At 59.3% G+C, this 57,208-nt stretch carries 57 protein-coding genes and 1 pseudogene (1 of these 58 cut by a window edge); 47 read left to right on the forward strand and 11 right to left on the reverse strand.

Features of this window, described 5'->3' with window-relative positions; translation table 11 throughout:
• Positions 1–226 precede the first annotated feature (226 nt).
• From GTO91_RS13355 to GTO91_RS13370, 4 genes are all read right to left on the reverse strand, one after another.
• Complete coding sequence (locus tag GTO91_RS13355; protein WP_161259232.1) at positions 227–1,708, reverse strand: sensor histidine kinase; 1,482 nt, start codon at positions 1,706–1,708, stop codon at positions 227–229.
• On the reverse strand, positions 1,705–2,406 hold the full coding sequence (locus tag GTO91_RS13360) for a response regulator transcription factor (RefSeq protein WP_328793814.1): 702 nt from the start codon (positions 2,404–2,406) through the stop codon (positions 1,705–1,707). Before GTO91_RS13360 ends, GTO91_RS13355 begins: the two co-directional genes overlap by 4 nt.
• A gap of 106 nt (positions 2,407–2,512) precedes the next feature.
• The gene (locus GTO91_RS13365; protein ID WP_161259233.1) at positions 2,513–3,295 is read right to left on the reverse strand and encodes an ABC transporter permease; all 783 of its coding nucleotides are present in this window, start codon (positions 3,293–3,295) and stop codon (positions 2,513–2,515) included.
• The gene (locus tag GTO91_RS13370) at positions 3,286–4,011 is read right to left on the reverse strand and encodes an ABC transporter ATP-binding protein (protein WP_161259234.1); all 726 of its coding nucleotides are present in this window, start codon (positions 4,009–4,011) and stop codon (positions 3,286–3,288) included. The genes GTO91_RS13365 and GTO91_RS13370 overlap by 10 nt, the downstream gene beginning before the upstream one ends.
• A 211-nt stretch (positions 4,012–4,222) precedes the next feature.
• Here GTO91_RS13370 and GTO91_RS13375 point away from each other — a divergent pair, with 211 nt between their 5' ends.
• The 3 genes from GTO91_RS13375 to GTO91_RS13385 all read left to right on the forward strand — a co-directional run bounded on the left by GTO91_RS13375 (position 4,223) and on the right by GTO91_RS13385 (position 9,135).
• On the forward strand, positions 4,223–6,817 hold the full coding sequence (locus tag GTO91_RS13375) for an ABC transporter substrate binding protein (protein WP_161259235.1): 2,595 nt from the start codon (positions 4,223–4,225) through the stop codon (positions 6,815–6,817).
• A 175-nt stretch (positions 6,818–6,992) separates the two neighbouring features.
• The gene (locus tag GTO91_RS13380) at positions 6,993–7,484 is read left to right on the forward strand and encodes a hypothetical protein (protein WP_161259236.1); all 492 of its coding nucleotides are present in this window, start codon (positions 6,993–6,995) and stop codon (positions 7,482–7,484) included.
• A gap of 175 nt (positions 7,485–7,659) precedes the next feature.
• A complete protein-coding gene (locus GTO91_RS13385; protein ID WP_161259237.1) occupies positions 7,660–9,135 on the forward strand; it encodes an N-acyl-D-amino-acid deacylase family protein in 1,476 nt (491 codons plus the stop codon).
• On the opposite strand, the gene GTO91_RS13390 is transcribed toward GTO91_RS13385, so the two are convergent.
• Positions 9,130–10,167, reverse strand: a complete 1,038-nt coding sequence (locus GTO91_RS13390) for a hypothetical protein (protein WP_161259238.1) — start codon at positions 10,165–10,167, stop codon at positions 9,130–9,132. The two genes, GTO91_RS13385 and GTO91_RS13390, sit on opposite strands and share 6 nt — an antisense overlap.
• 328 nt (positions 10,168–10,495) lie before the next feature.
• Here GTO91_RS13390 and GTO91_RS13395 point away from each other — a divergent pair, with 328 nt between their 5' ends.
• Both GTO91_RS13395 and GTO91_RS13400 read left to right on the forward strand, forming a co-directional pair.
• Positions 10,496–12,712, forward strand: a complete 2,217-nt coding sequence (locus tag GTO91_RS13395; protein ID WP_161259239.1) for a sensor histidine kinase — start codon at positions 10,496–10,498, stop codon at positions 12,710–12,712.
• Between the two features lie 11 nt (positions 12,713–12,723).
• Positions 12,724–14,286: a DUF3369 domain-containing protein gene (locus GTO91_RS13400; protein WP_161259240.1), complete on the forward strand. Its 1,563-nt coding sequence runs from the start codon at positions 12,724–12,726 to the stop codon at positions 14,284–14,286.
• Positions 14,287–14,455: 169 nt separating this feature from the next.
• Here the strand turns inward: GTO91_RS13400 and GTO91_RS13405 are convergent, their stop codons facing one another.
• The gene (locus GTO91_RS13405; protein ID WP_161259241.1) at positions 14,456–14,707 is read right to left on the reverse strand and encodes an AbrB/MazE/SpoVT family DNA-binding domain-containing protein; all 252 of its coding nucleotides are present in this window, start codon (positions 14,705–14,707) and stop codon (positions 14,456–14,458) included.
• Positions 14,708–14,819: 112 nt separating this feature from the next.
• Between GTO91_RS13405 and GTO91_RS13410 the strand changes: the two genes are divergently transcribed.
• The 8 genes from GTO91_RS13410 (at position 14,820) to GTO91_RS13445 (ending at position 19,396) form a co-directional block, all read left to right on the forward strand.
• Positions 14,820–15,047, forward strand: a complete 228-nt coding sequence (locus GTO91_RS13410) for an ATP-binding protein (RefSeq protein WP_161259242.1) — start codon at positions 14,820–14,822, stop codon at positions 15,045–15,047.
• Positions 15,048–15,207: 160 nt separating this feature from the next.
• The gene (locus GTO91_RS13415; protein ID WP_161259243.1) at positions 15,208–15,414 is read left to right on the forward strand and encodes a DUF1657 domain-containing protein; all 207 of its coding nucleotides are present in this window, start codon (positions 15,208–15,210) and stop codon (positions 15,412–15,414) included.
• Between the two features lie 215 nt (positions 15,415–15,629).
• Positions 15,630–15,836 (forward strand): DUF1657 domain-containing protein, encoded by a 207-nt coding sequence (locus GTO91_RS13420; protein WP_161259244.1) that lies wholly within the window; start codon positions 15,630–15,632, stop codon positions 15,834–15,836.
• Between the two features lie 28 nt (positions 15,837–15,864).
• Entirely contained in the window at positions 15,865–16,725 is an 861-nt protein-coding gene (locus GTO91_RS13425) for a DUF421 domain-containing protein (RefSeq protein ID WP_161259245.1), read from the forward strand.
• A gap of 31 nt (positions 16,726–16,756) precedes the next feature.
• Positions 16,757–17,236, forward strand: a complete 480-nt coding sequence (spoVAC, locus tag GTO91_RS13430) for a stage V sporulation protein AC (protein WP_161259246.1) — start codon at positions 16,757–16,759, stop codon at positions 17,234–17,236.
• 1 nt (position 17,237) lies between these two features.
• Positions 17,238–18,248 (forward strand): stage V sporulation protein AD, encoded by a 1,011-nt coding sequence (spoVAD, locus tag GTO91_RS13435; RefSeq protein WP_161259247.1) that lies wholly within the window; start codon positions 17,238–17,240, stop codon positions 18,246–18,248.
• A gap of 101 nt (positions 18,249–18,349) precedes the next feature.
• On the forward strand, positions 18,350–18,703 hold the full coding sequence (gene spoVAE, locus GTO91_RS13440; protein WP_161259248.1) for a stage V sporulation protein AE: 354 nt from the start codon (positions 18,350–18,352) through the stop codon (positions 18,701–18,703).
• An 87-nt stretch (positions 18,704–18,790) separates the two neighbouring features.
• A complete protein-coding gene (locus GTO91_RS13445; RefSeq protein WP_161259249.1) occupies positions 18,791–19,396 on the forward strand; it encodes a YhcN/YlaJ family sporulation lipoprotein in 606 nt (201 codons plus the stop codon).
• 155 nt (positions 19,397–19,551) lie between these two features.
• On the opposite strand, the gene GTO91_RS13450 is transcribed toward GTO91_RS13445, so the two are convergent.
• Entirely contained in the window at positions 19,552–19,851 is a 300-nt protein-coding gene (locus GTO91_RS13450; protein ID WP_161259250.1) for a zinc-ribbon domain containing protein, read from the reverse strand.
• A 335-nt stretch (positions 19,852–20,186) separates the two neighbouring features.
• Positions 20,187–21,125 (reverse strand): patatin-like phospholipase family protein, encoded by a 939-nt coding sequence (locus GTO91_RS13455; protein ID WP_161259251.1) that lies wholly within the window; start codon positions 21,123–21,125, stop codon positions 20,187–20,189.
• A 224-nt stretch (positions 21,126–21,349) separates the two neighbouring features.
• Between GTO91_RS13455 and GTO91_RS13460 the strand changes: the two genes are divergently transcribed.
• The 4 genes from GTO91_RS13460 to GTO91_RS13475 all read left to right on the forward strand — a co-directional run bounded on the left by GTO91_RS13460 (position 21,350) and on the right by GTO91_RS13475 (position 25,973).
• Positions 21,350–22,417 carry a lysophospholipid acyltransferase family protein gene (locus tag GTO91_RS13460; protein ID WP_161259252.1) on the forward strand — a complete coding sequence of 356 codons (1,068 nt, stop codon included), beginning with the start codon at positions 21,350–21,352 and terminating at the stop codon, positions 22,415–22,417.
• 209 nt (positions 22,418–22,626) lie between these two features.
• The gene (locus GTO91_RS13465) at positions 22,627–23,577 is read left to right on the forward strand and encodes a hydrogenase small subunit (RefSeq protein WP_161259253.1); all 951 of its coding nucleotides are present in this window, start codon (positions 22,627–22,629) and stop codon (positions 23,575–23,577) included.
• Positions 23,578–23,599: 22 nt separating this feature from the next.
• Positions 23,600–25,012, forward strand: a complete 1,413-nt coding sequence (locus GTO91_RS13470; protein WP_161259254.1) for a nickel-dependent hydrogenase large subunit — start codon at positions 23,600–23,602, stop codon at positions 25,010–25,012.
• Positions 25,013–25,061: 49 nt separating this feature from the next.
• Positions 25,062–25,973, forward strand: a complete 912-nt coding sequence (locus GTO91_RS13475) for a DHH family phosphoesterase (protein WP_161259255.1) — start codon at positions 25,062–25,064, stop codon at positions 25,971–25,973.
• Positions 25,974–26,129: 156 nt separating this feature from the next.
• Here the strand turns inward: GTO91_RS13475 and galE are convergent, their stop codons facing one another.
• A complete protein-coding gene (gene galE, locus GTO91_RS13480) occupies positions 26,130–27,101 on the reverse strand; it encodes a UDP-glucose 4-epimerase GalE (RefSeq protein ID WP_161259256.1) in 972 nt (323 codons plus the stop codon).
• A 172-nt stretch (positions 27,102–27,273) separates the two neighbouring features.
• On the opposite strand from galE, the gene GTO91_RS13485 reads away from it, so the two are divergent.
• A complete protein-coding gene (locus GTO91_RS13485) occupies positions 27,274–28,338 on the forward strand; it encodes a YeiH family protein (RefSeq protein ID WP_161259257.1) in 1,065 nt (354 codons plus the stop codon).
• Between the two features lie 41 nt (positions 28,339–28,379).
• Here GTO91_RS13485 and GTO91_RS13490 read toward each other — a convergent pair whose 3' ends face one another.
• On the reverse strand, positions 28,380–29,321 hold the full coding sequence (locus tag GTO91_RS13490) for a LysR family transcriptional regulator (protein ID WP_161259258.1): 942 nt from the start codon (positions 29,319–29,321) through the stop codon (positions 28,380–28,382).
• Between the two features lie 330 nt (positions 29,322–29,651).
• On the opposite strand from GTO91_RS13490, the gene GTO91_RS18205 reads away from it, so the two are divergent.
• Both GTO91_RS18205 and GTO91_RS13500 read left to right on the forward strand, forming a co-directional pair.
• Positions 29,652–31,634: an ATP-binding protein gene (locus tag GTO91_RS18205; RefSeq protein ID WP_235919599.1), complete on the forward strand. Its 1,983-nt coding sequence runs from the start codon at positions 29,652–29,654 to the stop codon at positions 31,632–31,634.
• A gap of 110 nt (positions 31,635–31,744) precedes the next feature.
• Positions 31,745–32,185, forward strand: coding sequence for a response regulator (locus GTO91_RS13500; RefSeq protein ID WP_161259259.1), 441 nt, complete (start codon positions 31,745–31,747; stop codon positions 32,183–32,185).
• Positions 32,186–32,258: 73 nt separating this feature from the next.
• Here the strand turns inward: GTO91_RS13500 and GTO91_RS13505 are convergent, their stop codons facing one another.
• Positions 32,259–33,266, reverse strand: a complete 1,008-nt coding sequence (locus GTO91_RS13505; RefSeq protein ID WP_170294246.1) for a methyl-accepting chemotaxis protein — start codon at positions 33,264–33,266, stop codon at positions 32,259–32,261.
• A 239-nt stretch (positions 33,267–33,505) separates the two neighbouring features.
• Between GTO91_RS13505 and speD the strand changes: the two are divergent.
• From speD to GTO91_RS13640, 27 genes and pseudogenes are all read left to right on the forward strand, one after another.
• Positions 33,506–34,386, forward strand: a pseudogene (gene speD, locus GTO91_RS13510) (adenosylmethionine decarboxylase).
• Between the two features lie 12 nt (positions 34,387–34,398).
• Positions 34,399–35,091, forward strand: coding sequence for a Crp/Fnr family transcriptional regulator (locus GTO91_RS13515; protein WP_161259260.1), 693 nt, complete (start codon positions 34,399–34,401; stop codon positions 35,089–35,091).
• 132 nt (positions 35,092–35,223) lie between these two features.
• Complete coding sequence (locus GTO91_RS13520) at positions 35,224–35,667, forward strand: DUF1934 domain-containing protein (RefSeq protein ID WP_161259261.1); 444 nt, start codon at positions 35,224–35,226, stop codon at positions 35,665–35,667.
• A complete protein-coding gene (gene argS, locus GTO91_RS13525) occupies positions 35,654–37,345 on the forward strand; it encodes an arginine--tRNA ligase (protein ID WP_161259262.1) in 1,692 nt (563 codons plus the stop codon). Before GTO91_RS13520 ends, argS begins: the two co-directional genes overlap by 14 nt.
• A gap of 60 nt (positions 37,346–37,405) precedes the next feature.
• On the forward strand, positions 37,406–37,804 hold the full coding sequence (rpoE, locus tag GTO91_RS13530; protein WP_161259263.1) for a DNA-directed RNA polymerase subunit delta: 399 nt from the start codon (positions 37,406–37,408) through the stop codon (positions 37,802–37,804).
• A 98-nt stretch (positions 37,805–37,902) separates the two neighbouring features.
• Entirely contained in the window at positions 37,903–39,519 is a 1,617-nt protein-coding gene (locus tag GTO91_RS13535) for a CTP synthase (protein WP_161259264.1), read from the forward strand.
• A 72-nt stretch (positions 39,520–39,591) separates the two neighbouring features.
• On the forward strand, positions 39,592–40,695 hold the full coding sequence (locus GTO91_RS13540; RefSeq protein WP_161259265.1) for a lipid II:glycine glycyltransferase FemX: 1,104 nt from the start codon (positions 39,592–39,594) through the stop codon (positions 40,693–40,695).
• Positions 40,696–40,716: 21 nt separating this feature from the next.
• Complete coding sequence (alr, locus tag GTO91_RS13545) at positions 40,717–41,970, forward strand: alanine racemase (RefSeq protein WP_161259266.1); 1,254 nt, start codon at positions 40,717–40,719, stop codon at positions 41,968–41,970.
• 69 nt (positions 41,971–42,039) lie between these two features.
• The gene (sppA, locus tag GTO91_RS13550; RefSeq protein ID WP_161259267.1) at positions 42,040–42,987 is read left to right on the forward strand and encodes a signal peptide peptidase SppA; all 948 of its coding nucleotides are present in this window, start codon (positions 42,040–42,042) and stop codon (positions 42,985–42,987) included.
• Between the two features lie 37 nt (positions 42,988–43,024).
• Positions 43,025–43,918 (forward strand): Yip1 family protein, encoded by an 894-nt coding sequence (locus GTO91_RS13555; protein WP_161259268.1) that lies wholly within the window; start codon positions 43,025–43,027, stop codon positions 43,916–43,918.
• A gap of 222 nt (positions 43,919–44,140) precedes the next feature.
• Entirely contained in the window at positions 44,141–44,527 is a 387-nt protein-coding gene (locus GTO91_RS13560) for a response regulator (protein ID WP_161259269.1), read from the forward strand.
• Positions 44,528–44,586: 59 nt separating this feature from the next.
• Positions 44,587–45,252, forward strand: a complete 666-nt coding sequence (locus tag GTO91_RS13565; protein ID WP_161259270.1) for a hypothetical protein — start codon at positions 44,587–44,589, stop codon at positions 45,250–45,252.
• Between the two features lie 161 nt (positions 45,253–45,413).
• Positions 45,414–46,268 (forward strand): class II fructose-1,6-bisphosphate aldolase, encoded by an 855-nt coding sequence (locus GTO91_RS13570; protein ID WP_161259271.1) that lies wholly within the window; start codon positions 45,414–45,416, stop codon positions 46,266–46,268.
• A 12-nt stretch (positions 46,269–46,280) separates the two neighbouring features.
• Positions 46,281–46,928, forward strand: coding sequence for a fructose-6-phosphate aldolase (gene fsa, locus GTO91_RS13575; RefSeq protein ID WP_161259272.1), 648 nt, complete (start codon positions 46,281–46,283; stop codon positions 46,926–46,928).
• Positions 46,929–47,180: 252 nt separating this feature from the next.
• Complete coding sequence (gene glpX, locus GTO91_RS13580) at positions 47,181–48,164, forward strand: class II fructose-bisphosphatase (RefSeq protein WP_161259273.1); 984 nt, start codon at positions 47,181–47,183, stop codon at positions 48,162–48,164.
• 47 nt (positions 48,165–48,211) lie between these two features.
• Entirely contained in the window at positions 48,212–48,676 is a 465-nt protein-coding gene (locus GTO91_RS13585; RefSeq protein WP_161259274.1) for a DUF2062 domain-containing protein, read from the forward strand.
• 114 nt (positions 48,677–48,790) lie between these two features.
• A complete protein-coding gene (locus GTO91_RS13590) occupies positions 48,791–49,609 on the forward strand; it encodes a peptidoglycan DD-metalloendopeptidase family protein (RefSeq protein ID WP_161259275.1) in 819 nt (272 codons plus the stop codon).
• Between the two features lie 162 nt (positions 49,610–49,771).
• Positions 49,772–49,969: a 50S ribosomal protein L31 gene (gene rpmE / locus GTO91_RS13595; protein WP_161259276.1), complete on the forward strand. Its 198-nt coding sequence runs from the start codon at positions 49,772–49,774 to the stop codon at positions 49,967–49,969.
• Between the two features lie 55 nt (positions 49,970–50,024).
• Positions 50,025–50,984: a DUF1385 domain-containing protein gene (locus GTO91_RS13600; RefSeq protein WP_161259277.1), complete on the forward strand. Its 960-nt coding sequence runs from the start codon at positions 50,025–50,027 to the stop codon at positions 50,982–50,984.
• A gap of 106 nt (positions 50,985–51,090) precedes the next feature.
• Positions 51,091–52,155, forward strand: coding sequence for a peptide chain release factor 1 (prfA, locus tag GTO91_RS13605; protein ID WP_161259278.1), 1,065 nt, complete (start codon positions 51,091–51,093; stop codon positions 52,153–52,155).
• Between the two features lie 8 nt (positions 52,156–52,163).
• Positions 52,164–53,063: a peptide chain release factor N(5)-glutamine methyltransferase gene (prmC, locus tag GTO91_RS13610; protein WP_161259279.1), complete on the forward strand. Its 900-nt coding sequence runs from the start codon at positions 52,164–52,166 to the stop codon at positions 53,061–53,063.
• Between the two features lie 151 nt (positions 53,064–53,214).
• Positions 53,215–54,414: an L-threonylcarbamoyladenylate synthase gene (locus tag GTO91_RS13615; protein WP_161259280.1), complete on the forward strand. Its 1,200-nt coding sequence runs from the start codon at positions 53,215–53,217 to the stop codon at positions 54,412–54,414.
• A 96-nt stretch (positions 54,415–54,510) separates the two neighbouring features.
• On the forward strand, positions 54,511–55,137 hold the full coding sequence (locus tag GTO91_RS13620; protein WP_161259281.1) for a manganese efflux pump MntP: 627 nt from the start codon (positions 54,511–54,513) through the stop codon (positions 55,135–55,137).
• Positions 55,138–55,163: 26 nt separating this feature from the next.
• Entirely contained in the window at positions 55,164–55,625 is a 462-nt protein-coding gene (locus GTO91_RS13625) for a low molecular weight protein arginine phosphatase (protein ID WP_161259282.1), read from the forward strand.
• 172 nt (positions 55,626–55,797) lie between these two features.
• Positions 55,798–56,268, forward strand: coding sequence for a ribose 5-phosphate isomerase B (rpiB, locus tag GTO91_RS13630; protein WP_161259283.1), 471 nt, complete (start codon positions 55,798–55,800; stop codon positions 56,266–56,268).
• The gene (locus GTO91_RS13635; protein ID WP_161259284.1) at positions 56,265–56,804 is read left to right on the forward strand and encodes a TIGR01440 family protein; all 540 of its coding nucleotides are present in this window, start codon (positions 56,265–56,267) and stop codon (positions 56,802–56,804) included. The genes rpiB and GTO91_RS13635 overlap by 4 nt, the downstream gene beginning before the upstream one ends.
• Positions 56,805–56,903: 99 nt before the next feature.
• Positions 56,904–57,208, forward strand: partial view of a serine hydroxymethyltransferase gene (locus tag GTO91_RS13640; RefSeq protein ID WP_407929531.1) — the start only. It continues 943 nt past the right edge of the window; 305 of the gene's 1,248 nt are visible here — the first part of the coding sequence; it begins with the start codon at positions 56,904–56,906; the stop codon falls past the right edge of the window.

Consider the following 57,208-nt stretch of genomic DNA (forward strand, 5'->3'; position numbering starts at 1 on the left):
CCGGCTTCGACGTAGATCGATCGTATGTGTGCCGTCGCCCAGTTGTCCCAGAGTGGTATCTCCCCAGGCCCAAAGGCTGCCGTCACTTGGTGGCAGGACGAGGACAGCTCGTTGTCAATCGAAACCACCAACGGGATAATGCGAAGACCTACGATCCACTCGAAGAAGCGGTACTCCTGCGTTTGGGGAGTCATGCCTGTGCCTGGCAGTTTGTATAGCGGCTTTCTCATGCCCTCGTTAGGATAACTGGCAGCGTGAAATAAAAAACGCTCCCCTGCCTACGCTCACTCTCTGCCCAAATCCTTCCGCCATGAGCGTGGATGATCTCCCGTGCGATGGCCAGTCCGAGGCCGGTTCCGCCCTGCGCCTTGGCGCGGGACTTATCCCCTCTGTAGAGCCGCTGAAAGACATGGGGCAAATCGTCAGGAGAGATGCCTTCCCCCGTATCCCGAACCGAGAATAATAATTCCTGGTCGACCAGGGCGGCTGTGATGGTGATTCGCCCGCCCGGTTTCGTATGCCGAATCGCATTATGGACAAGGTTAGCCACCACCCGCTCGATTTGCGTCGGGTCGGCGAGGAGGGAGGGCAGATTATCCGGCGCCTTCCATTCCAGCGACAGGCCTGCCGCTTCCGCGTCATAGCGAAGGGATTCCGCCAGATCGGCGATCATCTCGCCCGGATGCAAACGGACGAAGTCCATCGGCAAATGTCCCGCCTCCAGGCGAGACAGTTCGAAGAGATCTTCAATTTGCCGCTCCATGCTGATGGTCTTGTCGTGGATCACTTGGAGATAGCGTTGCCGTCTCTCCGGTTCCGCCGCCAAGCCGTCGAGGAGGCCCTCTACATAACCGCGGATCGAGGAAAGGGGGGTGCGTAGGTCATGAGAGATATTGGCCACCATCTCCTGGCGCGACAGCACCAGTTTTTGCTCCCGTTTGCGCAGCGCCTCAATCTCACCCACCATGCGGTTGAAGGCTTCACCGAGGCGACCGAACTCGTCCCGCCTGTCGATGGCGACGCGGGCCGATAAATTGCCTCGGGCGATGGTCTCTGTCGCGCGGCCAAGTTTGCCGATGGGGGAAAGGATGCTCCGCGACAGAAAGAGGAGCAGGAAAAAGAGCACCGCCGCTACGGCCGTCGCGCCGATAAGGCCGAGAGAGCGCAGGTGTCTCTGGGCGGCTGCTTCTAGGGGCTGCGCCGGATAGCCGGCGAGGGCCAGGGCGACCTCTTTTCCATTCACCGTCACCGGTTCGTATAGGTAATGCATCGTATCATCGATTGCCGGCGACTGTTGCGACCGGTGCGTCTGCAGCGCCCGTTGTCCCCCAATCATGCGGGCCAACTCCGGCAGCGCGACCGAAGCGCCTTCTGAACGGCCTATGGGATCAAAGACGACGACACCGTTCGGATCGATCACCAGCAGGCGCCAACCGGGAGGCAAGTCCCCGATTTCCGCCGCCACTACGGCCTCGTCCCAGTTGGCATAACGGGCATGGGCGTCACCGACGGACTTGGCGAAGGTCGGCAAAAAACCGGCTGATACCTGCTGGGGCAACAGGCCGAAGGTTTCATCGGTGGCGACCATGAACAACAAACCGCCGCCCAAGGCGGCGGCAGGTACGAGGACCGCCAGCAAAAAGGCGATCAAGAGCTTCACGCGGATGCCGATCGGGTATTTCGGTAGGAAATCTTGCAAGCCGCTCATTGGGGAACTCCTAAAACGCCTAAGGGGACGCCGTCAAACTTGTAGCCGACGCCCCAGATCGTCTTGATGTACTGGGGCTTGCCAGGCGCCGGCTCAATTTTTTCGCGCAGACGCCGGATATGAACGGTAAGGGTGTTGGGATCGCCCAGATAGTCTTCGCCCCAGACGCATTCGTAGAGTTGTTCCTTTGAAAAAACCTGCCGGGGATGGCGAGCCAAAAAATAAAGCAATTGAAACTCCCGCGCTTGCAAGGACACGTCCATCCCGTCACGAACCACGCGATACTCGCGGGGGTAAATGTCCAGGCCGTAAAAACGCAGCGCATCGTCTTTCGCCGGCGCCCCCGAAGAGAGGGCGACGCGCCTAAGTTGCGCCCGCACGCGCGCCAGGACTTCACGGGGACTGAAGGGTTTAACCAGGTAATCGTCAGCGCCCAGGCCGAGCCCCAGCACCTTGTCGCCTTCCTGCTCTTTGGCGCTCAAGATGATGATGGGGATGGCAGACTCAGCCCGCAGGATCCGGCAGACCTCAAAACCGTCAAGGGCCGGAAGCATGAGATCCAAAATGGCGAGGTCGGGCTTTTCCAACCGGGCTTTTTCCAACGCCTCTCGACCATCTGCCGCTGTGGTGACCTGATACCCCTCAGCCGACAGGTAATCGCGGAGCAAGTCAACGATTTCCGCTTCGTCATCGACCACAAGGATTTTCTGGCTTATGGTGATCGCCTCCCGCTGGCCTCTTTCTTAAAAGTAATTGTAGCAAAGAGACCCCCCCTTTTTGCGGACAGAGATGGATAGTTTCGCGCTAGATATCCCTTTTTGCAAAATGCAGGCTCGTGATCAAGCCGAACAACAGCAGGTAGAGGGCGATCATCGCCAAAGAGAAGGACAGCGTCATCCCCGGCAGCAGCGGATGTCCGTTGATATAGGGGGTGAGATCGCTGTGGGCGAAGAGAAGGTACTTGGCCCAGGAAAAATCGCGGACAAGGGTAAGCGTTGTTGTCCCCAACATCGACAGCAGGATGCCGAAGGCGGCGGCCATCATGGCGTTTCGAAACAAGACGGAAAGCATGAGCGCCAGGGCGATCATGACAATGCCATTGACGAGCACCGCGCCGTAGCGGATCAGCAGTTGCCACAGGAGATCCTTTTCGATCAGGCCGGGAATAGACGGCGAAGCGATTGAATCGAATCCGTAGAAGAGTCCGCCGGCGAGCACCGATGTGATGAACATGGCGGCAATGATGCGCAGGGTTATCATCACGATGGAACAGAACTTGGAAAAAAGGATCTTCGCGCGGCTCACCGGACGGATGAGGAGTTGCTTGATGGTTCCGGAAGAGAATTCATTGGCGACACTGCCCGCCGCAAGGACGATACCGACAAGGCTGATCCAGCCGGAGGCCGATGTGGCGGACAGGACAAAACCCCACAGGTTTCGGTAGAACTCCGGCGTGATCTCGCTGTTGTAGCGTTGCAACAGGCCGAGCCCGAGAATCAACAGGACCGAACAAGCGAAGAGCGCCTGGGTGCTTCTCTGGTGAAGCAGTTTCATATTTTCGTTGCGGATCAGATTGATCAGTTGCATGTTCCATCCCCCTCTGTCATGGCCAAAAATGCCGCCTCCAAGGCGCCCTTCGCTGTTGCGTCTACATTGAGCGCCTGGATCAGTTTGCCCTGTTGGATGATGGCGACGCGGTCACAGATCAACTCCATTTCGCTCAGCAGGTGACTGGAAACCATGACGGCGACGCCTTCCTCATGGGCGAGTTGCCGGAGATGATTGCGCAAATCCCGGATTCCCGCCGGATCCAGGCCATTTGTCGGTTCGTCAAGGATCAGCAAGGCCGGGTTGTGCAGCAATGCTTGGGCCAGCCCCAAACGCTGGCGCATTCCCAGAGAGTAGGTTCCGACTTTGTCATGGATCCGCCCTTCAAGGCCAACCTGCGCTGTAACGGTCCGAATTCGTTCATGGCCGATGCCTCCGGCCATGCGGGCGTAATGGAGGAGATTTTGATAACCGGAGAGGTATCCATAGAGCGCCGGTGTTTCCACGATCGCGCCGACGTTGGTGATGGCGGCTGTGAAGTTTCGTTGAATGCAAGAGCCTCCGATCCGGATCTCTCCCTGGGTGGGGGCCATCAGGCCGAGGATCATCTTGATAAGCGTTGTTTTTCCGGCGCCATTGGGTCCAAGGAGGCCTAACACCTGACCGGGGTAGATGTCTAAAGAAAAATCGTCAATGATGGTCCGGTCGCTGATCTTTTTCTTGATGCGCCGGATTTGAGCGATTGGTTTTTGCATTGCCCTTCCCTCCACATCTGTCTTGGTTTTACAATGCTAGCGTACCTGTCGATTCTTAACTGGCGAATGAGCAATTCTTAATAACTTCTTAAATCGGCGATGCGCAAATGAAAACAGTTACAAAGTATATCTTTTTAATACGAAATGCCATGGTATAATGAACCCAACACAGCAAGTTCGGAAAGGCAATAAAAGCGAGGGCATCGGCACAATGCGAAAACACATCATGCTTCGCGCCTCCAGCATCGCATTCATGGTCCTTACGCTGCTCCTGACGCTAAGCCCCGCAGCCGCCTCGCTCCGCCCCGGCGCGGCCTACACCGCCGACGATTCGCCCAAACGCAATGTCCTCCTGCTCAACTCCTACCACACGGGATACCGCTGGTCAGACGACATCATCGACGGCGTCCGCTCAGTTTTGTTGCGCCCAGGAAGCGGCAACATCGACCTCCGTGTGGAAGATATGGATACCCAGCGGATCACCGACCCCGAGTACCTGAACCAACTCTATGAGGTGTACCGGCACAAGTTCCGGCAGACGCCGATCGACCTGGTCATCTGCGCCGATGACAACGCCTTCTATTTCATGCAAAAACATGCGAAGACGATCTTCCCCGGCGTGCCTGTCGTCTTCTGCGGCGTCAACTACCTGGAGGACCGCTGCCTGGACGACTGCGGGCAATTCACCGGCGTCGTCGAGGACTACGACCTGAAGGCCTCCCTGGAAACGGCGCTCCGGCTGCGGCCGCACACGAAGACGATCTACTGGATCAACGACCGGTCCGCCACCGGCCGCGCGGTGGAAAAGAAGCTGCAAGAGACGATTCCCTTCTTCAATGACCGGATCCGCTTCGAGTCGCTCCAGGACAAGGCCATGTCGGAGATCCTGCAAACGGTCGAGTCGCTTCCCGAGGACAGCATGGTCCTCTACCTGATCTTCAACCAGGACGTGACCGGACGGTTTTTTACCTATGAAGAGGGTGTATCCATGGTGTCGGCCAAAAGCCGCGTCCCTGTCTTCGGCGCCTGGGACTTTTCCCTCGGCCACGGCATCCTGGGGGGGATGCTGACGGGTGGGTTCTCTCAGGGGGAAGAGGCGGCGAAGCTGGCGCTGCGGATCTTCCATGGCGAAAAGCCCGCCCACATCCCTGTTGTTCGGGAAGGCGTCAACCGGTACATGTTCGATGAAAAGCAGTTGAAGCGCTTCGGTGTGGACCGTGCCCTGCTGCCGGCTGACAGCATCATCATCAACCAGTCTTATACCGATAAGAAACAGATCCTGCTGCTCCAGTCCTATCACAACGGCATGGATTGGACCGCCAACATCGAAGCCGGCGTCCGGACGGTTTTTGACGATCCGAACCGCTACACCCTGTACCTGGATTTCATGGACGCCAAGCGCAACCTGAGTCCCGAGTATGTCCACAAAATGGTTCCCCTCTTGATCGAAAAATACAAAGACCGGAGTTTTGACGCCGTCATCGTCGCCGACGAAGTCGCCTACCGGTTCATTTTGAACTACCGGGAGCGGCTCTTTCCCGGTACGCCGGTCATCTTTTGCGGCGTTAACGACTTTGCGCCCGCCGATTTGGCCGGCCAGGCCAACATGACCGGCGTCGTCGAGACGGTCGACATGAAAAAGACGATCGAAGCGGCGCTGCGCCTCCATCCGCGCACCCAACGGATCGTCGTCGTCAACGACTGGACCGATACGGGCATCACCAACCGGCGCCAGTTGGAGGCGATCATCCCGGACTTCGCCGAGCGGGTTCACTTTGAGTTTGTCGGCGATATGAACATGGCGGAAGTCCGGGAAAAAGTGTCCCAACTCAGCGAAGGCAGCCTGGTTCTGCTGATGACCTTCAACCAGGACAAGTCGCACAACAATTTTTCCTATGAAGAAAGCGCCGATCTGATCGCCCGCGCCTCCGCCGTGCCCGTCTACGGCTTCTGGGACTTCTACCTCGGCCATGGCGTCGTCGGTGGTATGGTGACGAGCGGCTACACTCAGGGGGAGACGGCGGCCAAGCTGGCCCTGCGCGCGCTCCAGGGCGAACGGTTGGAGGGCGTTCCGGTCATCCGCGAAAGCCCCAACCGCTACATGTTCGATTATCGCCAACTCCAGCGCTGGCAGATCGACGCCTCCCGGCTTCCCGGCGGGAGCGTGGTCATCAACAAACCGGAATCGTTCTATGAAAAACACCGGCCCATCGTCTTCGGCGCCGGCGCCATGTTCCTTTTGCTCCTCTACATCATTGGCACCCTGCAGATCAACATCCGCCGCCGCCGCAAGGCCGAGGAGACGCTGCGCTTCTTCGCCACCACTGACGATCTGACAGGGCTGTACAACCGCCGCAGCGGGATGCAGTTTTTGAAAAAGCACATGGACGACGCTAGGCGGCGGCAGAAAGATTTGACGGTCTGCTTCGTCGATGTGAACGACTTGAAACGGGTCAACGACACCTACGGCCATGACGAAGGGGACCGGCTGATCAAGACGGTGGCCGATTTGCTGCAAAAGTCCTTGCGCGACAGCGATGTGACCTGCCGGCTCGGCGGCGACGAGTTTTTGCTGATCCTTCCCGATTGCGACCTGGCCCGGGCGAAAAAGATCTGGGAACGTGTCGAGGAGAACCGGTGGACCATCAACCGCATGGGCCTGACACCCTATCTGATCGGCTTCAGCCATGGCTTTGCCGGCTACGACCCGGAGCAGGGGCTTTCGCCGGAAGAGTTGATCAAACGGGCCGACGCGGAGATGTACCAGTCGAAACGGGCCTTGAAGGCGGAGCGGGCCTATGCCTGAGGAGTCTGCGTCCTGTTGTCCGCCAAGTTCAGGCTTGAATGAAAATAATGCCTGGTTTTCGAACAAAGCTGCTGGTTAAATAATGAAAAATTACCATTAAGAAACATGATTTTGGTTCGTCGTTATATTTTCATGATATACTTGAACTGCCGGGCAGGGGCAGGAGGGGATTAATTTGACAGACCAGGAGTTTCAACAACGGGTGCTTCAGGAATTGCTGGCCTTAAAAGAGGGGCAGCAACGACTCGAGGCGAGACAAGAACAGTTTGAGAAGAATCAGCAGCGATTTGATGCGAGACAGGAGCAGTTTGAAAAGAATCAGCAGTGTTTCGAGGCCAGACAGGAGCAGTTTGAGAACAATCAGCAGCGATTCGAGGCGACGCTTCAGCGGCTTGAGAATCATGTACAACGGTTAGAGAAAAATCAGAAGCATTTAGAGAGCAACCAGCAGCGACTAGAAGAAAAAATGAACATTCGTTTTGAACGTCTGGAAACGAACATCAATCTTCGACTGGACACGTTAGAGCGAAGCCAGGAATGTGTGATCGGCATGCTGAAAACGATTACCGGCAAGCTCAATGAAATTCATGAGGAGCAGCGGTCGATTAAAGAACTCCTGGGCGATCATGAAGTAAAGCTCCGCACGCTTTCTCGAAAACCCGTATAAATTCCCGTATAAGCACAGAAAGAAATGCCTGTTACTTGTGTTTCCCCCCTCAATCGAATGAGAGAAAAATAAAGCGGCCCCTTTCCAGCAAATTGAAGATTTGTTCTGGGAAGGGGCCGCGTGATTTGTTATGCTTAAATCGCATGACACACGAATTGTGAGGAGGGGCGGTCCGATGACAGGGATGAACCGGAGACAATTCATCACCCTCGCCGGTGTTGCGCTGGCGGGGGGGATCGCCAGCGCCTGCTCCTCCCAGGAGCTGCGTCCGGGATTGGCGCCGGGTGAGGCCTTAACAGGGGCCGGCAACGGCGCAGGAGGCGGCAGCGGGAGCGACAAGGCCGGAGACAAAGGGGATAAGAGCGGTGGGGCGAAGGGAGAGTCCGTCGCCTGGGAAACGCTGATCCTCAACGGCATGATCGTCGACGGAACAGGCGCTCCGGCCTATGCCGGCGCGGTGGCCTTGCAGAAGGACCGGATCGCGGCGGTGTTGCCCGGAAGCGGCCAGCGATGGGAACAGGGCCGCTTTGTATCGGCCGGAAAAAGCTATGCGCCGGCGGCCGACTGCCAGGTCATCGACGCCCAGGGCGCTTGCATCACCCCCGGCTTTATCGATGTCCATACCCACAACGAGGTGTACCTGGGCACAAACCCGCAGGCAGAGGTGCGCCTCTTGCAGGGCGTCACATCTCAGGTGGGCGGCAACTGCGGCGATTCGGTCAACGGCATCGGCGATTTCCGCCGCCGTCTCGGCGCCCTCGGGGTGAACTATGCCCAACTGGTCGGCTACCGGAACCTTCGCCGCCAGGCGCTGGGCAATGACACGACCCGGCGCGCGACGGCGCCAGAGGTTGAACGGATGATCGGGCTGCTGGAAAAGGGGATCGGCGAGGGTGCGCCTGGGTTGTCCATCGCCCTGGAGTATGAGCCCCAGTCGGCGGTCACCGTCGATGAGTTGGAACAGTACGCCCAGTTACTGGCCCGGCGCGGCAAGTTGTTGACGGTGCACCTGCGCAGCGAGGGGGACCGGGTGTTGGAAGCCCTGGAGGAGGTGCTGGGCGTCGCCCGGCGCACCGGGGTGGCCCTCCAGTACGGCCATGCGAAGGCGCTGTTCCAACAAAACTGGTCCAAGTACCCTCGCATTCTCGCTTCCATTGACTCGGCCGTCGCCGACGGAGTCGATGTCTGGGGCGACATGTACGTCTATGATTTTTCCTCCTGGGACTTCGGCACCAGCCGCGTCTCCATCTCCGAGGACAACATCATCCGCGGGCTCGCTCACCCGCGTCTGTTCATCGCCAGCGACAGCGGCCTCTACGAAAACGGACGGGCCAACCACCCCCGGGCCTACGGCAACTTCTCGCGGGTGCTGGCGCGCTACGTGCGGGAGAAACAGGCGCTCTCGCTGGAAACGGCGGTGGCCAAGATGAGCGGCCTGCCGGCGCGGCGGTTCGGCTACACGGACCGGGGACAAGTGGCCGCCGGGAAGAAGGCGGATGTGCTCGTCTTTTCCCTGGATAAGGTGCAGGATCGGGCGACGCGCCAGCAGCCGGCGATCAAGGCCGAGGGGATGCGCTATGTCTTTGTCAACGGCGTCAAGGCGGTCGATGACGGAACGCCGACGGGGGCAAGAGCGGGAGAGTGGCTATAGGCTTGATGTGGACTGTTGGGTAAAGAGGCATTCCTCCACGATGGCCGCCAGGTTTCGCAGCGACCGGATCTGCACGTCCGGTGAGTAACGAGGCTGTTCGTCCATGCAGGCCTCCGTCGTGATGGAGGAAGGGCGCTGGGCCAGGATGTGACGGAGAATCGTCCGGGCGTAGCGGTTGCCGGCGATCTCCCGGTGGGCGGCGTTGCGCCCGCCGGCGAGGGTGCGGTAGCTGCCGGTGAAGTGGTAGCGGTCTGTCGCGATGAGGGCCAGTTGCCTGCGAAAGCAGTGATCCGCCGAGGCGGCAAGGACCAAGCGGCCATCGCGGACGAAGGCGCCGTAGCGTTCCAGACAGGCTCGTTCATCATCGTTTGCCGGGGTTAAGCTGGCTGTCGTCTGACCGGGAAACTGCCTGAGCCCCCATAGCGACTGATAGAGGTGCTCCACATCGATGAGCGCACGGCATCCGAAGTCCTGCGTCAAGGCCGAAAGATCCTGGTAAAAGACGCCCACGCAGGTGATCGGGAAGATGCGGCCTGTGGGGACGCCTTTTTTCTTTTCGAGGCGAACCCAGGGGAGCGTCTCGACGTAGAGGTTTTTGGCCTGAGAGAGAAGCGCGAGCTTGCGCCGGCAATCATCGATGATGCCGAGGTAGTCGCCGCTCGATAGGGGCGGATGGCCGTCAAAGGCGTAATCGCCGGCGTGGATGACGCAATAGAGCGGATCTTTTCCGGACAGCCAGGCCTTTAGCCGGGCGATTTGCTCATCATCCAGGTTGTGCAGGCTGGGCAGGTGCAGGGAATAAGGAAGGCCCGCCTCCGCTGTCATGGCGATCAGGCGATCGGCGCTATCCAAGATTCCCGGTAGATTGGAGAGCGGGTTGTAGTTGATGTTGACTTCGATGCCGAAGGGGAGCCGAGAAAAGGCGCTGCAAACAGTCTGGAAGGAGGCGAAGAGGTCTTTCGCTTCCTCATGGGAGGGGTAGCGCATGGACAGCAGCAGGTGGGGGCGATCCGGCCTCTCGTCGTTCGTCATGGACAACCCTCGTTTCTATATTCCTTCCCAAGTTGGAGACGAAAGGAAATCTGCTTTTAGATTATTATAGCAATATTCTGGTTGGCTGGCGAAAAGGCGCTTGTTTCCTGATTACGGACGGCGATCTGCCTGCCATGGATTCCTAAACGTTTTTACAGGTTAAAAAGGCAGGAATTCCGCAAGAAGGCGTCGAATTGGATTGGGCGTTCATTTGTGATTAAAATAACTAATGATATGTTTTTGCATATGCTTTTGTTATGTTTTGCGATATGGTTTTACGAAATGCTTTTTTGTGACTGAATTTTTTCTCTTCGAAGGGGTGAAACGGATGTGTCGGCAACACCATGTCCCTCCGGCACAGCCGTTCCGGCGGATCGCGCGTCTGTCGATTACAACCAGGATGGCGTTGCTCGCCCTTTTCCTGATTGTAGCGCAACTATTAGCGCCGGCGTCGATACCGACAGTTGCCGTGCCGACTCGATCCATACCGACTGCCCTCATGTCGCTGGCCTCGCCGACCTTCATGTCGCCGGCACTCTTCTCACCGGCCCTCATCCCGACGGCGGAGGCTGATCATACCGAGTCGGCGCCCCGAAAACACGTGTTGATCATCAACTCCTACCACAAGGGATTCGTCTGGACCGAGGATGTGGTCCGGGGGATCGAGTCGGTGCTCAAGCCCCTGGAACTGAAACTGAACCTTGAATTGTATACGGAATACATGGACACGAAGCGGTACAACGGCCAGGGTTACGAGGAGAGCATGTACCGCTACCTGCAAGAAAAGTACAGGCAGGATCATTTCGACCTGATCATCGCCTCTGACGATGACGCCATGAATTTTCTGCAAAAGTACCAGCAGCGCCTCTTCTCGAATGTGCCCGTCGTTTTTTGCGGCGTCAACTACTACCAGGAAGAGAAGTTCAACCGCCAGCGGGTCACCGGCGTCGTCGAGGTCAATGACATCAGGCGCAACGTGGAGATCGCCCGCAAACTCCAGCCCGGGCTGAAAAAAATCCTCTTTCTCAATGACCAGACCTTCACCGGCAGTTCGCAGGTGAAGGTGCTCCAGGAAGCTCTGGCGCCCTTCGGCGACGCGATCCAGTACGAGGTTTTCGATGATTGGGATCTGAGCGAACTGCGCGCCAAGTTGGAGAATCTCGACAAAGACACGATGGTGTTTTTGCTGATTGCCTATTACCGGGACAAGTCGGGCGCCACCTACACGAACGACCAGTACATCCGCGTCGTCAAAGAGTATTGCAAACAGCCCGTCTATGGGATCTGGGACTTTTACCTCGGCAACGGCATCGTCGGCGGCATGCTGACGAGCGGCTTCACCCAGGGCGAGGCGGCGGCCCAGTTGGCCCTCCGCGTCCTGCAAGGGGAAAAGCCGGAGACGATTCCCGTTGTCATGGAAGGCCCCAACCGGCTCGTCTTCGACTACCAGCAACTGCGGGAACTGCGTTTGAATGAAGCCGAGCTTCCGGAGGGAAGCGCTGTCGTCCACAAGCCCCAGACCTTTTATGAGACGAACAAGGACATCGTCTGGAAGGCGTTGGCGCTGTTTGCGGGGTTGCTCATGGTCATCGCCGCCCTGGCTGTCAACATTGTGCGGCGCAAGATCGCCGAAGCGGAACTGATCGAGATGTACGAACAACTGGAGTTGCGGGTGGAGGAGCGGACTCGCCAGTTGGAAGTGGCCAACCTGGACTTGAAGAGCGCCATGACGGAGTTGGAGCAGGCCCAGGAGCAGTTAATCGAGTCGGCCAAGATGGCTGCCCTGGGCAAGCTGGTGGCCGGCGTGGCCCACGAGATCAACACACCTGTCGGCATCGGCGTGACAGCCGCCTCCCACCTGCACAAGAAGACATCGGAGCTGGCTGCCCAGTTTCGTGAGAACCAACTGAAAAAATCGGAACTGGACAAGTACCTCGCCGTCAGCGAGGAAGCCTCGGACATCATCCTCAAGAATCTGGAACGAGCGTCATCGCTGATCCAGGGGTTCAAACAGGTGGCCGTCGATCAATCGAGAGAGAACCGGCGCCGGTTCAACCTGAAGGAATATATCGGGGAAATCCTGACGAGCCTGCAGCCGAAGTTCAAGAACAAGGCCTACCGGATCGAACTGTCCTGTCCCGACGATCTGGAGGTGGTCAGCTATCCCGGCGACTTCTCCCAGGTCTTGACCAACCTGATCATGAATTCGCTGACCCACGGTTTCGGTGAATGCGGTCACGGGACGATCCGCATCGATGTGCAGCAAAAGGGAGAGCGGGTGCGCCTCGTCTACGCCGATGACGGCAGAGGGATCCTGCGAGAACACATGGAGCGCATCTTCGAACCCTTCTTTACAACCAACCGTGGGCAGGGCGGGACGGGTCTCGGGCTGAATATCGTCTACAACCTGGTGACGCAGCGCCTGAGGGGAAAGATCCGTTGCGAGAGCGTCGCTGACGCTGGACCAAACGCGAGATCAAGCGCTTCATTAGGTACAGGATCAGGCACGGGCACACGCTTCATCATCGACTTTCCGCAGAGGTGAGGTGACATAACATGCGCGACTCGAACCATCCGAATGACGACGATTTGCTGTTCTTTGCCGAAGAACAGGAGGACGCCCAGGGGCAAGGGGGCAGCGGGGCTTGGCAGGTGTTGATCGTCGACGACGATCCGGAAGTCCATAAGGTGACCCGCGTCGTCCTGGCGGGAATGCGCTTTGACGAAAAGCCGCTCGAATTTTTCAACGCCTATTCCGCTGCCGAAGCCAGGCAGATGCTGCGCGATCATCCCGACGTGGCCGTCATCCTGCTCGATGTGGTCATGGAATCCGATGACGCCGGGTTGAATCTGGTCCGGCACATCCGGGAGGAGATGAGAAACAGCCATGTGCGCATCGTGCTGCGCACAGGCCAGCCCGGCTACGCGCCGGAAGAGCGGGTGATCGTCGACTATGACATCAACTGCTATGTGTCGAAGACGGAATTGACGGCCCAGAAGCTCTTTTCCACCGTCTACGTGGCCTTGCGGGCCTACCGGGACATCCGGACCATCGACCTCAACCGCCGGGGGCTGGAACAGATCATCCAATCGTCGGCCAACATCTTTCGGATGCAGTCAATGCGCATGTTCGCCTCCGGCGTGCTCACCCAGTTGACATCGCTCCTGCGGCTGAACCGAAACGCCATCTACTGCCAGATGTCCGGCTTCGCCGCCACCAAGAATGAGCGCGATTTTTACATCCTGGCGGCCACAGGCGACTACTCGCCCCTCGTCAACCGTCCCATTCGATCCGCTGTCAGCCCAACCGTCCGGGAGGACCTGGAGCGGGCCATGCGGGCCGGGCAGAGCCTGTCGCTGGGCAACCGTTATGTGGGCTATTTTCGCAGCCAGAACGGCTCCGAAAACCTGGTCTACCTGGAAGGCTTCAACGGCTGGAGTGATTGGGACCGCAACTGGGTGGAACTGTTCTGCTCCAACGTGGGCATCGCCTTCGATAACATCAGTCTCAACGAGGAGATCGAATCGACCCAGCGGGAAATCATCTTCACCCTCGGCGGTGTCGTCGAAGCGCGATCGAAGGAGACAGGCTTCCACGTCAAGCGCGTGTCCGAGTATTCGCGGCTCTTGGGCAAGCTCTACGGCCTCAGCCGGGAGGAGACGGAATTGCTGCGCCTGGCCTCGCCGATGCACGATGTGGGCAAGATCGCCATCGAGGACGCCGTCTTGAACAAGCCGGGAAGGCTGACGGCGGACGAGTACGAGCAGATGAAAAAGCACACCCTCGCCGGCCACGAGATGCTGCAGCACTCCAACCGGCGCATCCTGCGCACGGCCGCCCAGATCGCCCTGGAACACCATGAAAAGTACAACGGGGGCGGCTATCCCTTCGGGTTGCGGGGGGAGAAGATCCACATCTATTCGCGGATCACGGCGGTGGCCGATGTCTTTGACGCCCTCAACAACAACCGCATCTACCGCGCCGCCTGGCCGATCGAGGACATCCTGGCCCTGTTCAAGCAGGAGCGGGGGCAGCACTTTGACCCCTACCTGGTCGATCTGATGGTGGACAATCTCGACGAGTTCTTGAAAATCCATCAGGCCTTTCCTGACGATTAACGCGCTGACGCTTCTATTTCGCCCCCGGTGATGCCGGGGGTTTTTTTCATTCCCTTTTCTACGTCCCTATTGCCGGATGGAACCGCCGACGATAGAGTAATACAGGAAGCATAAAAAAACCGAACCGCTCTCCCTCGTGGGAGGAGCGGTCCGGTTGGCGCGATCAGGTTCAGCCGGCGGCGTTTTGGGCCATGGAAACGGCGCATTCCTTGCAGACGATCTTGTTGCGGAAGTTCTGCACATCAACGGCGCTCCCGCAGAAGATGCAGGCCGGTTCGTACTTTTTCAGGATGATCTTCTCGGCATCCACGTAGATCTCGAGGGGATCTTTCTCGTCGATGCCCATCGTCCGGCGCAGTTCAATCGGAATCACAACACGGCCCAGTTCGTCTACTTTGCGTACAATCCCAGTTGACTTCATGTCACTTGACTCCTTTTGTTCGACGTTATTCGACAACGTTCTACACCCTGATTGTACCAACCGTACCAAGTAACGTCAAGATACATTTTTAAACGAAATGAGGAAAGTTGTCATGGGAAACAAGGTCTCCCAATTTTACCGCATCGAAAAGAACTGTATCCGCTGCGGCTTTTGCCTCGACATCTGCTCCTGGGACGCATTGGACGCGCCGGGAAAGGGGCGCACCTTTACAATCGAAGAGGATCTCTGTCCGGGCTGCGGGATCTGTGTCGATTGCTGCCCTGTCGGCGCGATTCGACGGGTGGGCGCCAGCGGAGACGATGACGCTGCGGGTCGGTGATGGATGAGCGAACGGCTGTAGCGCTGTAGATCAGGATACTTCTATGGCTGGGATATTTTTGTGAATGAAACTTTTGGCAGACTGAGGGCTCACATATTTTCTTTTCCAAAATCCCATTCTACCTGTGGAAAGGGAACACTTTTCACAGGAGGAGTAACTCATGACGGTATCGCAGCAACTCAAACAAACTGTCGCCGGCCTGAAAAGCGCCGTCGGCAGCCTGGAGCAATTCGCCATTCAGACGCAGGATCAGAACGCCAAGAACCTCTACACCAATGCATCCCAACAGGCGCAGCAGATCGTCAATTCCCTCGAACCGAGGGTGAAGGAAATCGAAAAGGAAGAACCTCAGTACAAGGGTTTTTAGCCCGAGCGGTTCTTCTGTGCATGAAGGACACCCATGCTCGTTCGGGCCGGATCGTATGATCCGGTCCTCATTATATGTAGTGTAGATGAGGCATCTATCGGGCGCGACATGTAGATGTTGCGGCTGATTTTGCCTGAGAGCGGCTTCGGTGGAGCCTAGACGAGGGTTTAGACGAGCTTTAACCGGTTTAATGGTGGGTTACGGAGGTGGCTCCCGTGACGGTAAGCGGGCAGGTCAAACAGACACTGGCCAGCTTAAAAGGGGCGCGTTCGACGCTGGAAAGCTTCGCCGCCGTCGAGGAGAACGTCGATGCCAAGCAGGCTTATACAGAGAACCTGCAACGGCTGGACCGGGTGATCGACGGGATGGAAAAGCGGATTCAGGTGCTTGAGTTTGAGGAGCCCCAGTATAAGGGGTTTTAACGCTGTTTGTGAATAAGGAGTTTATCCCATGCCTGAATGGACCATCGCCTTTATTCGCGCCACAGCCGTCTTCCTGCTCATCTTAGCAGGCGCCCGGCTGCTCGGCAAGCGACAACTGTCACAGTTGACCCTCTTTGATCTGATCACCGTTATCGCCATCGGCGTCGTCGCCGGCGCCTTGTCTCTCAACCTGGCCGGCGATCTGGCGAGCGCCCTCATGACGCTCGTCGTCTGGATCGGCTTTCCCATCGCCCTCTTTTACCTGTCCATCAAGTTCAAGACGGTGCGCGATCTGGTGCAGGGCAAGGTGACGGTGCTGATCAACCATGGGAAGGTCCTTGACGCCAAATTGATGGAGGTCCGCATGAGCCCTGAGGACCTTTTGAGCCAACTCCGGCGGAAAAACGTCTTCAACTTCGCTGACGTGGAGTTTGCCATGCTCGAACCGGACGGTGAACTGAGCGTCTTTCTCAAGAAGGACAAGCGGCCTGTCACGGCGTCGACGCTGGAGATGAAGGTGGGCCATGAGAGCGTCCCCCAGACGGTGATTATGGACGGCATCATGATGGACGAGCCGCTGACGGCTATGGGGCTCAACCGGCGCTGGCTCCATGAGGAGTTGGAGAAGATCGGCGTGGCGCCGGAGAATGTTTTCCTGGCCCAGGTCGATTCGGTGGGCCAACTGTATGTGGACCTCTTCGATGACGCTATCAATCTGCCCCAGCCGAAGACGAAGGAACTGCTCTTCGTGAACCTGAAAAAGTCCCAGGCCGACTGTGAGCTCTACGCCCTGGCCACGAAGGACCCGTCGGCCAAGCAGATGTATACGGAGGCGGCGGGGTTGATGTCGGAGACGGTCAAGGATCTGGAGCCGCTGCTGAAGCGCTGAGGGAAACACCCTTGTAAAGGGGGAACGATCGTTGTCAAACAAAAAAAAGAAGAACCTGACGCCGGTCCAGCAGGAGTACCACGACTTTTCCAAGCTCCGGGAGCCGAAACGGCCTGTATTGAAGAACTGTCTCTGGGCCTTTTTCGTCGGCGGGTCGATCTGCCTGCTTGGCCAGGTCATCCAGAACTTCTTTCTCTGGCACTTCAATTTCAATGAAAAGACAGCCGGCAACCCGACGGTGGCGATCATGGTCCTGCTCGCGGTCCTGCTGACGTCCTTCGGCGTCTACGACCACATCGCCCAGCACGCCGGCGCAGGGACCGCCGTGCCGGTGACCGGTTTTGCCAACTCCATGGCCTCGGCTGCCATCGAGCACCGGACCGAGGGCTATGTCCTGGGCGTTGGCGGCAAGATGTTCAAATTGGCCGGGCCGGTCATCGTCTTCGGCGTCGTCTCGGCCTTCGTGGTGGCGCTGATCAAGACGCTCCTCGGCATGGCGGGGGTTGGGTAGCATGCAGCAGGGACATCAGAGTTGGCGCTTCGACAACAAGCCCGTCATCGTAGCCAGTGCCGCTGTCGGAGGACCTTTTGAAGCCCAGGGGCCGCTGTCCAAGGACTTTGACTTGCTCCACGGCGACCTCTGGCTGGGACAGGCCAGTTTCGAAAAGGCCGAGCGCAAGCTCCTGGAAGAAGCCTGCGAGGTGGCCATCCGCAAGGCGGGGTTGCAGAAAAAAGACATCGAGTTTTTCCTCTGCGGCGATCTGATGAACCAGATCACCGCCAGCAGCTTCGCCGCCCGGACCATGGCGGTGCCTTACCTGGGGCTCTTCGGCGCCTGCTCCACCTCTATGGAGGGGTTGGCCCTAGCCTCTTTGCTCGTCAACAGCCGCGCCGGGCGCTATGTCCTCTGCGGCACCTCCAGCCACAACGCGACGGCGGAAAAGCAGTTCCGCTACCCCACCGAATACGGCGGCCAGAAACCGCCGACAGCCCAGTGGACCGTCACCGGCTCCGGGGTGGCCGTCGTCGCACCCGAAGGGGAAGGGCCGCGTGTAACCGGGGCCACCATCGGACGGATTGTTGATATGGGCATCACCGACCCCTTCAACATGGGGGCGGCGATGGCGCCGGCGGCGGTGGACACGATCACCGCCCACTTCCGGGACTTCGGCATCTTCCATGAGGAGTACGATCTGATCGCCACGGGCGACCTGGGGAAGGTGGGCCACCACATCGCCAAGGACCTCTTCGCCAAGCACGGCATGGCCCTCCCCGAGGAGAAGTTCGTCGACTGCGGTCTTCTCATCTACGGCCCGGACCAGCAGGAAGAGGTGATCGCCGGCGGGAGCGGCTGCGGCTGTTCGGCCACCGTCACCTATGGGCACATCCTCAACCGGATGAAGCAGGGGGAACTGCGCAAGATCCTCATTGTCGCAACCGGCGCGTTGCTTTCGCCGATCACGTACCAGCAGAATGATTCTATCCCCTGTATCGCCCATGCGGTGGCGATTGAGCGGGGGTAGTCGGTGTGAGGGTGCGCCGCAGGGAGTGCCGGGGAGAACGCCAGAGGGAACATTGACGAAATGGGATAAGATTCGGCCTGTAATGGAGGGAGATTCGAACTGTGGAAACCTACTTTTGGGCCTTTGTCGTGGGCGGACTGATCTGCGTCATCGGGCAACTGCTGTTCGATGTGGCGAAACTCACCCCGGCCCATACGATGACCCTCCTTGTCGTCTCCGGCGCGGTTCTGGACGGTCTGGGACTCTATGAGCCCCTGATCGACTTTGCTGGCGCCGGAGCGACAGTGCCCATCACCAGCTTCGGCAATGCCCTGGTGCATGGGGCGATGGCGGAAGCGAAGTCGACGGGGCTGATCGGGATTCTGACGGGGATATTTGAGGTGACCAGCGCCGGCATCTCGGCGGCCATCATCTTCGGTTTTATCGCCTCCCTGATCGCCAAGCCGAAGGGGTAGAGAACGGAGCGGTCAGGTGATTCAGCGTGAGTATGATATCCATTGCGCTTTTGCGGTCGCTGAGAGCGCAAAGAAGGGTTGAAGTCGATGCAGTTTGATCACAAAGGGCGGTCGTCGCTCGGTCGAGTGTTGTCGATTCATGAAGGGTTGTTGAACAAGTTAGGGGCGTTGAGCCGCCAAATGTTGTTGCCCCCTCGAATGTTGTTGTTTATGGAGGAGGAGCGACTGCATCCTCAACAATCGCTATTCGTCCTAAGAGCTCCGGCTTTGGCGGTCCTTTTTTTGGCTTTTGCCGTCTTCTTTAGCGGCTGCGCCGCAGGCAAGTCCACGGCGAAAAACAGTGATCTGAAAGAACCGCCTTCCCGGATGGATCCGGTGCTGGCCCAGGACATCAAAGGCGTCACCAAGTCGGTGCAAGGGGTCGACGATGCGACCGCCATTGTCATCGGCAACGACATCGCCGTCGGCGCCAAGGTGAGCGGCTTTGACCGCCTGCGTATGAAAAGCATCCGCGGGGCGATCGACAAGAAGATCCGCGAGTCTTATAAGAACTACCGGGTCCATGTCACCACCGATAAAAAACTTTTTAAACAGATCAAGCAGATCGAGGATCAAGAAAAATCTCCGGGGGACGCGCCGCCGGAGATTGAGAAGAACTTCCGCAAGATTTTGTTGGATAACGATGCGCCGTAAGGGTCGCCAACAAATGTCGCCAACCGGACCTGCTATCATCGCCGCTTTAAAATACGGCTTGCTTTGGAGGATAGGAACGGGCGACTAGCCGAATCTTTTTAAAAGAAAAAACACCCCAGGCCCCAAGCCTGAGGTGTTTCGTATGTTCGGATGGATTACCAACTGCTGCGACGGTTGTTGAAGCAGTCGCGGCAGTAGACGGGCTTGTCGCCGCGGGGCTGGAAGGGAACCATGGTTTCGACGCCGCAGGAGGCGCAGACGGCGGGGAACATTTGACGCTCTTGACGGGGTTCGGGGGAACCGCCGCCACGCTGGGCTTTGCGGGCAGCACGGCAGCTGGCGCAACGGCCAGGCTCGTTGGTGAAGCCTTTTTCGGCGTAGAATTCCTGCTCGGAAGCCGAGAACAGGAACTCGCTACCGCACTCTTTACAGGTGAGGTACTTGTCTTGGTACATGAGAAATCCTCCTCGATATTCGTTTGCCCGTGCTAAGGAGGTACCGCATCCCATCACTTCCCTTAGCCGGTGGCAATCGAGAAGGGTATCGTCCATCCGTAAGCATCGCGAGCTTATTCTCAGTATAACCGATGAAATACTGGTTGGTAAAGAAAAAAACGGCGAGTGACATAAGATCTTCCACCTGTCCGCCTTTGGAATCACTGTCATATCGTCGCCCGGAAGTGAGTCTTTTTGCCCAAGCTGTACAAAGCCTTATCAACCCCAGAAGCATCTTGCTCCGAAGGCGTATTAACATGGAGAAGTAAGGAGGGGTCGAAGGAGGGTGCGAAACCTTATCGAGATCGGAAGTAAGCAAAAGGCCTTCCCTCTAAAAGGCGCGTCATCCAGGAGGGTCTTTTGTCACTTGGAGCGGTAGGGGCCTTTATCGACTGGTCGAGGATATCATAAATCTCGCCCAGCCGTTCCTTGGCGTGCTCATAACCGCGCTCAATACAGAGTTCCGCCTTGTCGAAATCGAACATGCCGATGCCCCCCACCTGGGGGCGGAGCACGAGATCGGCGTTTTGCGCTGTCCGTTTGGACTGGCTGGCCACGTTGATGGTGGTCACCCGGTGTACGATAGACATGAAGGTGTCAAAAGGCTCGTCAACGGGGTCGGCGAAAACGAGGTCGACAGCGATGACGATGTCGGCGCCGAGGGCGCGCGCGGCCGATGCCGGGCAGTTTTCCAGGATGCCGCCGTCGACGAAGAGATGGTTCTGGTACTCGACGGGCTGGAAGAGCAAAGGGATGGCGCAGCTCGCCTGGACGGCCCGGGCGACAGAGATGTCGGTAAAGACATCGGCGTCGGGCAAGGGCTCAGCCAATGGCTGGGACGAAAAGAGCGCCTGCCTTCCCCGCCGCAAATCGGCCGATAAGATGGCGACGGGGTTTTTGAGATCGGCCATCCGGGCGTCACCTGTTTTTTCGGCGATCAGTTCGAAGAGCTTTTTGCCTCGCACCAGACCCCGCGTCTGTACGTCATTGCGGAACAGTCTTCGCAAAAACTGGCCGTAGTCATAATCCAGGTAGCGCCGGTCGATCGTAGGGACCAGGTCCATCAGTTCCGGGGCGCTGTAGCCGTACCCATAGAGAGCGGCCACGATGGAGCCCGAGCTGGTTCCCGCCAGGCAATGGATGGGGATGCGCGCTTCTTCGAGGGCAAGCAGGATGCCCAGGTGGGCGCATCCGACGATGCCGCCGCCCCCCAGGGCGATGCCGATTTTGTTCAATGTTGTTGACCTCGCTATGGCTGTCTCGTTTTTTACGACGACAACTTCATTGTGTACAACGGCATGAGGGTTATACCGATTGGGCGCTATCGAGAAAGCGATGCCTTTGTTCTTTTTTGTTACCATTTTTTAACCTTTCGGCAACAAAACGATAAAACAGGGCTGGTAAAGTTTTTTTAATCAACTTTCTGCGCCAGTCGAAGTGTTTGAGAGGGTTGACCGTTATGTATGAATGGATCGGGAAAATCACGGCGGATGCGGGGCGCCTCGATGTCATCGGTCGATGGGCGGCCTGCTTGCCCCGACCGGTCGCGCTAGCCGCCTGCCAGATGCTGGGACGGGCGCTTTATGACCGGGCTGGCAGTGTGAGGGAACGGGTGAAGGCCAACATGGGCGAACTGTTGGGAGAACTGCAAGGCCACCCGAGGGGAGAGTCGTGGGGAGAATCACAGGGAGAATCAGGGGAAAGCCGATTGGAGGCCTGTTGCCGCGAGTACTTTCTGCACGGGGCGCTCGGGCTGTATGAGGTGCTGGTGGCTTTCTCTGATCCGAAACAGCGGTTGGATCGGTTTTTCACCATCGAGGGAGAAGAATACCTGGAGACAGCGCTGGCCTCGGGGCGGGGGGCTATCTTGTTTACCCCCCATCTCGGGAATTTTTTTTATTACTACTGGTTGCTGTCCCGGCGCTATCCCTGTCTGACTGTGGGGACCACCGACAGTCCTGAGATTCGCCCGGTCTATGAGCGCTTTCACCGGATGGGCTGCCGGGGCCTCGATTATGATGCCACATCGCCCTCCGAATTGGTTCGGAAACTGCGTCTGCACCTGGAGGAGAATGGGCTCGTCTTCTTGCATGGCGATTTCTGGCGTCCCCACTTTCCACAAGCCCATTTTTTCGGGCGTCCGACGCGCAGCCCCGGCGGAACAGCCCTGCTAGCCCTCGAAATGGGGGTCCCTGTGGTGCCCTTTTACGGACGCCGCATCCGGGGTTTTGAGCACCGCCTCGTCTTTTGTCCGCCCATCTACCTGCATAAGGAGTTTCGTCCCCACGAACGAACCGAGGCGACGAACCGCTTGAACCGATTGCTGGCGGAGATGATCGCCTGGGTTCCGGAACAGTGGTTTTACTGGTTCAATGTCCATGAGCGTTGGGAAAAGAGAGCGATGACAGGCGCCGCGACCGAAGGCGCAATGAGCCTTAAGCGCGAAAAAACGATGAGCGTTCATCGTGAAAACGCGGCGAACGGGGGGAGTGAAACCGCGTTGCGCGCCGGTTTCTCGCAAGGTTAATCAGTCCATAGAAAACGGAAATGAAACGTTTACGACGCCTCACTGCTGGGAGGCGTCGTTGTTTTTGTCCGGTGCTGTGATATTTGGCCTCGGCATAAGAATAGTCAGGTGTGGGAAGAGAAATCGCCGGCTTTGCGCCTTATCAGGGAGCAGCGTATCTGGAGATCAGCGTAATCAGGAGAACATCGTATCAGGGGAGGGGACGCTTCATGCGCAGGGAGGACTTCGAGCGGCTCTGCCGGAACTGGCCCTTCGGCAGAGGCCATGCCTTGGCGGGAGCGGTGCTGCCCCTGGTCCGCAGCCATCAGGCGGGGCGGGGCGGCGGGAAATTGCCGGTCATCTGGATCGAGACCTGTGACAGCGGCGACAACAACATCTCCTTCTTGAACACAGCCGCCCCTTATGTGGATCAGGTGTTTTCCGGGATGATCGACCTGATCTACAGCAACACCTTCATGGCGGCCCAGGGGGCAGACGCCCTCGCGCTGTTGCAGGATGCCCTCGTACGGGCCGGGCAGGGCCGCCGGCGTTACACCCTTGTCGTGGAGGGCGCCATCCCCCTGGGCGGGCGGGGGCGCTATGCGGTGATCGCCTGGACGCCTTCCGGTCCGTTGACGGCCTACGATGCGGTGCGGTGGCTGGGGAAGGAAGCCGAATACGTGGTTGCATTGGGGACCTGCGCCGCCTTCGGCGGTCCCTCGGCAGCCCGGCCGAACCCGACGGAGAGCGTAGGGGTCGGTGATGTGCTCGACCGAACGGTCATCAATGTGAGCGGCTGCCCCGTTAACCCTGACTGGTTCGTGGGGACGCTGGCCCACCTGCTCCTCTATGGGATGCCGGAACTGGATGAGCGGGGACGGCCGGTGCTCTTTTACGGCAGCACTGTTCACCGCCATTGCCAGCGGCGTTCCTACTTCGATCAGAAGGTCTTTGCGAAGCGGCTTGGAGACCGGGAGTGCATGTTTTCCCTGGGTTGCGCGGGGCCGAAGACCTATGCCGACTGCCCTTACCGCCTCTGGGTCGATCATGTCAGTTGGCCTGTGAAGGCGAACACGCCCTGCATCGGCTGCACCAACCCGGACTTCCCCGATGGGTCGACCCCCTTTTTTGCGCCCTTGCCCGAAAAAGCAGGGCAACAGGGAAAAGCCGGGCAGCCGTAATACTAAGGTGGGGGGATCAGGCATGTGTCCACAACGGGTGCTCTTCAGCCCGATCACGCGGCTCAGCGGCCTCCTGTCGGCCCAGGTCATCCTGGACGGCGGGCGTGTCGCTGAGGCTTATGTGTCCAGCCCCCTCTTTCGGGGATTCGAGTCGATCATGGGAGATCGCGCCGTGACCGACGCCGTTTACCTGACCCAGCGGGTCTGCGGGATCTGTTCGCTGGCCCATGGCGCCACGGCCAGCTATCTGCTCGATGAACTCTACGACAATGAGATCCCGGAAAACGCCCAGTACCTGCGCAACATCATGTATGGCGCCGACTTTTTGCAAAACCATATCCGGCATTTTTATCTCTTCAGCCTGCCCGATTTCGTTCAGATGCCGGACCGTCCGCCCTTTCTCCGGCAGAATCTCCTGGACGCGCGCTTCGACGGGGCGACGAACGAACGTCTGGCAGCCCATTATGGCGAGGCGATCCGGGCCGCCCAGAAAAGCCACCAGATCCTGGCGCTCTTCGGCGGCAAGGCGCCCCACCAGCACAGCTTCGTCCATGGCGGCGTCAGTGTGGCCCCGACGGCCGACAAGGTGGCCCAGGCCGGCGCCTTGCTGCAAGAGATCGAGGCATTCATACGGACGCGCCTGTTGCCCGATACGGATTTGATCGCGCGGGCCTACGGCGATTATTTTTATATCGGCCGGACGCCATTGCGGCTGCTCTCCTTTGGGCTATTCCGGTTTGGTCCGAAGAACGAGCGCTTCCTGTGGAAGGGCGGGGTGTTGACGGAGGGGGGAGTGACCACAGAGCCCCAGGTCAGATTGATCCGGGAGGAGGCGGCCCACAGTTGGTTCAGCCCCGTCGATGGGGCACTGGCGCCTGATCCCGATAAACCGGGCGGTTACAGCTTCGTCAAGACGGTGCGCTACGGCGGGGAGCCTTGCGAAGTGGGGCCGCTGGCGCGGATGCGGATCAACGGCTTTTACGACGGGGGGACGTCGACGATGGACCGGATCTGCGCCAGGTCGCTGGAGACGGCGCTGATCGCCGGCCTGATGCGGGAATGGCTTGGCCGCCTTGTCCCCGGGGAACCGCCGATCGCCCAAAAAAAGACGCCTGTCAAAGGGCAGGTGACCGCCGTCACTGACGCCATGCGGGGGGCGCTCCTGCACAGCGCCACGGTGGAAGCGGAGCGGGTGGTCCGCTATGACATTATCACGCCGACGGTGTGGAACTTCTCGCCGAAAGACCGGTCGGGGCGGCGGGGGCCGGTGGAATCGGCACTTGTCGGCACGGAGATCCCGCGGCCGGAGTGGACCTTCACCATGCTGGGGCGTATCATCCGCGCCTATGATCCCTGCCTGGCCTGTGGCACCCATATTATTGATTTGAAAAAAGATGCTTCGCCTTCCCGTTTGTTCGAATACCCGTTACAATAGAGTCAGGAGCTTGCTAGGAGGTGAATCCCCGGTTTTTCGGGGAGATAAGATGCGACTGCTGACTCGTTCGGACTTTGACGGCTTGGCCTGCGCGGCGCTGTTGATTGAACTCGGTCTCGTCGATTCCTTCAAATTCGTCCACCCCAAGGACATGCAGGATGGGCTGATTGAGGTCAATGAAAACGACATTATCGCCAACGTTCCCTATGTTCCCGGTTGCGGCCTCTGGTTCGACCACCACTCCTCCGAGGAGGAGCGGGGCAGTTTGAAGGCGCAGTACAAGGGGATGTCCCGGCCGGCGCCGTCCTGCGCCCGCGTCATCTATGATTACTACGGCGGGCGGGAAAAGTTCGGCCCCGATTTTGACGCCCTCATGGCTGGTGTGGACAAGGCCGATTCGGCCCAGTTCACCATCGATGAGGTCTTAAACCCCACAGGCTGGGTGTTGCTCTCCTTTGTCATGGATCCCCGCACCGGCCTCGGCCGTTTCCGCAATTTCACCATCAGCAACTACCAGTTGATGGAGAAGTTGGCCCATGAGATCCGCCATAAGTCCATCGAGGCGATCATGGAGGATCCCGATGTGAAGGAGCGGGTGGAGCTCTACTTTGAACAGGCGGAACGGTTCAAGGAGATGGTCAAGGCGCACTCGACTGTGCAGCAGAACGTGCTGATCACCGACCTGCGCGGTGTCGATCCCATCTACTCGGGCAACCGCTTCATCCCCTACGCCTTGTTCCCGGAAGTCAACATCAGCATCTGGAGCGTCAAGGGCAAGCTGGACAACTGTGTCTTCACCTGCGGCAAGTCGATCTTCGACAAGTCCTCGGCGGTGAACATCGGTTCCATCATGCTCAAGTACGGCGGCGGCGGCCACTTCAATGTGGGCACCTGCCAGGTGGTCCATGACGAAGCGGAAGCGACTTTGCAAGCGCTGGTGGCGGCTTTTCGGGACAAGTAAAGAAAATCTGCTTGTATGAATGAAAAAGTGGAGATGCCGTTGCTGGGCATTCTCCACTTTTCGTTATGAAACGCTATTTTTTGTCATCGCCTGCGTCCTGGGTCGGCAAGGAAACAGCAAGTTCGGAGGCAGGACAGCACCGTATGCTTGCTTTTTTTATTTCCGGGATTGCCAGCGCCAGGCTGTCTCGATGATCACAGACAGATCAGCATAGCGGGGTCGCCAGCCCAGTTCGGCCATGGCTCGGGCGTTGGAGGCGACGAGGACGGCAGGGTCGCCGGGACGGCGCGGCTCGATGCGCAGCGGGATGGGATGGCTGGTTACCCGGCGGGCGGTCTCGACGACCTGCAAGACGGAAAAGCCCTGGCCGTTGCCGAGGTTGCAGACGCCGGAAGGGCGCCCGGCGGCGAGCGCCTGCAGGGCCAGCACATGGGCGTCGGCCAGGTCGCTCACATGGATGTAGTCGCGGATGCAGGTGCCGTCCGGGGTGGCATAGTCGTCGCCGAAAAGGGAGAGGAATTCCCGCTCTCCTTGGGCCACCTTAAGCACGTTGGGGATGAGGTGGGTCTCCGGGTCGTGCTGTTCGCCGCTGCGGCCTTCCGGATCGGCGCCGGCCACGTTGAAGTAGCGGAGCGCCATCCACTTCAGCCCGTGGACGCGCGCAAACCAGGGGAGCATCGCTTCGATCAGTTGTTTCGACAGACCGTAAGGGTTGGTCGGGCGAACGGGGTGGTCTTCCGGGATAGGGACCTGATCCGGTTCGCCGTAGACGGCGGCGGTGGAGGAGAGGACAAAGCGCTTGACGCCGGCTTCCGCCATGGCCTGGAGTAGCGCCGTCGTCTGTCCCGTGTTGGCGAGAAAATAGCGCCCCGGATCCTGCATGGATTCGCCGACAAGGCTTTTAGCGGCAAAGTGCAGGACGCCGTCGATACTGTGCGTATGGAAAATCTCTTGGAGCAATCCAGCGTCGCCCACATCGCCCTGGTAGAAGGGGACGCCTTTCGGGGCGAGCGCTCGATGCCCGGTGGTCAGATTGTCGAGGATAACCACCTCCGCCCCTGCCGCCAACAAGGCCAGGGCGGTATGGCTGCCGATATAGCCGGCGCCGCCTGTGACGAGGTATTTCATAGACTTCCCGCCTCCGTTGCATCGTATTTTCTGAGACAATGCCGGCCATTGGCCGGCGTTCCCTTTTTGTATCGTCCTTCTATCGATTTTTCTGATGTCAAACATCGTCAACGGTAATTTTACAACTGCCTTGTCGAGGCATTACCATAATGCCTGGATGAGGAGGGATGACATGCAATACCGATGGACGACCGGCGGGATTCTGTTGACGGCGTTGCTGGCGCTGTCGGCCCAACAAATGGTTCGCCTTTTTCCTTTCACCGTATTCGGCGCGTTGGTCTCAGCCATCCTGCTGGGGATGGCGGTACGCGCTGCGGCGGGTGACCGGCTGGTTCCCTTGAAACCCGGCTTCGCTTTCTCGGCGAAGGTGTTGCTGCGGCTCGGCATCATTCTCATGGGGGTGCGGCTCAATCTCGCCGATATCGCCGCTGCCGGGTGGCGGATGCTGGCGCTTGACCTGTCTGTGATCGTCTTTGCGGTGACGGTCATTCATTTCCTCGGGAAGAGGCTGTCTGTGGAAGAACGGCTGACAACGCTGATCGCTGTCGGGACCGGCGTGTGCGGCGCCGCAGCGATCGGCGCGGCCGCCCAGGCGGTAAAGGCCAAAGACGAAGAGGTGGCCGTGTCGGTGACGCTGATCTCCCTGCTGGGCACCCTTTTCACGGTTATGTATACGATCCTGCTGCCGGTGCTTGCCCTGTCTCCCCAGCAGTACGGGACCTTTGTCGGCGCGACGCTCCATGAGATCGCCCATGTGGTCGCGGCGGCGGCGCCGGCCGGCGCGATCGGCAGCGACCAGGCCATCCTGGTGAAACTGGGCCGGGTGATCCTCTTGGCGCCCGTCGTCATGGCCCTTGACTGGTATTATCGAGGGCGCGCCGGCAGGGCAGACGGTGGGGTTGGCAGCGGCGGTGTCGGGGCTGCGGATGAGGGCGAGCCCAACGGTAAGCGTAACGACAAGCCCAAGGACAAGCCCCGGCTGCCGGTTCCCTGGTTTGTATTGGGCTTCCTAGTCATGGCCCTGCTGAACACCTATCATGTCTTTTCGCCGGCGCTCACCGCCGGATTGGTCACCGCCAGCTTGTTTCTGTTGGCCATGGCGATGGCCGGGATGGGATTGAATGTATGGGCCGGCGATTTCAAGCGAGTGGGCGCTGCGCCGGTGCTGATGGGACTGGGCGGTTCCATCCTGCTCAGCTTGTTCGGGCGCTTCGGCATGATCCTCCTCGGGCTGTAGGCTCTCTCAGGCTGTAGACCCTCCTCGGGATGTAAAAACGCCTACGGCTGCAGCGCTTCCTCGGCCTGCAATCCCGATTCGGGCGATTCCGGCGCGATGATCCGGTTGCGGATAAAGTCCAGAAAGGAATCCACCGCCAGGGTCGTGAACTTCTCGCGGTGATAAAAGAGCGTAAAGGTCCGGTCGATGCGCCCCTCTGCCAGGGGGATGATCGCCAGGGCATTCTGGGCGACTTCCTCCATGACAGCGAATCGGGAGAGGACGGAGAAGCCAAGTCCGGCTTTCACAGCCTCCTTGATCGCCTGGGTGCTGCCCAGTTCCATCACCACCTGCAGATCGTCTGGCCGGGCGCCGTGGGATTCGAGAAACTGTTCAAAAAAACGGCGCGTTCCCGACATGGGTTCTCGCAGCACCCAGCGGCGCTGGAAGAGTTCCGCCAGGGAAAGGGGCGCGCTGTTGGCGAAGTCTGCCGGCCCGACGATCACCAGTTGGTCGCCACCGCAGGGAAAGGGGATGAGCACGCCGGGGAGTTGGTCCGGGCTTTCAATGAATCCCAGATCCAATTGTCCCGTGACGACCATAGCGGTGATTTGATCTGAATTGTACACGTCCATGGTGATGGAAACCCGTGGGTGGGTCTGCCGGAAGAGGACGAGCAGTTTGGGCAGCAGATACTCGCCGATGGTCAAGCTGGCGCCGATGCGAAGTAGTCCGCTGATATCCTGTGTCAGTTCCTGCATGGCGTTGCGCGCGCGTCCATAGAGTTGTTCCAATTCGACGGCAAAGGGGTAGAGCGTCTTGCCGGCGGTCGTGATCAACAGTCGCCGGTGAAGGCGGTCAAAGAGCTTGACGGAAAAGTGGGCCTCCAGGTTCAGGATCTGCTGGCTGACGGCCGACTGGGTCATATGCAGTTCCTGCGCCGCCAGGGATATGCTGCCTCTGTCAACGACCGTTTTAAAAATCGACAGTTGGGTGTCGAGCATGGCGATACCTTCTCCTTACCGGATGCGTCGCCTTGAATCAGACGGGCTTGGGCTGTCTTGCCGTATTTTGTCTCGTTAATAGTATACCGTTGCTTTCACGTAGGAGCATCACCGGCTTTTCAAGACCAATCTACATATTCCTGAAGGAGTTTGTAGATTTTTCTCGAAGAGACGATAAAAATGGGAAATTAGGAACGCGAGAAGGAATGCGATTCGTGCGTCAGGCTTAACCATTTTGGGTTCAAGCCTTTTTCTATTTTGACGCCTTTTTGGGTTCCCGGTGATTCGAAAGGCTTGAGCGATGTCCTACAGAAACCGGAGGGTTTCCTCTTGAATATTCGCGCATGGTTCCGCGACCCCCGTCAAACCTGGTGGGAAAAACTGCTTCCGTTGCCGATCACGAAACGGTTTTACTTGGCCATGGTGCTGCTTGTCCTTTTCCATACATTCCTGCTGAGCGGGATCGTTCACATGGGGTTTTTGAAGAAAGAGCGCTTTGAGCGGTCGAACGATCTCGTCGCCGCCGCCGTAGAGTTGGAGAAGCGGGCTTCCTCCGAGCGGTGGCAAGGGGTGACCGACGACATCTCACGGATGTATCCCGGTTTGACGATCGGGTACTACTCGGGAGAGCAGAGTGAGTTTCTCGCTTTGAGTCGCCATGAGCAATACCGCATCCGTGTGCTGGATTATATTTTTCCCCTGCGGAGTGTAGACTTTTCGAGTTTCTCGAAGCAGGAACGAGCAGATTTTGTATCCTACGTGACAGTGCCTGCTCCGGAGGGGTCTGGGCCAAGCGGACCGGTTTTCATGGGATGGTGGAACACCCCGGTCCTCGGCCTGGTTCAGCCGGTTCCTGGCGAGGAATCGGTCTATTGCATGGCTTTCGTCCGGTTGAGAGACTTTCATATACCCGTGGTGCTGCGGACAGCCGAGGTGATTTTGATAGAAACCATCCTGGCGGGAATGCTGATCGCCTGCGCCTGGCGGATTTTCAGCCGTTTTCGCGAGGAGATCGAGGGTTTTGGCCTGGCCGCTATGGTGGATGACGATGACGTGTCGCCGAATGTGCTCCCGGAATTGAATCCGCTGGTCGATAAGGTGCGCGCGAACTCGCGCCATATCCGGCGGGTGAAGCGAAACCTCGCCCGGGAGGTGACCAAACGGATGCAGGCCGTCAACGCACTGACCACGTCGGAAGCGAGATTCGCCAAAGCCTTTCACGCCAATCCCCACCCCATGTGCATCACCTCGATGGAGGATGGACGCTTCATAGAAGTCAACGAGAGCTTCCTGCAAGCCACCGGGTATGAACGGGACGAGGTGATCGGGCAACGGTTGCCGGAACTGGGTCTCATCGGAGAAGAGGCCGGCGGATCGGTTCCGGACAGACTCCCCGCAGGCGCCTTGGCCGCAAGCGACTCCGCCCCAGGCGCCCCCGCCCCAGGCGCGTTTCGCAATATAGAGCGCAAGATTACCGTCAAAAGGGGAGAGGCCCGGATCTGGCTCGTCTCGGCAGAGGTGATCCAGTTGGAGGGGCGCGGCTGCCACCTCTATTCGGTCAACGATATCACGGAGATCCGCAAGTTGGAAGGGGAGTTTGCCCGCCTCGACCGGCTGAATCTGGTGGCGCAGATGGCTGCCGGTATCGGCCATGAGATCCGCAACCCCATGACGACGGTGCGCGGTTTTCTTCAGATCCTGGGGGCAAAAGGCGAGTTGGCGCCCCATAGAGAGCACTTTGACCTGATGATTGAAGAGCTTGACCGTGCCAACTCGATCATCTCCGAGTTTTTGTCCCTGGCCAAACATAAGGTGGAGGATCTCCGGTTGCAGGATTTGAACACCATCATCCAGGCGCTCTATCCCCTCCTGGAGGCGGACGCCTCTTTAGGCAAAAAAGCCATCCGGCTGGAACTGGGCCACATTCCGGAAACATATCTGGGGGAAAAGGAGATCCGCCAGTTGGTGCTCAACCTGGTTCGCAACGGTCTCGAAGCGATGGGGGAAGGCGGGGAACTGACCATCCGCAGCTATAGTGAAGACGATGCGGTGGTGCTGGCCGTTTGCGATCAGGGAAGCGGGATCAGCCCCGAGGCGTTAGCCCAGTTGGGCACCCCCTTCTTCACGACGAAGGAACAGGGAACAGGGCTGGGGCTGGCGGTCTGCCAGAACATTGTCGTCCGCCATCAGGCCTGCATGTCCGTAGAAACGGCGCGCCATGGAACCACTTTTTTTGTACGCTTTCCCTGTAGCGTTGATTTTTCTCAATCATCTCTTTCCGCCGTGAACAACTTCCATTATACTGGTTTCTAACGGGAAAAATCATAGCCTGACCGACCACTCGAACATCCGCGAAGCCTTAGCGAACGAAGCCGATACATCGAAGGATCATCACATAACATAAATACGGAGCGTGGTTGCCTGTGGCGCGGATCCTGATCGGCGAAGACAATATCGCAAACTGCGAGTTGTTAAAAAAAATCCTGAGCCCCCAGGGCCATCGGGTCTTCATTGCGCACAATGGACGGGATGTGGTGGAGATGGCTAAGCGTCTCCAGCCGCCTCCGCAGTTGCTGCTGCTCGACATCATGATGCCCATCATGGACGGTTTCCAGGCGATCGCCGAGTTGCAGCGCGATTGGCGGACCAAGTCTATCCCGATCATGATGGTCACCTCCAGCGGCAACACGGTTGACGTGTTGCGCTCCAAGTCGGCCGGCGTGGTCGGATATATCCTGAAGCCCTATGAGCCCAAGGTGCTGATCGAGCGGATCGACCAGATCGTCGGCAAGGAGGCGCCGGAAAAGGCGCAGCCGCTCAGCAAAACCTTCTCGGCCAGCGATCTTCTGGAGGCAGAAGAATAAGGCAAAACCGCCCTTTCCGGCGTAAACTGCGGAAGGGCGGTTTTTATTGACAGTATATTTTCGGCGGACGGTTTTACAGGGCTTCACTGACGATGACGGACCAGTCTTTTCCTTTGTAGGCGTTGTACCCTCGTGTCCGGGCGTATCCGAAGATCTGCAGCTTGCCGTTGCCGTCCTGCTCGATGGTGAAGCCGTAGGTCTCGCCGGCCATGGCCTTTTGCGCCGCCTGCAGGTGGCTGAGGTTTTTCTGCAGGATCCCGGCGCGGTTGCGGGCGCCGATGACCACACCGGCCTTGTTGATGACGAAGATGTCGCCGGTGCTGCCGGTGCGCGCCGAATCGATGATATCATAAATAAAGTTCCAGTTGAATCGGGTGGAAAAGACGCCCAGCACGTTGCCGTCTTCATCGCGAACGGGGCAGGAATAGGCGATCGTGTGGCCTTTGACAGCCTCAGAGTAGTACATGTCGGATACGTATACGTCGTTGCGGCGCATCGTTTCGGCAAACCACCCCCGGCTCGACATGTCCAGGCCAATGACCGACTTGTCCACGCCGGAGGCGACGATCCGTCCGGCCCGGTTGACCAGATACAGGTCATAATAGACCTCATAGATGTCGACGATTTTTTTCATCAACGCCGTCGCGCTGTCTACATTGGCCGGCGTCTCTTCGCGGAGACAGGCTTTAATCTTGTCGAAGGTGGCCCAGGCCTGCACGTCGCAGTTGCGTTCGAAGAGGTTGCGATCGATCTTATCGATCGTATCGTAGGCCACATCGGCGGTGCGGACGGCGATGACGTCGTTCGCCTTGCTCTGGATGTTGCCGATCAGGTCGGTGCTCTCTTTCGTGGCAGCAAAGCTGCGGTCAGCCAACTTCTTGATCTCGGCTGCGACGACGCTGAACCCGCGGCCCGCTTCGCCTGCGCGTGCGGCCTCGATGGCGGAATTTAAGGCCAAAAGGTTCGTCTGCTTGGTGATGTGGTCGATGGTCTTCACTACTTTTCCCATCTCGTTGTTCGCTTCTTTGAGTTGATGAAGCAGTTGGGACACATCCATGGTATGCGCGGTTTCATTCGCCATCGCGGCTCTCCCTCTCTTCCCCTTTAAGGACTTACACAAATGGTGTACCTCGATTATGCCATATCCGTTGGAATCGGAATAGGTCGATAAGAGGGCTTTTTTAAAAATGGCATGCTTGTCGAATAAATAACATATGGGTTGATTCTTGACACTGTCCAGCCATCAAGCGGATAATCAACTTATTGAGAAAATGAGAGAAAACACGGGCTGAAAAAATAGGAATGCGTGGGGAGAAGAGTATGGAGATTAAATCGATTAAAAAGCTGAAGCTCTACGGGTTTAACAACTTGACCAAGACACTGAGCTTCAACATGTATGATATCTGTTACGCCAAAACGCCGGAACACCGCAAGGCCTATATCGAGTATATCGACGAGGAGTACAACTCGGAGCGCCTGACCAATATTTTGATCGAAGTGGCAACATCATCGGCGCGAACATTCTCAATATCGCCAAGCAGGATTACGATCCCCAGGGCGCCAGTGTAACCATGCTGATCTCTGAGGGCAAGGTCGAGCAGGACGCGGAAAATGGGCAGGGCAACGGGAACACAAATGAGACCGTGAACGAGTTCGAAAATGGAGACGGGAGCGAAGATGCGGAAGGCGAGGACTGCGCCACCCTCATCCCCAATGCCGTAGCGGCCCACCTGGACAAGAGCCACATCACCGTGCACACCTACCCGGAAAGCCATCCGGACAAGGGGATCAGCACCTTCCGGGCCGACATCGACGTATCCACCTGTGGCATGATCTCGCCGTTGAAGGCGTTGAACTACCTGATCAACAGCTTCAGTTCCGATATCGTCATCGCCGACTACCGGGTGCGCGGTTTCACCCGCGATGTGAGCGGGAAAAAATATTTCATCGACCACAAGATCAACTCGATTCAGAATTACATCGCCAAGGAAACGCGGGAACTCTACCAGATGATCGATGTGAACGTCTATCAGGACAACATCTTTCACACCAAGATGTTGCTGAAGGAATTCGACCTGGACAATTATTTATTCGGAACAGCCAAAAAAGAATTACTGCCTGGCGAAAAGAAAAAGATCAAGCAACGCGTGAAGAAAGAGATGTATGAGATTTTCTCGGGGCGGAACATTCCCAAGGTGTAAAGGGAGGCGATGATGATCATCGACTGGGAGTCCCTGAAGGCGATCGATGTGCTGGCCTCCTTGCCGGAGGAGGTCTTACAGCAGTTGGCCGGGCGGGTGGGGGAACGGGTGTTGAAAAAACGCCAGCCCCTCTTGCAGGAGGGGGAGCCGGCTGACGCCGTCTATTTCCTCCATGAGGGCAAGGTGCGGTTGGCCAAGATGAACCCCGACGGCCAGGAGAAGGTGGTGTCGATCGTCGACCCCGGCGACATCTTCGGTGAGATCGTCGCTTTCGATCCGGGGCCGAGCCCTTACACGGCGGAGACGATGGAACCGGCCCGGGTGAGCCGGCTGCCCCTGGAGGAGTTCCGGCAGTTGGTGGCCGACCACCCGCCGCTGGCCGCGGCCTGCCTGCAGGTGGAGGCGCGGCGGCTCCGCCAGGCTTATCGCCATATGAAGAATCTCGCCCTCCTCGACACCTATGGCCGGGTGGCGGCGCGCCTCTTCAAGCTGGCCCATGATTATGGCGTCCCCGACAGCCGGGGAACCCGTATCGATTTTAATCTGACTCGGCAGGAACTGGCCCAGATCGTGGGCACCTCGCGGGAAACGGTCTCCCGCATCCTGGCTGAATACGAGCGCCTGAAGATCCTGGAAGTGGAGCGCCAGCAGATCGTCATCTGCGACCTGGAGGAGTTGAAGCTGCGGGCCACCGGTGGACGCTGAATAAAAAGGGACAAGCATGCCCCTGTACGATCCTAAGATCACAAATTCCCGGGAAAAATGGTTGCAGGCGGGAGGAAACCGCCGTCTGTCACCGAATTGTTAAGGCAATTTTATAGGAAAGAGGGCGTTCGGATGAAAAAGGACGTGCTGGTATCGGTCCTGGGAACCCAAAGGAACGACGTTGGGGAAACAGACACCATCCATCTCGTCACCGAAGGCAAGATGTTCATCAAGCCCAACTCCTATTATATCGTCTATAACGAATCTGAAATTTCCGGGATGGAAGGGACTACGACCTCCCTGAAGATCGAAACGAACCGGGTGACCCTGAACCGCATGGGTCGCTCGGAACTGAAACAGACCTTCGAGGAAGGCGTCCTCAACGAGTCGGTCTATGTCACCCCTTATGGCAGCATGCACATGGGCGTCATCCCCTCCAAGGTGCAGGTGGACCTCGGTGATAAAGGCGGCTCCATCAATTTGGAATATGAACTGCAGTTTGATCAGCGCAAGCTGAGCGACAACTCCCTCTTGATTACTGTGAAGGAGGAAAATAGATTCAGTGAACTTCGTTGAAGATATTCGCCGCCGCATCACGGCCGCCGTCGCCCAAGCGCTGGAAGAGGCGCGCAAGGCCGGAGAAGTGGCCTTTACACAAGTGCCGGCCTTTGTTCTGGAAGTGCCCCGTGAAAAACAGCATGGCGATTTTGCCACCAATGTGGCCATGTTGATGGCCCGGGAGGCCCGCATGAACCCCCGCCAACTGGCGGAGAAGATCGTCGCCCGCATCGACCGAGGCGATTGGCTGAAGGACATTCAAGTGGCCGGTCCGGGCTTCATTAATTTCACCTTGAACCACGCATGGCTCTACCCCGTCCTCCCGGCGGTCCAGCAGGCTGACGACGCTTATGGCGCTTCGGACGCCGGCGCCGGACGGCGGGTGCAGGTGGAGTTCGTCAGCGCCAACCCGACAGGCCTCTTGCACATGGGCAACGCCCGCGGCGCCGCCCTCGGCGACACCCTGGCCAACCTGCTCCGCCTGGCTGGCTTTGATGTGCAAAAGGAGTTTTACATCAACGACGCCGGCAACCAGATCGAAAACTTTGCTAAATCGCTAGAGGCGCGTTATCTGCAACTCCTGGGGCGCGACGTGCCCTTTCCCGAGGAAGGCTACCATGGCGAGGATATCGTTGAGACGATGCGCGGCCTCATCGCCAAAGATGGCGACAAATACCTGAACATGGAGTCCTCCCTGCGCCGGGAGATGCTCGTCAAGTACGCCCTGCGGGAGAAACTGGACGCCATCCGCCAGACCCTGGAGCGCTTCGGCGTCGTCTATGATGTCTGGTTCTCCGAGCAGTCCCTCCATGACTCCGGCGCCATCCAACAGACACTCGAAACGCTGCGCGCCAACGGCTACATCTATGAAAACGAAGGCGCCCTCTGGTTCAAGGCGACGGCCCTCGGCGAGGAGAAGGACGAGGTGCTCGTCCGTTCCAACGGCATCCCCACCTACTTCGCCGCCGACATCGCCTACCACAAGAACAAGTTCGACCGCGGCTTCGACTGGGTGATCAACATCTGGGGCGCCGACCACCACGGCCACGTCTCGCGGATGAAAAACGCCGTCAAGGCTGTCGGATACGACCCGAAGAAACTCGATGTCATCCTGATGCAACTGGTGCGCCTCTACAAGGGCGGCGAGATCGTCCGCATGTCCAAGCGGACCGGTCAGTACATCACCCTCGACGAACTGGTTGAGGAAGTCGGCAAGGACGCCGCCCGCTTCTTCTTCGTCATGCGCGGCGCCGACTCCCACCTTGACTTCGACCTGGACCTGGCCAAGAGCCAGTCCTCGGAAAACCCCGTCTTCTATGTCCAATACGCCCACGCTCGCATCTGCTCCATCCTGCGCACCGCCCAGGAAGCCGGCTACAGCGTGCCTCAGGGTCAACAGAACGATTCCGGCCTCGACCTGGCCGTCCTCGATCACCCCGCCGAGATCGCCCTGATCCGCAAGATCGCCGACCTGCCTGACGAGGTTGCCCGGGCGGCCACCCAGATGGAGCCCCACCGCATGGCCCGCTACGCCCAGGACCTGGCCGCCCTCTTCCACAGCTTCTACACCCACTGCCGCGTCCTCACCGACGAGAAGCCCCTCCGCGACGCCCGCCTCCTCCTCGTCGACGACTCGCGCGTCGTCCTCCGCAACGTTCTCCACTGCATGGGTTTGACAGCACCGGAGCGTATGTAGTATAGTCAAGTGTAAAATACTAGAAGGACCGCGTCGACGATATCGAGGGAGTGCTGCAGAGTGTCCGAACCCATCACCACCGTCAACACCGGCCGCCGGGTCACCGAAATGGATGTGCTCTTTCAACTGCTGAAGGAGAAAGGGGAAAACACCCACTTCCGCGGCCTGATCGTGCAGGCCTTGGCCCGCATCGGCTACGAAGACCCCGAGGATTCCAAATCGATTGCCGCCATCTACACCCAGATGAACCTGGATATGCGCTTCGTCCACTTCGGCAACGGCCTCTGGGGCCTGCGCAACTGGGCGCCGGCCAAAACGGGACGGCGCATCCCGACCATCTCCTTGCTCAACAAGACCGTCGAATATGAAGACGGCGAGAGCGGCGACGATGAGGATTATGATGATCGCGACCATGACTACGGTCGGGTCCGAGATGATGACTGGGAGCGAGCTGAATAAGCTCGCTTTTTGTTGATCCTTTGACACTCTTTGGGTAGAATAGATGGAGTGTAAAACCCGAACCGGAGTGAACGGTCGAAGAGAAAGCAGGCATGGAAATGCAAACGAAGTTCATTTTTGTCACCGGCGGCGTCGTGTCTTCCCTGGGCAAAGGGATTACGGCCGCTTCCCTCGGCCGCCTGCTCAAAAGCCGCGGCCTCAAAGTGGCCATCCAGAAGTTTGACCCCTACATCAACATCGACCCGGGCACCATGAGCCCTTATCAGCATGGCGAGGTCTTTGTCACTGACGACGGGGCGGAAACAGACCTGGATCTGGGCCATTATGAGCGCTTTGTCGATATCAGCCTGACCAAGGCCTCCAACGTGACCACCGGCAAGATTTACTGGTCTGTCATCTCGAAAGAACGCAAAGGCGAGTTTCTCGGCGGGACCGTCCAGGTCATCCCCCACATCACCAACGAGATCAAGGAGCGGGTCCTGCGGGTGGCTCGCGAGAGCAACCCTGACGTGGTGATCACCGAGATCGGCGGCACCGTCGGCGATATCGAGTCCCTGCCCTTCCTGGAAGCGATCCGCCAGATGAAGTCGGACATCGGCAAGGAGCGTGTCGCCTACATCCATGTGACGCTGATGCCCTTCATCTCCAGCGCCGGCGAACTGAAGACGAAACCGACGCAGCACTCTGTCAAGGAGCTGCGCAGCATCGGCATCCAGCCTGATGTGATCGTCTGCCGGACGGAAAAGGCCTTCCCGAAGGAACTGGAAGAGAAGATCGCCCTCTTCTGCGACATCGAGCCGGAAGCGGTCATCCAAAACGTCGACTGCGAGACCATCTACGAAGTGCCCCTTCTGCTGAAAAAAGAGGGCCTCGACGACATCATCATTGAAAAATTGAACCTGCAGTGCGGCGAGCCCGATCTGAAGGACTGGGAGGCCCTGGTCCAAAAAATCAAGAACCCCCAGCGCCAGGTCACCATCGGCCTCGTCGGCAAGTATGTCGCCCTGCCCGACGCCTATATGAGCGTCGCCGAGTCGCTGCGCCACGCCGGTCTTTTCCATGACGCCGCCGTCAAGATCAAGTGGATCTACTCGGCCGATCTGGAAGGCGCCGATCCGGAAGAGTTCCTCTCTGATGTGGACGGCATCCTCGTGCCCGGCGGCTTCGGCGACCGCGGCATCGAAGGCAAGATTACGGCCCTTCGCTACGCCCGGGAAAAGGGCATCCCCATGCTGGGCATCTGCTTAGGGATGCAGTTGGCTGTCATCGAGTTCAGCCGTAACGTGTTGGGCTGGCAGGATGCCCACTCCAGCGAGTTCGCTGAAGCGACAGAGCATCCTGTCATCGACCTCCTGCCGGAGCAGAAGGACGTGGAGGAGAAGGGCGGCACCATGCGCCTGGGCATCTGGGCATGCCGCCTGAACCGCAACACCAAGGCTTGGGACGCCTATCAGGAAGAGGTCATCTACGAGCGGCACCGCCACCGCTACGAATTCAACAACAACTTCCGAGCTGCCCTGGAAAAAGGCGGCATGACCATCTCCGGCACCTCGCCCGACGGCCGGCTCGTGGAAGTCATCGAACTGGCTGACCACCCTTGGTTCGTCGCCTCCCAGTTCCACCCCGAATTCAAATCCCGGCCCAATCGGCCTCACCCCCTGTTCCGGGACTTTATCAACGCCGCATTGGACAAGCACGAACAGCATCAGTCATAATCGGATACAGACGGAAAAAATCGGAGGCCTTTTCGCAGTCCTTTTTGAGGGTTCGGAAAGGTCTCCTCAGTTATGAGCGGGAAAACAGAAAGGGGAATACCCAACTTGAACGTTCGCGAACTGGATATCCAGGATAAGGAGCGTTTCAACCGATTTATGGCGGAGCACCCGAAAGGTCATGTGCTCCAGTCCTGGGAGTGGGGCGATGTGAAGTCCCGCACCGGCTGGCATCCGCACCGGCTGATGGTGGAGGAAGCGGGGACGCCGGTGGCGGCCGTCTCCATCCTCAAGCGGCGCATCCCGGCGCTGGGCAAGCATATCTTTTACGCGCCCCGAGGTCCGGTTATCGATCCGGCGCGCCCCGACGCAGCCGATCGGTTGCTGGAAGGGATCGAGGCGCTGGCCCGGCGGGAGAACGCCGTTTTTTTGAAGATCGATCCCGATGTCATCGACCCGGCGCCGGCATGGACCGATTACCTCCGTTCGCGTGGCTTTCGCCTCGTCGACAAGGGCGAGGGTTTTGAGGGTGTCCAACCGCGCTTCGTCTTCCGCCTCGACATATCGGACGACCTGGACCAGGTCTTCGCGCGTTTTCATCAAAAAACGCGCTACAACATACGTCTGGCTGAGAAGAAGGGCGTCGTCATCGACGAGGACTGCGGCAAGGAGGAACTCCCCGTTTTTTACAAGGTCCTGAAGGAAACCTGCGAGCGGGACAACTTCCTCGTGCGCGCCTACTCCTACTTTGAGGACATGTGGGACAACCTGGTCCCTGCGGGGATGGCCAAGCTCTTCATCGCCCGCTATCAGGGGGAGGTCATCGCCGGAACGCTGGCCTTCATCCTCGGCGACAAGGCCTGGTACATTTACGGCGCCTCGTCGAACCGCCACCGCAACGTCATGCCCAACTACCTGATCCAGTGGAAAATGATCTGCTGGGCCAAGGCCAACGGCTGCACCCTCTACGATTTTCGCGGCGTCCCCGGTCATGTCGGCGAAGACCATCCCCTTTACGGCCTGGTCCGCTTCAAGCGCGGTTTCAACGGCGACTATGTGGGCTTTATCGGTGAATATGATCGGGTATACCAGCCCTTTTTCTATCACTTCTGGAACGTGGCCGAGCCCATGTACCAAAACCTCGTCCGCAAGCTTCTCTCCCGCCGGAAGGGATCGTAAAGCCAAGGAGGCCGAAGACCGATGAACGTAATTCGCCCGCAGGGCGCTGGCGCCGAAGAAATGCGACGGGATGAAGCTGCCCGGGGGTTGGGTTGCTGGGTCGAGGTCGATATGGACGCCCTGGCCCACAACGCGCGTTCGATCCGGCAGTATCTCGGCGATGAAAAGATCTTTTACGGCGTCGTCAAGGCCAATGCCTACGGCTGCGGCATCGTCGAGTGCGCCCGCTGCCTCGTTGAGAACGGCGTCGACCGGCTGGCCGTCACCCATGTGAGCGAAGGCGTCCAACTGCGCCGGAGCGGCATCGATGCGCCCATCCTGGTGATGGCCCCCTTTACGGCGGAAGAAGCGGGCGATCTGGTCCGTTTCGGTCTGACGGCCAGTGTGAGCGCCGTCGATAGGGCCTTGCTGATCGCCCAGGAAGCCCGGCGTCAGGGCCGGCGGGGGCTGCCTGTCCACATCAAGGTGGAGACTGGTCTGGGGCGGACGGGGGTTGTTGCCTCCGATGCGCCGCTGCTGGTGGCGGCCATTGTAGGCCAAGACGAGTTGTACCTGGAAGGGGCATTCACCCACCTGGCCACGGCGGCGACCGGCGATGTCCGCCATGTCCACCGCCAGGTCGCCCGCTTCCGGGAGACAGTGGCCGCCATGGAGGCCTACGCGGGCTTCTCGATCCCGGTCAAGCATGTGGCCAACTCGGCGGCGGCCATGGCCTTCCCTCAGTACCACTTTGACGGGGTGCGCATCGGCACCCTGCTCTACGGACAGCCGGCGGGACCAGTGGCCGCCGGTCTGGCCTTGCGCGATGTCTGGAGGTTGAAAGCGCGGGTGGCCCATGTGTCCACCCTGCCGCCGGGGCACGGCGTCGGTTACGGTCGCGCCTTCGTTACCAAGCGCGAGACCCAGGTGGCCGTCTTGCCTGTCGGCTATGTGGATGGCTACCAACTCGAACCGGTCAGCATGCCGGTGAGCCTCTGGGACCTGGCCAAGGTGCTGGTGAAGACATCGGCCGCTTACTTCGGCCTCGGTCCGACGGCCCGGTCGGCCCGCATCGGCGAACGGCGCGCGCCGGTGCTTGGCAAAGTGGCCATGCAGATGACGATGATCGATGTGACCGGCATCCCCGATGTGCAGCCTGGGACGGTCGTCCAGCTTCCGGCGCGGCGGACGGTGGTGGCTTTGAATGTGCCCCGCGTCCATGTGAGCGCCGAGTCGACAATGCTGCAAAGACTCGGCAGCGAGCGCAGGGAGGAACGGGCCGCCGGATTGGAATAAAACTGGCCGTCTTGCCTTAGGGCGAACGGTTAGACTAAGGACGAGTCTAGCCAGAGGAGGCGGGTTGTTTTGGCAAAAAGGAAACAGTGGGTGGTAGGCGCGGTCCTGGCGGTGGTGGCTCTTTCAGTGTTGCTCATTCTCTTCCGGCCGGGCGCGCACCGCGCCGACGGCCCTTCGGCGGGCAACACCGTCGCCGTGGTGCGGCTCGAAGGGTTGATCGCCGACGCCGGGGCCAGCGGTGGATTGCTTGGCGGCGAATCCGGTTCGGGCCAAGTGATCGAGACGCTGCGCCGGCTTCAGGAGGACAAGCAGATCAAAGCGGTGGTGCTGCGGATCAACTCGCCTGGGGGAACGTCAGCGGCTTCTCAGGAGATCGGCCGCGAAGTGGACCGCCTTCGCGAGAGCGGCAAGGTAGTGGTCGCCTCCATGGGCGATGTGGCGGCCTCTGGCGGGTACTGGGTGGCGGCGCGGGCCGACAAGATCGTCGCCAACCCGGCCACCACGACGGGCTCTATCGGGGTGATCCTCGATCTGGCCAACCTGACGGAACTCTACCAGAAGATCGGCTACCGGCCCAATGTGATCAAGAGCGGACCCTACAAGGACATCGCCTCTTCGGCGCGGGACATGACGCCGGAAGAGCGGGAGATCCTGCAAGGCATGGTCAATGACATCTACCAGCAGTTTATCGACGTTGTGGCCGAAGGCCGCCATATGCCCCATGAGCGTGTGCGCGCCCTTGCCGACGGGCGGGTTTTTACGGGGCGGCAGGCCAAGGAACTGGGGCTGGTGGATGAACTGGGCAACTTCTACGACGCCGTGGCCCTGGCGGGGACGATGGCAGGGATATCAGGCGAGCCTGATATCCGCGAGTACGGCAGGGGTTCAGCCCTGGACCGCTTATTATCCGGCATGAGCAGCCGCTGGAGCGGTTCGAGCCTTTCCGGGCAAACCCTTTCTCCTGAAGAGTGGTCGCGGCTCCTTGACCTGTTGAAACAAAAAAATCCCCTGCCGTGATCGCCGGTGTGAGGAAGGATGAAGCGGAGGGTCGGTTATGGAGAAAGAGAGACCAGAAGACCAAGTAGGGAAGGATGACCTTGCAATCCGGTCGGGTGAGACAGCGTCAAGCGAGTCGAACGCGATAGAGCCGAGTGGGTCGGGTGCGATGGAGCCAAGGGAGTCGGAACGGGGACCGATTTGCCCGATCGTGACAGAGCGCCAAGGAGAGGCGCCTCCTGTCCGATGCGATCCGGCTCTTGGCCCCGGGGAAAACGCCGACTGGGAACAGACGCCGCGAGACGGTGGGGACGAACCTCCTGTCCGCTGGAACAGTTGGGATTACCTCTATCATGTGATGGTCAAGCCGAAACTGGCCTTTTCCGTCGCCGCGCGGGAGAAACCGCTCGGGTTGGCCCTGTCCGTTGTCCTGGCTACATCTATTGTCAATCTGATCATCGATCTGAGCCTGGGTGGCGCAGGCAGCCTGGACAGTCCCTTCCCGCCGGAACTTGCCGGGCCGGTCTTTGAAGGGCTGATGGCCCGCTTGAGTATGTTCGGTGTCCTCTTTGGCGTCTTTATCTGGTTGTTCATGACCGGCTTCTTCAATCTCATCGGTGAATTGCTTGGCGGCGTGGGCAACGCCAAAGGCCTGTTGGCCTCCCTCGGGCTGGCCTATTGGCCCATGATCCTCTACGCGCCCCTAAGCCTGATTGGCGCGTACGCCCCTGGCGGACAAGCGATGCAGGGACTCGGCGTCTTTGCGGTGACCCTGTGGATCTTCATCCTGCAGGCGCTGGCGATCAAAGCGGCCTTGCGGCTTTCCACGGGACGGGCGGTGTTCGTCCTCCTGCTGCCACTGCTGCTACTCATGCTTACGCTGTTCCTGTTTATCTTGATTATCCTGTCCATGCTCCCTTCGATCGGAACGTTGCCCCTGTCGTCCCGTTGAGTCAGACCGTTCCCATGGCGGACAGATCCTGCATGGTGATGAAAACTTGTGATAAAAATCCTGCTCGTCGCTCAGACAGGCAGGATTTTCTTTTCTTGTAACGAAATATCAACGTGAAATGCAAAGATTGTATGCTAGGGCAGTCCGCGGCCCTTGGGGCAGCCGCCCGGTGTTTCGGTTCAGAAAGATGATCGGTGCTTGCGGGAGAGGTGGAACGGAAGCATGGGCGATTCCCAATCTGTATTGGTCGTCGATGACCAGAAAGGTGTCCGCCGCCTGTTGCACGAAGCCTTCCTCATGGCAGGCATTTCCGTTGAAGTTGCAGCGAGCGGGGCGGAGGCCCTTGAAAAGCTGGGGAGAAGAGAATATTCCCTGATGCTGCTCGATGTCAAGATGCCGGGCATGACCGGGATCGAGGCGCTGGCGGAAGCGCGCCGGCGAGGCCACCGGATTCCGGTCATTTTGATGACCGCTTATGAGGAGCTTCCCCTGATCAAGGAAGCCAGCGCCCTCGACATCTTGGACCACGTGATCAAGCCCTTCGATGTGATGGAACTGACGCGAAAGATTTCCCGGTGGCGATCATCTCCTTTCGAATATCGGGGTTGACAAAAAAGGATTTTGCCCTGTTACGTTGAATACTGGGGGTAGAAAGGAGGGTTCTCCACATGATCCTGTCCACCATGACAGTCGTGGCTCTTCGTTGTCCCGCCTGTGGCCGCATGGACTTTCACGCCCTGTCCTTGTTTGCCTTTGCGGGAAGAAAAGTGCATAAGTTGCATTGTTCCTGCGGAGCCGGGCTGATGACGGTGGGGAGCAAGGACCGCAAGCGGTTTTGGCTGCAGGCGCACTGCATCATGTGCGAAACCCAACACCTCCACTGGTTCCCCCGGGAACAGCTCTGGTCTCAGCAACTGACTGAACTCCGTTGCGCCGAGACGATGGTCGAAGTCGGCTTCATCGGTCCTCGGGAGAAGGTCAAAACGGCCATCTTGAACCAGGACAAATCCCTGCAGGAGATGGCGGAAAACCTGGGGTTGACCGATTACTTTGAAAACCCCGAAGTGATGTACGCCGTCCTCGAACGGCTGCACAAACTGGCCGAGGAGGGCGCTCTATCCTGTTCCTGCGGCAGTTTTCAGATCAACGTGGAGGTGTACCCGGAGCGGGTGGAACTCCGCTGTGAGGCTTGCGATAACACCTATGTCTGCTATGCCGAATCGGACAACGACCTGCAGGTCATGAAGCGCTGCGCCGAGTTGCAAATCCAGGGCGCCGCCCCTGGGAGCCGGGAGAGCGGGCGAGGCCGGCGGCGGCGGAAAAAATCTCCGTAATCATCACCATAACCGAATCGTGACAGGCGCCGCGGACTTTACTCCAGTTGTTCCGCGGTCTTTTCCTGTTTACCCGTCTGATGGGCATACTAGCGGGAAGGGAATATCGCCTTGTTTGGCGAAAGCATTCCAAGGATAACGATGTAGGAGGAGATGTCTCGATGCCATTGGTTCCAGTCTCCCAACTTCTTGCCGCCGCCGAAGAGGGCAAGTACGCCGTCGGCGCCTTTAACTGCAACAACATGGAAATCGTCCAGGCCATCGTTGCCGCGGCGGAAGCGGAGCGAGCCCCTGTCATCATCCAGGCTTCCCAGGGGGCGATCAAGTATGCCGGACTCGAATATATCGTCGCCTTGGCCCGGTTGGCCGGCGAAAACGCATCTGTCCCCGTGGCCTTGCACCTAGACCACGGCACGAGTTTTGCCCAGTGCATCCAGTGCATCCGCAGCGGCTTTACCTCCGTCATGATCGACGGTTCCAAGTACCCCCTGGAGGAGAACATCGCCCTGACCAACCGCGTCCTGGAAGTGGCCCGCGCCGTCGGTGTGTCCGTTGAGGCGGAACTGGGCAAGATCGGCGGGACCGAGGATGACATCCACGTCGACGAGCGTGACGCCTTCTTCACCGATCCTGCCGAAGCGAAGCAGTTTGTGGACGCTACGAAGGTGGACGCCCTGGCCGTGGCCATCGGCACCGCCCACGGGCAGTACAAAGGCCGCCCCGAACTCGACTTCGACCGTCTGGCCAAGATCCGCCAGTTGGTCAACATCCCCATCGTCCTGCATGGCTCCTCCGGTGTTCCGGAGGAAGATATTCAGAAGGCGATCACCCTTGGCGTCCGCAAGGTGAACATCGACACCAACCTGCGGGAAGCCTTTGTCGACGGCGTCAAAGAGGCGATCGAGAAAAACCCGCGGGAGATCGACCCCCGCAAGATCCTCGGTCCCGCCAAGACGAAGATGAGTGAGGTCATTCGGGAAAAGATCCGTATCTTTGGTTCCAACGGCAAAGCCTAGGAGGGGGATACGATGCGCTTTTTTCTGGACAGCGCCAACATTGACGAGATCCGGGAAGCCAACCGGCTTGGGGTGATCAGCGGCGTCACGACCAACCCTTCTCTAATCGCCAAAGAGGGTCGCAACTTCCGCGAGGTGGTGCAGGAGATCGCCGCCATCGTCGATGGACCGATTTCCGCCGAGGTGATCAGCACCGATGCGGAGGGAATGATCGTCGAGGCAAGGGAACTGGCGAAGATTCATCCGAACATCGTCATTAAAATCCCCATGTGCGCCGCCGGCTTGTCGGCGACGGCGCGGCTGGCCCAGGAAGGCATCCGCACCAATGTGACCCTCATCTTCTCGGCCAACCAGGGCCTTCTGGCGGCCAACGCCGGCGCCACCTATGTGAGCCCCTTTGTGGGCCGCCTTGATGACATTGGCCACGACGGCATGGATGTGCTCCGTGAACTGGTGGAGATCTTCGATATCCACGGCATCGCTACGGAGATCATCGCCGCCAGCATCCGCCACCCCGTCCATGTGAGCGCTGCGGCCCGCGCCGGCGCTCCTATCGCGACGGTGCCTTTCAAAGTCCTCATGCAGTTGGTGAAGCATCCCCTGACAGACCTGGGGATTGAGCGTTTCTTGAAAGACTGGGAATCAGTCAAAGACAAGTAGCCACCAAACAGGGAACCTCCAAAGCGAACCAGGCTGCGGAGCAGCGTTGCAGAGCGGGCCGGCTCGGGAGGCCGGCCCGTTTTTTTCCCGAATCGGATCCGCCATTCGACGAATCAAGCATAATCTTTGCTCCGCAGAAGGAGCTTGTATCCCTGCGCGGCGCATCGCCTTCATTGTCGGCTTCTGGGGAAGCCGGCAATGGGGACGATGGGAAAAAGGGCGAGCGCCGCGCAGAAGGGGAGGAGAAACAGGATGTACAGGGAACTGGCTCTTGAGTTTGCTCGCGTCACCGAAGCCGCCGCATTGGCGTCGGCTCGCTGGATGGGGCGAGGCGACAAGCATGCCGCCGATGACGCGGCCACCGAAGCGATGCGCGCCATGTTCGACACGGTCAGCATCAACGGGGTTGTCGTGATCGGTGAAGGGGAAATGGATGAGGCGCCGATGCTGTACATCGGCGAAAAAGTGGGCGCCGGCGGCGAGGCTGAGTTGGATATCGCCGTCGATCCCCTCGAAGGCACCAACATCGTCGCAAAGGGTTTGAACGGCGCCATCTCCGTCCTGGCGGCGGCCCACCGGGGATGCCTACTTCACGCACCGGACATGTACATGGATAAAATCGCTGTGGGACCTGCCGCCGTGGGCCGCATCCATCTCGATGCGCCGGTGGAGGATAACCTCAAGAACGTGGCAGACGCGCTCGGCAAAAAAATCGATGAACTGAGCGTGGTCATCCTTGACCGCCCCCGCCATGCCGAGATTATCGGTCGCTGCCGGAAAGCGGGCGCCCGGATTCAACTGATCCCGGACGGAGACGTGGCGCCTGCCGTGGCCACGGCTTTCCCCGATTCAGGCGTCGATATCATGATGGGCATCGGCGGCGCCCCCGAAGGGGTTATCGCTGCCGCCGCCATCCGTTGCCTCGGCGGCGAGATGCAGGGACGCCTTTGCCCGGAGACGCCGGAGGAAGAGGCCCGTTGCATCTCCATGGGTCTCGAAGATCCCCGCAAGATCCTCCTGCTCGACGACATGGTCCGCGGCGACGGCGTGATCTTCGCTGCCACCGGGATCACCGACGGCAGCCTGCTCAAAGGTGTCAAGTACACCGCCCAGGGCGCTGTGACCCATACGGTTGTCATCCGCGGTCGCACAGGCACTGTTCGATTCATCAACGCGCTGCATAGGCTGGATCGAAAGCCCCATTTCGGCTGGGGCCGCAGCGAAGCGCAGGGATAGCGCTTCCCCGGTTGCGTCTTCTTTATGAAAGTGGGAGGGATTATGTTTTGACAGCATGGATACGGTGCAAGCGATTTCTCCGCTTTCATTATCTGCGGCTGCTGCGGCTCAAGGATCAGCCGGAACCGCTGGCCCGGGGCGTCGCCCTCGGCTTTGCCTCTGGGTTTGGCCCTTTCTTCGGTCTGGGTCTGGTCGCTGCCTGGATCGCGGCGGCGCTTTTGCGCGGGAACAGGATGGCGGCAGTGATCACAGCGGTGCTGTTCAAATGGGCGATCCCCTTGTTCATCACCGCCAACCTGGCCGTGGGATCATTGGTGTGGGGGCAGCCGCTGCAGGGGGCCGCCGGAGGGAGCCTCTGGGAACTGCGCTTCTGGAAAGAGATGGGCCTTTGTTTTATCACCGGCAGCGCCATCAACGTGGTCATCTCTTACGTCGTCGCCTATTTCCCTGTCCTACACTGGGCGAACCAGCGACGGCTTGCCAAGCGGGCGCTCCAGGCGAACCTCGAATAGCCGGCGCGGTTTCCGGTTAGACTACCGGATGGACCGTAAAGCATTCTGAGGTGATACATTTTCATGACCCCGATACAAAGAGACGGCAGGCGCCCCAGGGGGTTCTACCGTCTCTTGCTGTTCTCGCTGATCTTCTGTCTTCTCCTGCTCCCCAGCGCTGGCTTCGCCGCCGAAGGCGACCTTTGGCGGTTGTTGAAAGGCGACCTGGCGCTGGCGGAGACGGCCGATAGGGGAGAGGCAAAGACTGCCCAGGAACCGGCGGCTTCCGAAGGCCGTAGCCCAGGCGCGTCCGATCGCCTTGCCGAGGGCGCGACGGAGAGATGGCGGTTGCACCGCGTCGCTCCGGGAGAGACACTCTACGGCATCGCCCGCGTCTACGGCTTTTCCGTCGCCCAATTGCGGGAACTGAACAGTCTGAAGACAGGCCTGTTGCAGCCGGGACAATCGTTGCGCCTACCGCTATCGGGCGATCCCGTCGTCTACGAGGCGCGCCGCGATACCGATTCGGGTAAGGCAAAGCAGGCGCTGCCATCCAGGGGGGCTGTTTTGTCATCCCTGGTGTCGCCCCTGGAAGGGACCGTCACATCCCCTTACGGTCCGCGGAGGGGCGCCTTCCATCATGGGATCGATATCGCCGCCGACAAGGGCGAGACGATCCGGGCCGCTCAGCGGGGCCGCGTCGTTTTCACCGGCTGGAAAGCTGTGTACGGCCGGACGGTGATCATCGAACACTCCTTCGGGGTGGCGACCCTGTATGCCCACAGCAGTAAGATCCTGGTGAACGAAGGAGATGCGGTGGAGCGAGGGCAGCCGGTCGCGCAAGTGGGCGCAACCGGTGTGGCCACAGGGCCGCACCTGCACTTTGAGGTCCGCCTGGACAGCCGGGCCGTCAACCCGGCAGCGTACCTGCGCGGCGCATCTGCCGATGTGTAAAAAAATGCTGGCGCAGTTATGGGCCAAATGTCCGAAATACCGGACATAGCTGGGATCATTTTTCTTGCGCCATCTTTAGGGCTATGGTATAATCTCCTTTGTTACTGAGAGCCATAGTCTGACCGGACCCGCGTTCCGGTCTTGGAGAAAGAGGTGAGCCCTGTGAAGGAAGGCATCCATCCGCAAGTGCACCGGGCAAAAGTGCATTGCGCCTGCGGCGAGTCTTTTGAAACGACATCGACCCGCAAAGAAATCAAAGTGGACGTTTGCTCCAAATGCCATCCTTTTTTCACCGGCAAAAGCCGCAACATTGAAGTCGGCGGTCGGGTGGATCGGTTCAAGAAAAAGTACGGTCTATAAACTGCGTAGCAGAGCCTGCACAAGCTCTGCTCTTTTTCTATCGGGGGAGAAGTGAATGGGGAAATTTCAATATGGCGGCCAGGCCGTCATTGAAGGTGTCATGATGCGTGGTCCCGATGAGATGGCCATCGCTGTCCGGTGCCCCAATGACGAGATCGTCATTGAGAAGCAGCCGGTGGCATCGTGGATGAACGGCGTCCTCATGAAAACCCCGGTCCTCCGCGGAACGGGGGCGCTATTGGATGCGCTGATCCTGGGTATCAAGGCGCTCTCCTTTTCTGCCGGCAAGGCGACAGAAGAGGAGGAAGAGGAACTTACCCCCTGGGAGATCACGGTCACCATCGCTGTGGCCATGGTCCTCGGCGCCGGTCTGTTCATCTTTTTGCCGACGGCGGCGGCCCACCTGACCCGTCAGATGGTCCCCAACCTCTTTTTGCAGAACGTGATCGAAGGATTCGTCCGGATCGCTATCTTTTTCGGTTATATCGCCGCGATTTCGCGAATGCCCGACATCCAGCGGGTCTTTCAATACCACGGCGCCGAGCACAAGGTGATCCACGCCTACGAGGCGGGCGAAGAACTGACGGTGGCGAAGGCTCAGCGGCAGACGACGCTGCACCCGCGCTGCGGGACCAGTTTCCTGCTCTTCGTCATGGTCATTAAAATCTTTGCCTTTTCCCTGTTGCCTGATGCCACGCTCTTTTGGAAGGTGATCTACCGGCTGGGACTCGTTCCTTTTGTCGCCGGGATCAGCTACGAGATCATCAAGCTCTCCGGTCGCTACCCGCGCTTCTGGCTGATGCGCCTCTTCATCCAGCCCGGCCTCTGGCTGCAGCGGATGACGACGCGGGAGCCCGACGATAAGCAGGTCGAAGTGGCCATCCGGGCGCTTCAGGCGGTGCTTCCTCAGACAGCGGCGTCCCAGTCCCGAGAGACTGTCGTCAAAGACGGGTTGGCCCCGGGTCAACAAGGACCGCTCAAAGAGGAGCCAGCGGCCGTTTGCAATGCCGGGTAGGACCGGCCTCCCGAGCATTGGCGGACTTTTGGCTGTTTCTGACGATGGGCATTTTTGACTATTGGCATATGTTGTGAGACAAAAGAAATGTGACAGGTGAACACCGATGATCGATAAATTGGAAATTATCGAACAAAAATACGAAGAGTTGACCCAGTTGCTCAGCGACCCTGAGATCATCAACGACCAGACGCGCTGGCAGCGCCATGCCAAGCAGCAGGCCGGGATGACGGAGATCGTCGAGGCTTTCCGGGAGTACAAGGGCGTCCTGCAGGGCATCGATGATGCTCGGGCGATGCTTGATGAGTCCGATCCGGAACTGCAAGAGATGGCCGCCGTGGAACTGGACGAACTCTCGGGCCGAAAAGAGTCACTGGAACAGCGGTTGAAGATCCTGCTGCTGCCGAAGGATCCCAATGATGAGAAGAACGTCATCATCGAGATCCGCGCCGGCACCGGCGGCGAGGAAGCGGCGCTGTTCGCCGGCGACCTCTATCGCATGTACAGCCGTTTTGCCGACCGGAAGGGATGGCGAACGGAACTGCTCTCGGCGAACTACACCGATATCGGCGGTTTCAAAGAAGTCATCGTTCTCGTCGAAGGCCAGGGCGCTTTTTCGAAGATGAAGTTTGAGTCCGGTGTCCACCGGGTGCAACGGGTGCCGGCGACGGAGTCAAGCGGCCGTATCCACACCTCGGCGGCCACGGTGGCTGTGCTGCCCGAGGCGGAAGAGGTCGAGAGCGAGGTCAACGCGAACGAACTGCGCATCGATGTCTTCTGTTCCTCCGGCGCCGGCGGCCAGCACGTGAACAAGACCGAGTCGGCCGTGCGGATCACCCATTTGCCCACCGGTATCGTCGTTTCCTGCCAGGATGAGAAGTCGCAGTTGAAAAACCGCGAGAAGGCGATGCGGGTCCTGCGGGCGCGCCTGCTGGAGAAGGCCCAGGAGGAGCAGCACGGCGAAATGGCCAGCGCGCGCAAGTCCATGGTCGGCTCGGGCGACCGCTCGGAGCGGATCCGCACCTACAACTTCCCCCAGGGGCGGGTGACCGATCACCGCATCGGCCTGACGCTGCACCGCCTCGAAACGATCCTCGACGGTGATCTGGACGAGGTGCTCGACGCCTTGATCACGACCGATCAGGCGGAAAAGATGAAGACGATGGAGTAAAGAGAGAGATGAATCGATTGGAATGGAAGCCGGCGACTGTTGGGGAAGCTCTGCAGGCGGCGGTTTCTTTTTTTATGCAAAAAGAGATCGGGTCGCCCCGCTTGGAGGCGGAGGTATTGCTCGCCTATGGGCTCGGTGTCAGCCGGGCGGGTCTGCTCGCCAGGCTGCGTGATCGACTCTCAGACGATCAAAAGGAACGACTCGGTGAACTGATCCAAAGACGGTTGACCGGATGTCCCCTACAATACATCACCGGGCGGCAGGAGTTTTGGGGGCTCGATTTTACGGTCACCCCGGCGGTGCTCATCCCCCGGCCGGAAACGGAGTTGCTCGTCGAGGCGGCGCTGGCCCTGCTGGGACAGCGGGACAGGACGGCGACGACGTGGATCGCTGATGTAGGCGTCGGATCGGGCGCGATCACCGTGGCCATGGCCCGGGAGCACCCCCGGTTGCAGGTGCTGGCCACCGACCTTTCGGAGGCGGCACTGGCCGTCGCCCGCCAGAATGCGGAACAGCATGGCGTAGCCGGGCAGATCCGCTTTACCCAGGGGGATCTGCTGGGGCCGGCCATCGAAGCCGGCATCCGCCTGAATGCGGTCCTGTCCAATCCTCCCTACATCCCCGCCGGGGATATTCCGTCGCTGCAGCGGGAGGTGGCCGGCTTTGAACCGAAGCTGGCGCTGGACGGCGGGGAAGACGGTCTGGACTGCTATCGCCGACTAATCCCCCAGGCCGGTCTCGTCCTAGAGCCGGGCGGGTTTGTCGCACTGGAGATCGGCTATAACCAGGGAGGGGACGTGGCCGGGCTGCTGGAGGCGCAGGGGTTTGCAGATATCCGGATCATCCGCGACGGGCAAGGCCATGACCGGGTGGTGACCGCCGTCTGGCCGGGGGAAAAAAAGGTCTGAGATCCCTCTCGGTCGTCAAAGGTATAGGGACGAATCGGGGGCGGGCAGGATATCTGAATACGAAACCCCTTTTCCTGAAACATTGATTCGGCGCTGATGAGGATGTTCAATTCGATAGGCCCTGATTGCGTTACGAAGGGATCATTGAAACATGGCACAGGATTTTAAGGATACGAAAATCTGGCGCGTCGAACCGCAACAGGTGTCCCCGGAAGGGCTTCGCGAAGCCGCCGCCTGCCTGCAAACAGGCGGCCTCGTCGCTTTTCCGACGGAGACGGTCTACGGTTTGGGCGCTGACGCCTTAAACGATAAGGCGGTGGCGGGGATTTTCACCGCCAAAGGGCGTCCGTCCGATAATCCCTTGATCGTACATATCGCCGATATAGACGAGGTTGCGAGGCTCGCCGTTGATTTCCCCGAACGGGCGCGGCGTCTCGCTGAACGCTTTTGGCCGGGACCGCTTACGTTAGTGCTGCCGGCGTCGCAGCAGGTTCCTCCCGTGGTCACTGCTGGGCTGGCGACGGTGGCAGTCCGCATGCCTTCTCATCCTGTCGCCCGGGCGCTGATCCGCGAGGCAGGGACGCCGGTTGCCGCCCCGTCGGCCAATCGTTCCGGCAGGCCGAGCCCGACGCTGGCTGCCCATGTATGCGAGGACCTATGGGGGCGCATCGACGGCATCGTCGACGGGGGGGCTTGCGATTTCGGGTTGGAGTCGACGGTCGTCGACGCCACGGGCGATGCGGCGGTGATCCTGCGGCCCGGCGGTGTAACGCGGGAGATGATTGAAGCGCTGGGTATTCCTGTGCGGACATCCCTTACGGTGGAGCGCACCGTCGATTGCGTTGACGTTGTCGCTAGCAAGGATGAGGCGCCTGCCGAGTTCCGCTGTGATGGGGATATTGAGCCCAGCCGTGAAGTGGGGTACTTTATACCGCCTTCTCCGGGCATGAAGTATGTCCATTATGCGCCCAGGGCGCCCCTCTACCTGCTTGAAGGGAGTTGGGAAGGGCAGGTGGAGGCGCTGCGCCGGTTGCTCTCCGATCCTGCTGAAAATGCCGATTATGGCGTCAGCCCGACAGGATTGTTGATTTCTGAAGATACCTACCGCAGGATCGAGCCGGTGCTCCAGCGGAGTGGTGATGCCGGTCGTGGGGAGAAATGGGTGGTTCGTCTGACGGGTTCTCGGGAAGACTTGACTACGGTGGCCCAGCGCCTCTTTGGGGCGATCCGCGCCTTCGATCAGACGACCGTTGTTCGTATTGTCGCCGAAACCTATCCACATAGGGGCATCGGCTCGGCGCTGATGAACCGCCTGGAGAAAGCAGCCGGAGGGCGTCGCTGGCTGGGATAAAAGCAGTCTTCTCGTCCCCTTTTCCAAGGCATATAACTTATCATGGCTTGGCTTTCCATGGTTCCGGGCGAATTCCGGCGAAGTGGAGGTTGGGGAATGGAGTATTGGACTTTGGGTGTGCTTGCGGTGGGGTTGGGCGCTGACGCCTTTTCTATGGCCCTCGGCATCGGCATGGAAGGGGTGCGCCGCCGCGACGCCTTCATTCTCGGACTTGTAGTCGCGCTCTTTCATATCTTCATGCCTTGGTTCGGCATCCTGGCTGGGAGCGCCCTCGGTTTGGTCGTGGGCCGTCTGGCCAGTTTCATCGGCGCAGCGGTGCTCTTTTTTCTGGGCGGACGGATGATATATCACGCCTGGAAGGAGAAGCGGGAAGGGCCTGCCTCTCCGGTAAGTGGCCCCCGGCGTCTGGGCAACGGTTCGGGCGTCGCCGGGGCCATCGCCGGCGGGCGCCCCTTTGCGCCGACGATCTGGGGGCTGGTCGTCATCGGGGCGGCCGTCAGCATGGATGCCTTGAGCGTGGGCTTTTCCCTTGGCACGGTGGGGGCGCAGTTGATCCCGACGGTGTTGACCTTTGGCGTTGTTGCCGGGATCATGACGGTCGCAGGCTGCCTGATCGGGCAACAGGTGAGCCGGATGCTCGGCGCGACGGCGCAACTGGCGGGAGGCTTGATTTTATTGGGCATTGGGATTAAGCTTTTGCTTGGAAGCGCCAGTCCTGGTTAAGGTCAGCCAAGTCCGGAGGGATACCGATGTTTACCTTGTTGTTCGTATGCACCGGCAACACCTGCCGCAGCCCCATGGCCCAGGCGATCGCCGGTGAGCTCCTGACCGAAATGGGCCAAGCGGCTCGGATCCGTGTGGTTTCGGCCGGCACCTCGGCGTGGCCAGGGGCGCCGGCGTCTGTTCATGCCCGCAGGGTAATGGCCAATCGCGGGCTCAACTTGGAAGACCATGGGGCCACTTCCCTCACGCCAAGCATGATCCGGGAGGCCGATCTGGTGTTGACCATGACCGGCAGTCACCGTGATCGCGTGATCCAGCTGGCGCCGGAGCAGGCCGCCAAGGTGTTTACCCTGAAGGAGTACGCCGGCGGCGCCGGGGATATCGCCGATCCCTTTGGGATGGACGAGCATGTCTATCAACAAAACGCCAGCGAGATCGAAGGGGCGTTGCGCAAAGCCCTGCACCGGTTCGTGGAACCCATCGTTTGACAGCGGTCAACCGATGTTTTTTTATCGTGTTTTGTCGTCATGAAAAGGGATAAGCTATTCCATGTCGAAATATTACTGCTTTAGGGGTTAACCTCAACCGTTGGCATGATTATCCACGGGAAGAAAAAAGAACGTATCCTTGAGAAGAAAAAGACACGTTGGAGTGAGCAGGATGAAGATCGCCATCGGCAGCGACCACGGCGGGTTCCGGCTGAAAGAGGAAATCCGGGGCTTTCTGGCGGAGGAGATGGAACTGGCTGGCGTCAAGCCGGAGGTCATCGATATGGGGACCTTTTCCGAGGATTCGGTCGATTACCCAGAATTCGGCGTCAAGGTGGCCAAGGCGGTTGTCGACCGGGAAGCCGATTTTGGCATTGTCGTTTGCGGCACAGGGATCGGCATCTCTATCGCCGCCAACAAGGTTCCCGGCATCCGCGCCGCCCTTTGCGGCGACACCTTTTCGGCCCGCATGGCCCGGGAACATAATGATGCCAATGTGCTCGCCCTGGGGGCGAGGGTGACCGGTCCCGGCCTGGCCCGGGACATCGTGGCGGCCTTCTTTTCGTCGGCTTTTGCCGGCGGCAGGCATGCCCGGCGGGTGGACATGCTGCGGGCCATCGAGGGGCAGGGGACGCAGGGATGACCGGCATCGGGGCGCAGGTGACCGCTGCTGCCACAGAACTGTTGCAGGTGGCAAACCTGCAGGCGGAGCAGATCCTGGTCGTCGGCTGCAGCACCTCCGAGGTGATCGGGGCGGTCATCGGCACGAAAGGGTCGGAAGCTGTGGCCGAGGAGATCCTGACGGCGCTCCGTTCGGTGACGTCCCCCAAGGGGGTCTACCTGGCGATCCAGTGTTGCGAACACCTCAACCGCGCCCTCGTCGTGGAAGGGGAGTTGTTGCGGCTGCACCGGGAACTGGAGGAGGTCTCTGTGCGGCCTGTGGCTAAAGCCGGCGGCTCACTGTCGGCCCAGGCGATGGAGCATTTCTCCCGGCCCGTCGTCGTCGAGGCGATCCGCGCTCACGCCGGCCTGGACATCGGCGAGACGCTGATCGGGATGCACCTGAGAGCCGTCGCCGTGCCTGTCCGCCTGGCGATCCGGCAGATCGGCGAAGCGCGCCTGACAGCGGCCCGGACCCGGCCGAAGCTGATCGGCGGGGAACGGGCCTGTTACCGGTAAATAGGCAAGCGAAGGTCTTCTTTTACAGGGGTTGTACGGAATAAGCGCGTCAATGGCTTCACTGCATAGCCTGAAGAAAAATGATATATTGGAGGTAGCATTTTCGTGAGTGAATGGAAGCATCTGCACCGGGTCGACCCTGAAGTGGCGGTCGCGATGGACCGGGAAAAGAACCGCCAGAAAAACAACATTGAATTGATCGCTTCGGAGAACTTCGTCAGCGAGGCCGTGTTGGAAGCGGCCGGCAGCGTATTGACGAACAAGTATGCCGAGGGGTATCCGGGAAAACGCTACTACGGTGGCTGCGAATTTGTCGACCAGGTGGAAACGCTGGCCATCGAACGGGCCAAGACGCTCTTTGGCGCCGAACATGCCAATGTGCAGCCCCACTCGGGCGCCAACGC

The sequence above is a fragment of the Heliomicrobium undosum genome (assembly GCF_009877425.1).
Lineage (GTDB): Bacteria > Bacillota > Desulfitobacteriia > Heliobacteriales > Heliobacteriaceae > Heliomicrobium > Heliomicrobium undosum.

Excerpts from the sequence above, each read along its gene's own strand:
- GTO91_RS13355 (WP_161259232.1), bottom strand. The coding sequence starts at position 1,708 with ATGAGCGGCTTGCAAGATTTCCTACCGAAATACCCGATCGGCATCCGC.
- GTO91_RS13365 (WP_161259233.1), bottom strand. The coding sequence starts at position 3,295 with ATGCAACTGATCAATCTGATCCGCAACGAAAATATGAAACTGCTTCAC.
- GTO91_RS13370 (WP_161259234.1), bottom strand. The coding sequence starts at position 4,011 with ATGCAAAAACCAATCGCTCAAATCCGGCGCATCAAGAAAAAGATCAGC.
- GTO91_RS13375 (WP_161259235.1), top strand. The coding sequence starts at position 4,223 with ATGCGAAAACACATCATGCTTCGCGCCTCCAGCATCGCATTCATGGTC.
- GTO91_RS13385 (WP_161259237.1), top strand. The coding sequence starts at position 7,660 with ATGACAGGGATGAACCGGAGACAATTCATCACCCTCGCCGGTGTTGCG.
- GTO91_RS13390 (WP_161259238.1), bottom strand. The coding sequence starts at position 10,167 with ATGACGAACGACGAGAGGCCGGATCGCCCCCACCTGCTGCTGTCCATG.
- GTO91_RS13395 (WP_161259239.1), top strand. The coding sequence starts at position 10,496 with ATGTGTCGGCAACACCATGTCCCTCCGGCACAGCCGTTCCGGCGGATC.
- GTO91_RS13400 (WP_161259240.1), top strand. The coding sequence starts at position 12,724 with ATGCGCGACTCGAACCATCCGAATGACGACGATTTGCTGTTCTTTGCC.
- GTO91_RS13405 (WP_161259241.1), bottom strand. The coding sequence starts at position 14,707 with ATGAAGTCAACTGGGATTGTACGCAAAGTAGACGAACTGGGCCGTGTT.
- GTO91_RS13410 (WP_161259242.1), top strand. The coding sequence starts at position 14,820 with ATGGGAAACAAGGTCTCCCAATTTTACCGCATCGAAAAGAACTGTATC.
- GTO91_RS13415 (WP_161259243.1), top strand. The coding sequence starts at position 15,208 with ATGACGGTATCGCAGCAACTCAAACAAACTGTCGCCGGCCTGAAAAGC.
- GTO91_RS13425 (WP_161259245.1), top strand. The coding sequence starts at position 15,865 with ATGCCTGAATGGACCATCGCCTTTATTCGCGCCACAGCCGTCTTCCTG.
- spoVAD (WP_161259247.1), top strand. The coding sequence starts at position 17,238 with ATGCAGCAGGGACATCAGAGTTGGCGCTTCGACAACAAGCCCGTCATC.
- GTO91_RS13445 (WP_161259249.1), top strand. The coding sequence starts at position 18,791 with ATGCAGTTTGATCACAAAGGGCGGTCGTCGCTCGGTCGAGTGTTGTCG.
- GTO91_RS13450 (WP_161259250.1), bottom strand. The coding sequence starts at position 19,851 with ATGTACCAAGACAAGTACCTCACCTGTAAAGAGTGCGGTAGCGAGTTC.
- GTO91_RS13460 (WP_161259252.1), top strand. The coding sequence starts at position 21,350 with ATGTATGAATGGATCGGGAAAATCACGGCGGATGCGGGGCGCCTCGAT.
- GTO91_RS13465 (WP_161259253.1), top strand. The coding sequence starts at position 22,627 with ATGCGCAGGGAGGACTTCGAGCGGCTCTGCCGGAACTGGCCCTTCGGC.
- GTO91_RS13470 (WP_161259254.1), top strand. The coding sequence starts at position 23,600 with ATGTGTCCACAACGGGTGCTCTTCAGCCCGATCACGCGGCTCAGCGGC.
- GTO91_RS13475 (WP_161259255.1), top strand. The coding sequence starts at position 25,062 with ATGCGACTGCTGACTCGTTCGGACTTTGACGGCTTGGCCTGCGCGGCG.
- galE (WP_161259256.1), bottom strand. The coding sequence starts at position 27,101 with ATGAAATACCTCGTCACAGGCGGCGCCGGCTATATCGGCAGCCATACC.
- GTO91_RS13485 (WP_161259257.1), top strand. The coding sequence starts at position 27,274 with ATGCAATACCGATGGACGACCGGCGGGATTCTGTTGACGGCGTTGCTG.
- GTO91_RS13490 (WP_161259258.1), bottom strand. The coding sequence starts at position 29,321 with ATGCTCGACACCCAACTGTCGATTTTTAAAACGGTCGTTGACAGAGGC.
- GTO91_RS13505 (WP_170294246.1), bottom strand. The coding sequence starts at position 33,266 with ATGGCGAATGAAACCGCGCATACCATGGATGTGTCCCAACTGCTTCAT.
- GTO91_RS13515 (WP_161259260.1), top strand. The coding sequence starts at position 34,399 with ATGATCATCGACTGGGAGTCCCTGAAGGCGATCGATGTGCTGGCCTCC.
- GTO91_RS13520 (WP_161259261.1), top strand. The coding sequence starts at position 35,224 with ATGAAAAAGGACGTGCTGGTATCGGTCCTGGGAACCCAAAGGAACGAC.
- GTO91_RS13535 (WP_161259264.1), top strand. The coding sequence starts at position 37,903 with ATGCAAACGAAGTTCATTTTTGTCACCGGCGGCGTCGTGTCTTCCCTG.
- GTO91_RS13540 (WP_161259265.1), top strand. The coding sequence starts at position 39,592 with ATGAGCGGGAAAACAGAAAGGGGAATACCCAACTTGAACGTTCGCGAA.
- alr (WP_161259266.1), top strand. The coding sequence starts at position 40,717 with ATGAACGTAATTCGCCCGCAGGGCGCTGGCGCCGAAGAAATGCGACGG.
- GTO91_RS13555 (WP_161259268.1), top strand. The coding sequence starts at position 43,025 with ATGGAGAAAGAGAGACCAGAAGACCAAGTAGGGAAGGATGACCTTGCA.
- GTO91_RS13560 (WP_161259269.1), top strand. The coding sequence starts at position 44,141 with ATGGGCGATTCCCAATCTGTATTGGTCGTCGATGACCAGAAAGGTGTC.
- GTO91_RS13565 (WP_161259270.1), top strand. The coding sequence starts at position 44,587 with ATGATCCTGTCCACCATGACAGTCGTGGCTCTTCGTTGTCCCGCCTGT.
- GTO91_RS13570 (WP_161259271.1), top strand. The coding sequence starts at position 45,414 with ATGCCATTGGTTCCAGTCTCCCAACTTCTTGCCGCCGCCGAAGAGGGC.
- fsa (WP_161259272.1), top strand. The coding sequence starts at position 46,281 with ATGCGCTTTTTTCTGGACAGCGCCAACATTGACGAGATCCGGGAAGCC.
- glpX (WP_161259273.1), top strand. The coding sequence starts at position 47,181 with ATGTACAGGGAACTGGCTCTTGAGTTTGCTCGCGTCACCGAAGCCGCC.
- GTO91_RS13600 (WP_161259277.1), top strand. The coding sequence starts at position 50,025 with ATGGGGAAATTTCAATATGGCGGCCAGGCCGTCATTGAAGGTGTCATG.
- prfA (WP_161259278.1), top strand. The coding sequence starts at position 51,091 with ATGATCGATAAATTGGAAATTATCGAACAAAAATACGAAGAGTTGACC.
- prmC (WP_161259279.1), top strand. The coding sequence starts at position 52,164 with ATGAATCGATTGGAATGGAAGCCGGCGACTGTTGGGGAAGCTCTGCAG.
- GTO91_RS13615 (WP_161259280.1), top strand. The coding sequence starts at position 53,215 with ATGGCACAGGATTTTAAGGATACGAAAATCTGGCGCGTCGAACCGCAA.
- GTO91_RS13620 (WP_161259281.1), top strand. The coding sequence starts at position 54,511 with ATGGAGTATTGGACTTTGGGTGTGCTTGCGGTGGGGTTGGGCGCTGAC.
- GTO91_RS13625 (WP_161259282.1), top strand. The coding sequence starts at position 55,164 with ATGTTTACCTTGTTGTTCGTATGCACCGGCAACACCTGCCGCAGCCCC.
- rpiB (WP_161259283.1), top strand. The coding sequence starts at position 55,798 with ATGAAGATCGCCATCGGCAGCGACCACGGCGGGTTCCGGCTGAAAGAG.
- GTO91_RS13635 (WP_161259284.1), top strand. The coding sequence starts at position 56,265 with ATGACCGGCATCGGGGCGCAGGTGACCGCTGCTGCCACAGAACTGTTG.